Raw genomic sequence first — 57,671 nt, forward strand, 5'->3', positions numbered from 1 at the left:
AAGACAGCCGGGAGAGCACCCCCATCATAACAGCATCCAAAACGAACAATCCCGGGCTTGACCCGAGATCCATGCCGTGACCGTGCCCTAAGAGCAAGGCGCATCCATCGTCGAAAGACAAGGGCATGGATTGCGGAGCCCAAGCCGGGCACTAACGGTGGGAGGTCCCTGATGAACCCTCACCCGTCGCTTGCGCGCCGACCTCTCCCGGTTTCGGGAGAGGTTGTGAGGGTCAACACCGAGCCCCGGCGGTCCTTACCTCTCCCATGCCTGGGAGAGGTCGGGCCGAAGGCCCGGGTGAGGGTTGGCCTGTCTCTCAGAAATCCGCCGTCAGGGGATCCGGGCCCAGCCGGTTGTCCGCACCGTCGAGTTTCGCAAGGGCTGCCATGTCGTCCGTGTCGAGGCTGAAATCGAAGACGTCGAAATTGGCTTTGATGCGCTCGGGGTTGGCGGATTTTGGAATGGTGACGAGCTCCATGTTCACATGCCAGCGGATGAGGATCTGCGCTGGGGTCTTTCCGTGCTTGGAGGCAATCGAGGTGACGACCGGGTTGTCCATCAGCGTGCCCTGTCCGAGCGGGCTCCAGCTCTGGGTCACGATGCCGTTTGCCTGATGGTAGGCGCGCAAGGCTGCCTGCTGGAACGTCGGATGCAGTTCGATCTGGTTGATGACGGGCTTGACCCCGGTCTCCGCAACCAGCCGGTCGATGTGCTCCGGCATGAAGTTGGAAACGCCGATGGAGGTGATCCGCCCCTCCTTCTGCAGCCGGATGAAGGCCTTCCAGGTGTCGACGAAGAGATCCTTCTTCGGTGCTGGCCAGTGGATCAGATAGAGATCCACATGGTCGGTGCCGAGCTTTTTCAGGCTCGCGTCAAAGGCCTTCAGCGTGCTGTCGTAACCCTGTTCGGAGTTCCAGAGCTTGGTGGTCAGATAGATCTGGTCCCGCGGCACGCCGGAAGACCGGATGCCTTCGCCGACACCCTGCTCGTTGCCATAGATGGCGGCCGTGTCGATCTGGCGATATCCCGCCTCGAGCGCTGCGCGAATGACCGCCGGCGCCTTGTCGTTCTCGGTCTGATAGACGCCAAGGCCCACCTGGGGAATGGACGTGCCGTCGGCAAGGGGAATCCTGGGTTGGTCGACCATGGGGAGCGCTCCGCACTGTGATGAGGGGGGACGAGGCCTCGGGCCTCGGGGAAGGGACCTCTAACGTAGGTCCGATCCCGCCGACATCAAGGCCGCGGCGCTGGCTCGTCGCGCGCGCAGGCAAGGCGTGAGGATCAGACGCCCGCCTCGAAGGCTTCGATCACCTCGATCACCTCGCGCCCGTATTTCTCGAGCTTCGACTGGCCGATGCCGGAGACCTCCAGCATGGCGGCATAGGTGCCGGGGCGGGCACGGGCGAGCCCTGCCAGGGTCGCGTCGGGGAAGACCACGTAAGGCGGCACTTCGTTGTCCCTGGCCAGCTGTGTGCGCAGGCGGCGCAGCCGCTCGAAGAGCTGCCGGTCTTCCGGGTCGAGATCGTCGGCGAGCGAGGCCGAGCGTTCGCCGCGCTGGTGGCGGATCGTCGCTGCTGCGCGGTCCTTGCGGAACCGCACCCGCTCCTCGCCGCGCAGCACCGCCCTTGCGCTCTCGGTCAGCACGAGGGCGCCGAAATTGGCGTGGTCCACGTCCATGTAGCCGGCGGCGACAAGCTGGCGCGCCACCGATTGCCACATCTTCGGACTGCGCTCCTGACCGATGCCATAGACACTCAGGGACCCGTGGCCGAAGCGGGTGACCTTCTCGTTCTCCTTGCCCAGCAGCACGTCGATCACGTGGCCCGCGCCAAAGCGCTGACCGGTGCGATAGACGGCGGACATGAACTTCTGCGCCGCTTCCATTCCGTCCCAGGTCTCCACCGGTGACAGGCAGGTGTCGCAGTTGCCGCAAGGCTCGGCCCGGAACTCGCCGAAATGCGCCAGCAGCGCCTGTCGGCGGCATCCGGCCGTCTCGCAAATGCCGAGCAGGGCGTTGAGCTTGCCGTTTTCCGCCCGCTTCACCTCTTCCGGGGCCTCACCCTCGGCGATCATTCGCCGACGCTGCACCACATCGGCCATGCCATAGGCCATCCAGGCTTCCGACGGCGCACCATCGCGGCCCGCGCGGCCGGTTTCCTGATAATAGGCCTCGACGGAAGAGGGTAGGTCGAGATGGGCGACGAAGCGCACGTCCGGCTTGTCGATGCCCATGCCGAAGGCGACGGTCGCGACCAGACACAGGCCCTCTTCCAGCAGGAAGGCGTCCTGATTCGCGGCGCGCACTTCCGCCGGCAGCCCGGCGTGATAGGGCAGGGCCTTGAAGCCTTTGGCCTTCAGCCACTCGGCGATGTCCTCGACCTTGGCGCGCGACAGGCAATAGACGATGCCGCTTTCCCCCTCGTGCCGCATCAGGAAGTCGAGAAGCTGCTGGCGCTGGTTCATCCGCTCAACGATCTCGTAGCGGATGTTCGGCCGGTCGAAGCTGGTGGTGTAGACCTGTGCGGTGCCGAGCTGCAGCCGCTCGATCAGGTCGTCGCGGGTATGCGGATCGGCGGTGGCCGTCAGTGCCACCCGCGGCACGCCGGGATAACGCGCGCCCAGAGTTGCGAGCGACAGATATTCGGGCCGGAAGTCATGCCCCCACTGGCTGACGCAATGGGCCTCGTCGATGGCGAAGAGCGCGATGTCCAGCCCGTCGAGGAAGCGGCGGAAGGCTTCGGTCGCCAGCCGCTCCGGCGTCACGTAGAGCAGCTTCAGGTCACCGGATCGGGCGCGGGCGCGGATGGCGTCCTGTTCCTCCGGCGACAGCGTGGAGTTCAGGGCCGCAGCGGAAACGCCTGCGGCCTGAAGGGCGCCGACCTGGTCCTTCATTAGGGCAATCAGCGGCGAGATCACGATGCCGATGCCGCGCCGGCACAGGGCCGGGATCTGATAGCAGAGGGACTTGCCGGCCCCGGTGGGGAACAGCACCACCGCATCGCCGCCACCCACCAGCGTGTCGATCACCTCCTTCTGCCGCCCCCGGAACTCCGGATAGCCGAAGACCTGGCGCAGCACGGCTTCGGGGCGGGGTTCGACGGACACGATGGGGGCTTCCGCAACAAGCGGCTGCGTGGAGGTCATGAGGGCAGGTTTCCTTGAGTTGCGGCTACTTTTCCTGATTTGCCGGGCCCGGGCAATGGAGCCGGGCCTCTCAAGGGGCGCGTCGGGGCGGATATCCCAAGGGGAGACGCCGGAAGCGGCGCAAAACCGCCGGTCAGAGGGTGAAGACGGCGTCCGGATCCGCGTTCAGCCGCTCGGCGCAATGGAGGCGCAGGCTGTCGGTCAGGGCCCCGAGATCGCCCGACAGGCTTTCCGGATCGATGGCCTTGCCGAAGGTCACGGTAAACCGCGCCCCGGCCTTGTTCAGCAGCTCGTTGAACACGGTCATGTCGCGCAGGTCGGTGGAGATCTGCGCCAGAAGATAGAACAGCCGCGAGTTCCGGCCGCCCATGTGCATGGGAATGATGGGCGCCCCATTCTTGCGGGCGAGCGCGATGGCGGAGGTCATCCAGGGCCGCTCGGTCAGCCGCCCCTCGTGGCGATAGGCGAGGCGCCCGGAGGGAAAGAGCACGACCACCCGGTCTTCCCGGAAGGCGCGGGCTGTCAGGGCCAGGGTCTCGCGGGTCTTCTCGCGGCTCTTGAAGTCCTGCCGCCATTCCACCGGCACGATGATATCCGCCAGCCGCGGGTTGATGCGGATGGCATCCCGGTTGGCAAAGATCGACAGGTCCCGGCGGCGCGCCTTGATCGCATCATAAAGGGCGATGCCATCGGCAATGCCGGTCGGGTGATTGCAGACGAGAACCGCAGGCCCTTCGGCGGGCACATTGTGCAGTCCGGTGGCGTGAACCTTCAGATGGAGCAGGGCGCTGAGATGGTCGAACACCTCAAGCGCGGGCAGGGACTGGATGGCCCGTGCCATGTCGACGGCCTGACGATAGCGCAGCACCTGGTAGGCGAGGGGGCGCAGCACCGGCCACCAGGGCCGCGCCATCACCGTGCGGCCCCGTTCGCGGATCAGCGTGTCGACGATGCTGCGGGCGGCCTCGGTTTCCGAGACAGTGTGATCCACTTCTGACGTGGCAAGAGAAGAGGAGATCATCGCGGCGCGGTCCTGATGTGGTGCGGGCCTGACCCGGTTCACCGGAATACGATCGGCAGCCCCGGGCGGTTCCGCCGGTCTCCCGGTGGCTCCCTGGTCAGACGCTCCAGAGTGGCGAGGTGAACAGGGCGATCACCGTGAAGAGCCCCGCGGCCCAGGAAAGCGATCTCGGCGTCGCCCGGTCGGTATAGTAGCAGGCGATGAAGATCAGCCGCAGCAGGATGAAGAGCACGGCGAGCTTGTCGATCCAGACCGGATCCCCGCCCTGGCCAAGCGCGACGAACACCGAAACGGCGAAGAAGGGAAAGGCCTCGAAGCCGTTGGCTTCGGCAGCGCGCGCCCGCGCCCGGAAGCCGCTGCGCCAATAGTCCGGGTCGCGGGGATTGGCGTTGTCGAAGGACTTGTTCAGCTTCGCCGGAAAGATCGTGGCCATGGGCAGGAGGGCGGCAACCAGCAGGCACCAGATGGCAATGGGCATTCGGGATACTCCGGGTGGAACGTCGGGTCTGTCATCTTCGGGCCGCAGGACCCGGTCAGGGTGTTGCGCAAAGACTGCCTTCCGCGCGCGATGCTGGCAAGGGGCAAGGTCGGGATGGACGCAGGCCGGACGCGAAAAGAGAAATGCAAACAACGCGATGATAACGTTGCGTCAGATCGATTCAGCTCGTTTCGGCGGGATCCATTTCGGCCTTCGTGCGTTTTTGTGATGCCTGTCACACAGGTGCCGTCGGAAGAGGGTAGAACCTGCCCCGTTGACGTGACTCCCATCCCTTTCGGAGAATGCGACGTGTCCAAGACTTCGGTCCTGTTTCTGTGCCGGGACAATGCCCTCCTGAGCCCGCTTGCGGAGGCTTATCTCAACCAACGGGGGGACGGGCTCGTGCGCGCCTTTTCGGCTGGCGTACATGGAACCCGCGATCTGGATTCCTCCGTTCCGCGCCTGCTCGGTGCCCGGGGTCTCTCCTTCGAGACCCTTGAGCCGAAGAGCTTCGAGATCTTCACCTTCCCGCACGCGCCCATGCCCGACCGGGTGATCCTGCTGGATGGCAGTGCCCTGCCGGACCTGCCGCGTCACTGGGAAGGTCATGTGGCCGTCAATGCGTGGAATGTGGCCGCCGGGATCGGCTATCCCCATTCCTTTGCTGCCGCCGGAGAGTATTTCCGCCGGATCCGCCATGCGGTTGACCGGGTGCTGGAACCCGAGCCGGTGTTCCCGACCGCCCGGGTGGCCTGAGCCGGCATCATGCTGAAAGGGCGGCCCGGAGCCGCCCTGGGGCCGCCCTGAGGCCGCCCTGGACTGGTAACCAGCCTCACCCTGTATCTCTCTCTGGGTGTCACCCCGGACAAAGGCAACGCCTGAAGATCCGGGGTCGGTGAGCCACCGAGTGAGATCGCAAGACGCGAGAGTTTCTGGGCTCTCCGATCCCGGATCGCGCTCCCGCTTGCCCGGGATGATGCATCAGGGACTTGGCCTGTGCCGACAGTCATGACGTCGAAGCGCGTCGCTCCCGGTTCTTTTCCAGATCACCCCTCAGCCTTAGCTGCGCGCTGCCACGTCCCGCCAGAGATGCGGCGCTTCGGCCAGCGCCACTTTTGCGGTGGCATCGCGCGGGTTCAGCAGACCGATCACGTCCCCGTGGTTGAAGGTCAGATTGGCGCCAAATTTCCGGGCCAGCGCCTGCATCTTGCGATTGCTCGCCAGGCAGTTGATGTACATGTGCCGTACGCCGGTGGCTTCCGCTTCCAGCAGCGTCAGTTCCATCAGCCGCGTGCCGATGCCCAGATGCCGGAAGCCCGGCTCCACGCAGAAGGCCGCCTCCGCCTGCCGGCCGCCGGGGGCGCCCTCGGTCTCCGGGAAGGCGCGCAATTCGCCCGTCCCCCGGATCAACCCGTCCTCGAAGAAGGCAAAGATCACCGTTTCCAGGGCGAAGGCGGTTTCGGAATAGCCTTCGAGGAAATGATCGGTGGCATGCATGGCAAAGCGGCTGCGCCGGGTGTCCGTGTCGAGGCGCAGCAGATGGTCGCGGAACAGCGGCTTGTCGGCCAGCGTCAGGCGACGGATCGTGCCCCGCGCCAGCGGCGGGAGAAGAAGGGTCGCATCGGTGGCCTCAGCCCGGGTGTGGGGCTCTGCAACGGGTGCCGCCAGCCAGGCCGCGTCATGGCGCATGCGCTTCTCGATGGAGAGGACGAAATCCTGAACCAGCGCATGACCTTCCAGCAAGGGCAGCATGCGCGTCAGCTGGTCTGCGCCCGTGGTCAGGCCATGGCTCAGCATGGTGCGCAGGGCCCGGGACGCATGGTCGAGGGAGGTTGCGGTCAGATCGCGCAAATCCCCGCGGAACCGGACAAGCCGAGCCGGCGTTGCGGAAGAAAGGGGGGCGAGCCTGCCGAGGCGCTGGATCCGTGCAAATGTCTGCCGGATCGGTCGGAGAGGGTCGAACGAGGACATGAGCATCGGACTCCTGAAAAAATCGGGTCCTCCCAGTGCTCCTCCAAGCCTTGGAAATATAGGCGCGTTCGATATTTTATTTCAATAACTATGTTGAATGCCGCCGGGGCTTTTGTCTTCCGGCGGTGTCTGGGCTATGAGTCTCGTCAGCAATAGCGGCGGAACAGGGATGGGAAGAACTATGAAACGTAATGTGACCTTGATGCTGGTGCTGGGTGTGGCCCTGTCGATGACGGCCTGCCAGCGGCTCTCGTCAAGCCGGAATTATGCGGCGCCCCTGCCGGCAACCCCGACGACCCCGGTCGGTCAGACGGATCTGCAACCGCTCGATCCGCTCGCCCAGCCGGCAGACGGTCAGCTGGCCGATGCGACCGCCACCGATCCGGCAGCGGCCGGCACCCAGGTTGCCGCGGCTGCGCCGTCGGGCGCCCGCTCCATCAGCCGGTCCGACATGGCTGGCGGCTGGAAGCTCGCCTCCGGTGCGGACAACTGCATGGCCTTCATGGCGCTCACCGCGTGGTCGGGCGGCTACCGTGCCAATACCCGTGGTTGCAACAGCGCCGAGCTCGGCAGCATCTCCGCCTGGGACGTCTCGGACAAGCAGGTTGTGCTGAAGAATGCCAGCGGCGGCACCGTCGCGACGCTCTATGCGTCTTCCGACGTGCAGTTCTCGGGTCAGACGGCCAGCGGCGCTCCGGTTTCCCTGAGCCGGTAGTATTTGCAGGTAGTTGCAACTTGATGTTGCGCGCGGGGCGGGGCTTGCTATTGTGTCCGGGGAGGCGAAGGACACAATGGCCAAGTACGATGCTCTGCGCGCATATCTGACGACCCTGAACGATGTTCAGTGGTGTCCCCGTCTGGACGAGATCGAGGCGATCATTGGCTCCAGATTGCCGGGCAGCGCCACCCGCCACCGCACCTGGTGGGCCAATTCCGGTGGCAATCTCGTTCACCAGAATGCCTGGCTCGATGCGGGATGGCGGGTCGACAGCGTGGATCTCGCCCGTCACCGGGTCGTCTTCCGCCGCAGCCGTCTCGGCGGGCTGGCCGGTACGGCCAGGTCCGAACCGGCGATCCAGCCCGCGCCCGAACGGCTTTCCAATCCGGAACTCGCCCGTGCCCGCGCCGCGCTCAAGGAGCCGGTGACCGTCTCGCTGCGTGCCGAGTGGACCACTGTCGGCAGTCTCGACCAGCTGGCCCGGGCTCCCGATCTTCTGGGTGAAGGCGGTGGCGTGCTGCGTGTCGTGCACCTCGGCTCCCCCAACAGCGCGTCCATTCTCATTGACTGCAACCGCCTGAGCGAGGCGCTGGACTGGCTGGTCGACGGGCAACGCCTGCCGGCGCGGGAGCTGGAGACGATGATCTCCATGCCCGGCCGCTCCGAAACGGAGGTGCAGGTGCTGCGCTCCGGCAATGCATGGCTGCTTGCCGGGGGCAAGGGCCGCAAGGCGGATCTCGGCGAAGAGCGCGAGCGTCGCATGGTGGCCGAGCTGCTGTTGCTGCAGGAACGTCAGAGCGGGCGCGGTGAGACGCTCCTGTCGCTTTAATCCTCCTCCTTGGCCAGCAGTGCCTGTTCCGCCCCGGCCGCGACGCCGGGCCGTGGTGCGACGATGCGCCGTGCCTTCGGGGCCGCGAAAGCCCTCCGCACACATCAGGAACAGTCGCCGGGCTGCTTCCGGTTGCAGGGACCGCTGCCGCAGACGGCGCTCCGTCCTGTGCTGTGCGGACGCCCCGGAAAACCTCGTCTTATTAAACCAATTTAAAGAGATATAAGACGAATTTCCGGGTCGATCTTGCGGTTCCATCGCTTGCATCTTCGCCGAATAGGTCCTATTCCCGCCGTGAAGAGCGCGGAAACTGTACCCGCCAGCCGCGAAATGCACGGACCTCGCTCAACCACGGAGCGTTACGCTTTGAAAGTCGAACTGCCGGTCAGTCGTGCCCTGCAGCACAAGTACGAAGCCCTCGTCTCCTCCGGAGAAATTTCCGAGGATCCGATCCAGCTGGATATTGTCCGTCGTCTGGATGTCCTGAACACCGAACTCTCCCAGCTCCGCCTCGCCACGAAGAAGAGCTCTCTCGGCTGGCTGTTCCGCAAGAACCGTCAGACCCCCGAGAAGGTGAAGGGCCTCTATGTCTGGGGCGGTGTCGGTCGCGGCAAGACCATGATCATGGACCTCTTCATGGAGGTCGCCGTCGTCCGCCGGAAGCGGCGTGCCCATTTTCACGAGTTCATGGCCGATGTGCACGAGCGCATCCATGCCTGGCGCCAGGCGCTGAAGCGCGGCGAGGTGAAGGGCGACGACCCGATCGCGCCGGTGGCGGCTCAGCTTGCCGAGGAAGCGCGCCTTCTCTGCTTCGATGAATTCTCCGTGACCGATATCGCCGACGCGATGATCCTGGGGCGCCTCTTCACCCAGCTGTTCCAGCTCGGGGTGGTTGTCGTGGCGACTTCGAACGTGGATCCGCAGGACCTCTATCGGGACGGCCTGAACCGTCAGCTCTTCCTGCCTTTCATCAAGTTGCTGCAGCAGAATGTCGACGTGCTCATGCTTGACAGCCCGACGGACTATCGTCTGGAGAAGCTCGCTGGCGCGCCGATCTACGTGTCGCCGCTCGGGCCCCAGGCCAAGGACCGCATGGACGATCTCTGGGGCAAGTTCACCCATGGCATGCCCGCCCATGCGGAAGAGCTGGAAGCCAAGGGCCGGAAGATCCCGGTTTCGGCCGTTGCGGCCGGCGCGGCGCGGTTTTCCTTCGAGGAACTCTGTGCCCGGCCGCTGGGCGCGGCCGACTATCTGCGCATCTGTCACGCCTATGGCACGATCTTCCTGGAAGGTGTGCCGGTCATGTCAAAGGCCCGTCGCAACGAGGCCAAGCGCTTTATCAATCTCATAGACGCCCTCTATGACAACGGCATCAAGCTCGTCATTTCTGCGGAGGCAGAACCGGACGGGCTCTATGTTGCAGAGGGCGGAACGGAGGCCTTCGAGTTCGACCGGACGGTCTCCAGACTGATCGAAATGCGGTCGGAAGCTTACCTGGCGGGTAATGTCAGGCAGTAGACGCTCAGGTTGCATTCCCATAACGTCAACTATGGGAAATGGAACAGAAGTCTAGGAAATGCGGATTCTGCGCTCCCTCGATCCATTGAGGTTGCGTAGGGCCGCCAAAGGGAGTAGTGCCATTCGCAGTCATCAGCGGATGGCATCAGGTTCCATCTTACGTAAAGGGAAACCAAAAGACATGGCGCGGAACAAGATTGCTTTGATCGGCTCTGGTCAGATCGGCGGTACGCTCGCTCATCTTGCTGGCCTGAAGGAACTGGGCGACATCGTCCTCTTCGACATTGCCGAAGGCGTGCCCCAGGGCAAGGCCCTCGACCTGGCCGAGTCTTCTCCGGTTGACGGCTTCGACGCGAAGCTGGCCGGTGCCAACGACTACGAAGCCATCGCTGGCGCCGACGTCGTCATCGTGACCGCAGGCGTGCCGCGCAAGCCGGGCATGAGCCGCGACGACCTTCTCGAAATCAACCTGAAGGTCATGGAGCAGGTCGGTGCAGGCATCGCCAAGAACGCTCCGGATGCGTTCGTGATCTGCATCACCAACCCGCTCGACGCCATGGTCTGGGCCCTGCAGAAGTTCTCCGGCCTGCCGGCGAACAAGGTCGTCGGCATGGCCGGCGTGCTGGACAGCGCCCGCTTCCGCTACTTCCTGGCGGACGAATTCAACGTCTCCGTCGAAGACGTCACCGCCTTCGTGCTGGGCGGCCACGGCGACACCATGGTGCCGCTGACCCGCTACTCCACCGTCGCCGGCATTCCGCTCCCCGATCTGGTCAAGATGGGCTGGTGCACCGCCGAGCGTCTGGAACAGATCGTTCAGCGCACCCGTGACGGTGGCGCCGAGATCGTCAGCCTGCTGAAGACCGGTTCCGCCTTCTACGCTCCGGCTTCCTCCGCCATCGCCATGGCTGAAAGCTACCTCAAGGACAAGAAGCGCGTGCTGCCCTGCGCCGCTGCTCTCGATGGCCAGTACGGCCTGAAGGACACCTATGTGGGCGTGCCGGTCGTGATCGGTGCCGGTGGCGTGGAACGCGTCATCGAGATCGACATGAACGCCGACGAAAAGGCCATGTTCGACAAGTCCGTCGCATCCGTCGACGGTCTGGTCGAGGCCTGCAAGAAGATCCAGCCGTCGCTGGCCTGATCGGCCTGCATCGGTAAAGTCTAAATCGACCGCCGCAACCCCTTGCGGCGGTCCTCCGACAACGGGGGAAACAAATGAACATTCATGAATATCAGGCCAAGGCGGTTCTGAAGGAATTCGGCGCACCGGTCGCAAGCGGTGTGGCGATCTTCTCCGCAGACGAGGCAGAAGCCGCAGCGAAGTCCCTTCCGGGTCCGCTCTGGGTCGTCAAGTCCCAGATCCACGCTGGTGGCCGCGGCAAGGGCAAGTTCAAGGAACTCGGCCCCGACGCCAAGGGCGGTGTCCGTCTGGCCTTCTCGCTCGAGGAAGTCACCAAGCACGCCAAGGAAATGCTCGGCAACACCCTGGTGACCGCTCAGACCGGCGACGCCGGCAAGGTCGTCAACCGCCTCTACATCGAGGACGGCGCCGACATCGAGCGTGAACTCTATCTCTCCATTCTCGTGGACCGTTCCGTTGGCCGTCCGGCCTTCGTGGTTTCCACCGAAGGCGGCATGGACATCGAAGCCGTCGCGCACGACACCCCGGAAAAGATCATCAATCTGGCGATCGACCCGGACACCGGCGTGACCGAAGCCGATGCCTCCAAGCTGTGCGATGCTCTGGAACTGACCGATGCCGCCCGTGAAGACGGCATGAAGCTGTTCCCGATCCTCTACAAGGCCTTCGTCGAGAAGGACATGGCGCTCCTGGAAGTGAACCCGCTGATCGTCATGAAGGACGGTCACCTGCGCGTTCTCGACGCCAAGGTCTCCTTCGACGGCAACGCCCTGTTCCGTCACCCGGAAATCGTCGAACTGCGCGACGTGACCGAGGAAGACGCCAAGGAAATCGAAGCGTCCAAGTATGATCTGGCCTATGTTGCCCTCGACGGCGACATCGGCTGCATGGTGAACGGCGCCGGTCTGGCGATGGCCACCATGGACATCATCAAGCTCTACGGCGCAGAGCCGGCCAACTTCCTCGACGTTGGTGGTGGTGCCACCAAGGAGAAGGTGACGGCCGCGTTCAAGATCATCACCTCCGATCCGAACGTGAAGGGCATCCTGGTCAACATCTTCGGCGGCATCATGCGCTGCGACGTGATCGCCGAAGGCGTTCTCGCTGCGGTGAAGGAAGTCGGCCTGCAGGTTCCGCTCGTTGTTCGCCTCGAAGGCACCAACGTCGACCTCGGCAAGAAGATCATCAGCGAAAGCGGTCTGAACGTGATCGCCGCCGACGACCTCGACGACGCCGCCCAGAAGATCGTGAAAGCCGTGAAGGGGGGCGCATAATGTCCATCCTCGTCAATAAAGACACGAAAATCATCGTTCAGGGCCTGACCGGCAAGACCGGCACGTTCCACACGGAACAGGCCCTGCAGTATTACGGCACCAAGATGGTGGCCGGCGTGCATCCGAAGAAGGGCGGCGAAAGCTGGACCTCCGGCGTGGATGCCTCGGCCTCGCTCCCGATCTTCACCTCCGTTGGTGAAGCCCGCGAAGCCACCGGCGCCGACGCTTCCGTGATCTACGTTCCGCCCGCAGGGGCCGGCGCTGCGATCATCGAAGCCATCGATGCGGAAGTTCCGTTCATCGTCTGCATCACCGAAGGCATTCCGGTTGCCGACATGGTCAAGGTCAAGGCGAAGCTTGAGAAGTCCAAGTCCCGCCTGCTCGGCCCGAACTGCCCCGGCATCCTGACCCCTGAAGAGTGCAAGATCGGCATCATGCCGGGCTCCATCTTCAAGAAGGGCTCCGTCGGCGTGGTATCCCGCTCCGGCACCCTGACCTACGAAGCCGTGTTCCAGACCTCCAACGCTGGCCTCGGCCAGACGACGGCAGTCGGCATCGGCGGCGACCCGGTCAAGGGCACCGAGTTCATCGACGTCCTGGAAATGTTCCTGGCCGATGATGAGACCAAGTCCATCATCATGATCGGCGAAATCGGCGGCTCTGCTGAAGAAGAAGCAGCACAGTTCCTGATCGACGAAGCCAAGAAGGGCCGCAAGAAGCCGATGGCCGGCTTCATCGCGGGCCGTACGGCTCCTCCGGGCCGCACCATGGGTCACGCAGGTGCCGTGATCTCCGGCGGCAAGGGTGGCGCGGAAGACAAGATTGCGGCCATGGAAGCGGCCGGCATTCGCGTCAGCCCGTCCCCGGCGAAGCTCGGCGAGACCCTGCTTGAGGTTCTCAAGGGTTAAACCCACTTAAATGTCAGGCGCACGCGACGTAAATTGTTTACGCTCCACGCGCCAAGATGGCACTCTTGGTCGAGACGCTTAACAGGCGCCTCGACCTGCATTTCGGGGGGTCGGTTCCGATCGCCGGCCTCGAAGGACAAACCGAAAAGGGACCCTGGCCCTCCAGGCCCCTTCAGAACAAGGGCGGAGCACCCCTCCGCTGGATGGACATGGCACGGCAGGAAGCGAACAACGTATTCGCACTGACGTCGTTGCTTTACGGCGCCAACGCAGCCTATATCGAAGACCTCTACGCGCAGTTCAAGGAGAACCCGCCCTCGGTCGATGCCGAGTGGCAGGACTTCTTCAACGCCTTCCAAGACGCCAAGGAAGACGTCCTCAAGGAAGCGCGCGGGGCAACCTGGAAGCGCAAGGACTGGCCGCTCGCCGAAGGTGGCGATCTGGTCAATGCCTGTGACGGCAACTGGGCTCCGGTAGAAAAGAAGCTCGGCGACAAGCTCAAGACCAAGGCTGAAGCCAAGGGCGCTCCGATGACGGACGCTCAGGTGCATCAGGCCACCCGTGACAGCGTGCGCGCGCTGATGATGATCCGCGCCTATCGCATGCGCGGCCATCTGCACGCCGACCTCGATCCGCTGCGCCTGGCCACCCCCGGCGACCACGAGGAACTGCACCCCTCGTCCTACGGCTTCACCGATGCCGACTGGGACCGCAAGATCTTCATCGACCACGTGCTCGGGCTGGAATACGCCACCCTGCGCGAGATGATGGAAATCCTGAAGCGCACCTACTGCTCCACCCTGGGCGTCGAATTCATGCACATCTCCGATCCGGCCGCCAAGGCCTGGATCCAGGAGCGCATCGAAGGTCCGGACAAGCAGGTTGCCTTCACCAAGGAAGGCAAGAAGGCCATCCTGAACAAGCTGGTCGAGGCCGAAGGCTTCGAGAAGTTCCTCGATGTGAAATACACCGGCACCAAGCGCTTCGGCCTGGACGGTGGCGAGGCGCTCATCCCGGCTCTCGAACAGATCATCAAGCGCGGCGGCCAGATGGGCCTGAAGGAAATCGTTCTCGGCATGGCCCACCGCGGCCGCCTGAACGTGCTCTCCCAGGTCATGGGCAAGCCGCACCGCGCCATCTTCCACGAGTTCAAGGGCGGCTCCTACGCCCCGGACGATGTGGAAGGCTCGGGCGACGTGAAGTACCACCTCGGTGCGTCTTCCGACCGCTCCTTCGACGACAACAACGTCCACCTGTCGCTGACCGCCAACCCGTCCCACCTGGAAATCGTGAACCCGGTGGTGCTCGGCAAGGCCCGCGCCAAGCAGGACCAGCTCGCAGCCGTCGACGGCAAGTGGCTGATGGACACGACCGAGACCGACCGCACCTCCGTGCTGCCGCTGCTCCTCCACGGCGACGCGGCCTTTGCCGGCCAGGGCGTGGTGGCGGAATGCTTCGGCCTGTCCGCCCTGCGCGGTCATCGCACCGGCGGTTCGATCCACGTTATCATCAACAACCAGATCGGCTTCACCACGAACCCGCGCTTCTCGCGTTCCTCGCCCTATCCGTCCGATATGGCGAAGGTCATCGAGGCGCCGATCTTCCACGTCAATGCCGACGATCCGGAAGCCGTGACCTTCGCGGCCAAGATCGCCATCGAGTACCGTCAGCTCTTCGGTCGCCCGGTGGTCATCGACATGATCTGCTACCGCCGCTTCGGCCACAACGAAGGCGACGAGCCGGCGTTCACCCAGCCGATCATGTACCGCAAGATTCGCAAGCACCCGACCACCCTGCAGCTCTATTCCGAGCGCCTGGTGAAGGAAGGTGTCGTCAGCGCCGACGAGGTCGAGCAGATGAAGGCCGACTGGCGCGCTCATCTGGACGGCGAGTTCGAGGCCGGTCAGGCCTTCAAGCCGAACAAGGCCGACTGGCTGGACGGCAAGTGGTCGGGCCTCAAGCGGGCTGACGACGAGGAAGATCCCCGTCGTGGCACCACCGGCGTTCCGACTGACGAGCTCAAGCACATCGGTCACAAGCTGACCCAGGTGCCGGAAGGCTTCAACGTTCACCGCACCATCGGCCGGTTCCTCAAGAACCGCGAAACGATGGTGGAAACCGGTGAAGGTCTGGATTGGGCCATGGCCGAGGCGCTCGCCTTCGGCAGCCTGCTGCAGGAAGGCTATGCGGTGCGTCTGTCCGGTCAGGACTGCGAACGCGGCACCTTCTCCCAGCGCCACACCGTGCTCTACGATCAGGAAGACGAGAAGCGGTTCATTCCGCTGAACAGCCTGAAGGAAGGCCAGGCCCGCTACGAGGTCATCAACTCGATGCTCTCCGAAGAAGCGGTGCTCGGCTTCGAATACGGCTATTCCCTGTCCGAACCCAACGCCCTGACCCTGTGGGAAGCCCAGTTCGGTGACTTCGCCAACGGCGCTCAGGTGGTGTTCGACCAGTTCATCTCGTCCGGTGAACGCAAGTGGCTGCGCATGTCCGGTCTCGTCTGCCTTCTGCCGCATGGCTATGAAGGTCAGGGTCCGGAACACTCCTCCGCCCGTCTGGAGCGCTATCTCCAGCTCTGCGCGGAAGACAACATGCAGGTCGCCAACTGCACGACCCCGGCGAACTACTTCCACATCCTGCGCCGTCAGATCCACCGCGAGATCCGCAAGCCGCTGATCCTCATGACGCCGAAGTCCCTGCTGCGCCACAAGCGCGCCGTGTCCAAGCTCTCCGAGCTGGCCGAGCAGAGCACCTTCCACCGTCTGCTGTGGGACGACGCGGAAATGGGGACCTCGGAAACCAAGCTGGTGTCCGACGACAAGATCCGTCGCGTCGTGCTCTGCTCGGGCAAGGTCTACTACGATCTGCTCGACGAGCGTGAGAAGCGCGGCATCGACGACGTCTACCTGATGCGTGTGGAACAGCTCTATCCGTTCCCGAAGAAGGCGCTCTCCCACGAGCTGAACCGCTTCCGCAACGCGGACGTGGTCTGGTGTCAGGAAGAGCCCAAGAACATGGGTTCGTGGTTCTTCGTGGAGCCCTACATCGAGTGGGTTCTCGAGCAGATCGATGCCAAGGTGAAGCGTCCGCGTTACGTCGGCCGTGCAGCCTCCGCATCCACTGCGACGGGCCTGATGTCGACCCACCTGGCCCAGCTCCAGGCGTTCCTCGACGACGCATTCGCGAAGTAATCCGTCTTGAACGGCGGGGGGCGGCAAGCCCCCCGACCCCGAAATTGGCCAGGCAAATTTTAAGAGAAGGCGACCATGGCAACCGAAATCCGCGTGCCCACGCTGGGCGAATCCGTGACCGAAGCGACCATCGCTCAGTGGTTCAAGAAGCCCGGCGACGCCATCCAGGCGGACGAGCCGATCGTCGAACTGGAAACCGACAAGGTGACCGTTGAAGTGCCGGCTCCGGCATCCGGCACCCTGGAAAGCATCATCGTCAACGTCGGCGACACCGTCGAAGTCGGCGCGCTCCTTGGCCTGATCGCCAATGGCGCTGCTACCGCTGCCTCCGCGCCGGCACCCAAGGCTGCTGCTGCACCGGCCCCGGCCGCTGCCTCCGCGGCCCTGGTTGACGTGGTGACCCCGTCCGCAGGCGAAAGCGTGACCGAAGCCGAAGTCGGCGCATGGAGCGTCAAGGTCGGTGATGTGGTCAAGGCCGACGACACCCTCGTCGAGCTGGAAACCGACAAGGCCGCTCAGGAAGTTCCGGCTCCGATCGCCGGCACCGTGGTCAAGATCGCTGCCCAGACCGGCGACACCGTCCAGCCGGGCGTTCTGCTCTGCCAGATCGATCCGTCCGGTTCTGCCGTGGTCGCCCCGGCAGCTGCTGCCTCCGCACCGGCTCCGGCCGCAGCTCCGGCTGCCGGCTCGTCCATGTCCCCGGCACCGTCTGCCGCCAAGATGATGGCCGAGAAGAACATCTCTGCCGATCAGGTTGCCGGCTCCGGCAAGCGTGGCCAGATCCTCAAGGGTGACGTGATCGCCGCCGCCGCTGCCGGCATCAGCGCCGCTCCGGCTGCTGCTGCTCCCGCTCCGCGTGGTCCGGTGAATGCCGCCGACGAAAGCCGCGAAGAGCGCGTCCGCATGACCAAGCTGCGCCAGACCATCGCGCGCCGCCTGAAGGACGCCCAGAACACCGCCGCCATGCTGACCACCTACAACGAGGTGGACATGGGCCCGGTCATGGAACTGCGCAAGCAGTACAAGGACCTGTTCGAGAAGAAGCACGGCGTGAAGCTCGGCTTCATGGGCTTCTTCACCAAGGCCGTCTGCCACGCCCTGAAGGAAATCCCGGCGATCAACGCCGAGATCGACGGCACGGACGTGATCTACAAGAACTTCTGCCACATCGGCGTGGCCGTTGGCACCGACAAGGGCCTGGTGGTTCCGATCGTTCGCGATGCCGACCAGATGTCCATTGCCGAGATCGAGCAGGAAATCGGCAACCTGGGCAAGAAGGCCCGTGACGGCAAGCTCAGCATGGCCGACATGTCCGGCGGCACCTTCACCATCTCCAACGGTGGTGTCTATGGCTCGCTGATGTCCTCGCCGATCCTGAACGCTCCGCAGTCCGGCATCCTGGGCATGCACAAGATCCAGGAACGTCCGATGGCCGTGAACGGTCAGGTCGTCATCCGCCCGATGATGTACCTCGCCCTGTCCTACGACCACCGCATCGTCGACGGCAAGGAAGCCGTGACCTTCCTGGTCCGCGTCAAGGAAAGCCTGGAAGATCCGCAGCGTCTGGTGCTGGATCTCTGAGGGTCTGACAACCGATCGGGGAAGCGGAGCCACTCCGCTTCCCCGCTTTCGTTAAATGTTCCGGCGGAAACGAGTTCCGCACCCCCGGCCCGACCCTGCGGGCCGAAACTGTAAAAAGGCAAAGGCGACCGAAATGTCCCAATATGATCTTGTCGTCATCGGATCCGGCCCCGGCGGCTATGTTTGCGCCATCAAGGCAGCTCAGCTCGGCCTGAAGACCGCCATCGTCGAGAAGCGCAAGACCCATGGCGGCACCTGCCTCAACGTGGGCTGCATTCCGTCCAAGGCCCTGCTGCACGCCTCCGAGATGTTCGCCGAAGCCGGCCATGGTTTCGAGAAGCTGGGCATCAAGGTGTCCAAGCCGAAGCTCGACCTCGAAGCGATGATGAAGCACAAGGAAGACGTGATCGACGCCAATGTCGGCGGCGTGGCCTTCCTGCTGAAGAAGAACAAGATCGAAGCCCATCACGGCACCGGCAAGATCCTGGCCGCCGGCAAGGTGGAAGTCACCGCCGAAGACGGCTCCGTCACCGTGCTGGACACGAAGAACATCGTGATCGCCACCGGTTCCGACGTGATGCCGCTGCCGGGCGTCGAGATCGACGAGAAGCATGTGGTCTCCTCCACCGGTGCGCTTGAGCTGGACAAGGTTCCGGGCAAGCTGGTCGTTGTCGGCGGCGGCGTGATCGGCCTGGAGCTGGGCTCCGTCTGGGGCCGTCTGGGCGCGGAAGTCACCGTGGTGGAGTTCATGGACAAGATCCTTGGCCCCATGGACGGAGACGTCTCCAAGCAGTTCCAGCGCATGCTCAAGAAGCAGGGCATGGACTTCAAGCTCTCCTCCAAGGTCACCGGCGTTGAGAAGAAGGGCAAGCATCTGGAAGTCACCGTGGAACCGGCCAAGGGCGGTGAAGCGGAAGTTCTCGAAGCCGATGTGGTGCTCGTCGCCATCGGCCGCCGACCCTACACCGCCGGCCTCGGGCTGGACGCGGTGGGCGTGGCCCTCGACGAGCGCGGCCGGGTTAAGACCGACGGACACTACAAGACCACCGTCGACGGCATCTATGCCATCGGTGATGTGATCGTCGGCCCGATGCTCGCTCACAAGGCGGAAGACGAAGGCGTGGCCGTGGCCGAAATGCTGGCCGGCCAGAAGCCCCACGTGAACTACGACGTCATTCCGGGCGTGGTCTACACCCAGCCGGAAGTTGCCTCCGTCGGCAAGACTGAGGAAGAGCTGAAGGCAGCTGGCGTGACCTACAAGGCCGGCAAGTTCGCCTTCGCCGCCAATGGCCGCGCCCGCGCCATGAACTTCACCGACGGCTTCGTCAAGGTTCTGGCCGATGCGGAGACCGACAAGGTTCTCGGCGTTCACATCGTCGGCTTCGGCGCCGGCGAAATGATCCACGAAGCGGCCGTCCTGATGGAATTCGGCGGCTCTTCCGAAGATCTCGGCCGCACCTGCCACGCGCACCCGACCATGTCGGAAGCCGTCAAGGAAGCCGCCATGGCAACCTTCGGCAAGCCGATCCACTCCTGATCGGATCCCGGATACGGAACAGGAAAGGCCGGAGCAGCAATGCTCCGGCTTTTTTGTATTCGCAGGGCAGGAACAACTGTCTCTGTCTCAAACCGCCCAGTAAGGGTCCCGCCGGAATGCGTTCGAGAGGAAGCCCATGAGCAGGGTCACTCTCTTCAGGTCCCGCAGGTCCGGGTGAGTCAGAACCCAGAGGCAGTTCGGCGGGGCGAGCGGGTAGGCGAACAGCCGGGAAAGATCACTGCGGCGCATGTCGTCGGGCAGAAGGGTGGCGCCATGTCCCTCTGCTGCCAGGCTTGCAATGGTGGTCAAGTCATCACAGCACACGGCGGACAACGGCTGGCCGCCTGCCAAAATGGTGCCATAGGCAGGGTGCCGGGCCAGCTGGCCTGCAGGCGCGATCAGTCTGTGCTGGGGAAGATCCTCAACGCTTTGTAGAGGGGCGTTCGTTTTCAGATAGGCAGGGGCTGCATAGACTGCCCAATCGATGCTCAGGATACGGCGTCCCCAGAGTTGCTCCGGTGGGGCTTCGGCAACGCGCAGAGCCACATCTGCGCTGCGGTCAGACATGTTCATTTCCTGATTGGACACCAGGAGCTCAACGGAAATGTCCGGTTGGGCTTCGGAAAATTGGGCCAGATAGCGCGGCAGCACGGTACAGGCGAAGCTGTAGGGAGCCGTGAGGCGGACAGTGCCGCCCGCACTCTCGTCCCGCCCAGCCACGCGCCGGTCGATTTCTTCAAACGACCGGACGATGCCGATACCTATTTCCCGCATCTCGTTTCCTGCATCCGTGAGCAGATATCGGCCTTTGACACGGTCAAAGAGGCGCGTTCCTACCTGTTCCTCCAGCGCGGACATGTGTCGGAAGACGGTGGCATGGCTGACACCGATACGCTTGGCGGCTTTGACGAGGGAGCCTGTCTCACAAACAGCGAGAAAGACCTTTACGGCATTCCAATCCATTTTCATTTCATATTTGCAATTGATGGTCTTAATAATGTCTATCGATATCGAAAATGCAACATTATATCTTTGGTCTGTCGCTTAAACACGGACTTTGGAAGGTTGGAAAATGATTGGATATACGTCTCTGGGAACTGCGGATCTTGCGCGTGCCGCTGTGTTTTATGACGCTCTTTTCGAGGATCTCGGTGCCAAGCGGATCATGACGTTTGATGACTTTATCGTCTGGGCTGGTGAGAACGGTGGTACAGCCTTCTCGGTGCATCTGCCCGAGAACGGAAAGCGGTATTCCGTCGGAAATGGCGTGATGATCGCTCTTTCTGCCAAGGGAAAGGAGCAGGTGGAAAAGATCCACGCCAAGGCCCTGGAGCTTGGGGCGAGTGATGAAGGCAAGCCTGGTTATCGTGCGGAAGGATTTTATGCAGCGTATTTTCGCGATCCTGACGGAAATAAGCTGAACATCCATCATATGGCCGGCTGACCGATGCCGGCGGAGCGCTACAGGATCGTAGGGCACAGATTGTGCCCCTACGTTCAACGTGTGGTGATCACGATGCTCGTGAAAGGCATGGCATTTGATCGGATCGATATCGATCTGGATGCCAAGCCGGATTGGCTACCGGATATCTCACCGGGCGGCAAGGTCCCGGTGCTTGAAGTTCTCCCTGGCATTTGGCTATTTGAGTCCGGCGTCATCGCCAAGTATCTGGACAGTATATCGGGAGGCGGTCTGTTGCCATCCGAGCCTCTTCCCAGGGCGCAATATGAAGCTTGGCTCAGCTATATTGATGGCCTGTTGAGCATCGTCGCCCGCGTCATTTATCGCGATGAAGGTCAAGCCGCAGTACAACGCTCTTTGGGGGAGCTGAGAGCGTCTCTTCCTATCCTTGCCGAGCGGATCTCTTCAAGCGGCTACCTTGCAGCTGACAGCTTCGGTCTTCTGGATGCAGTTCTGGCAACCTTGTTCCGATACTTTCCTGTCCTGAGCCAATTGCCGGGAGGTGAGGGTTTAACGAGCCTGCCAGATATGCTGGCCGGATGGTGGGAGAGGGTAAAACTCCTGCCGTTCGTTCAGGCAGCGGTTCCCGGTACCTATGAGCAGGAACTGATCAGTTTGATTGCTGCTCAGACCGGTTACGCCGGGCGTGCTTTCCGCGCCGGTAGCGTTTCCTGAGGAAGACGGAGCACGGGCTGGGTGGGAGAGCGTGAAGCCTGTCCTGCTCAGTGATCCCCGTCGCAGTGGCGATGATCTGACAGGGCCTTCATCACGTTGCAGTCGGCGATGGGGTGATGGCCGTCGCAGCTGGAGGCGATGCGGGCGAGTTCCCCTTCCAGCCGCTTGAGCCTTTCGATGCGGGCGCGCACCTCCACGAGCTGCTCGGCAGCGATCCGGTCTACCCGGGCACAGGGCGCTTCCGGATGGGCAGAGAGTTCGAGAAGGTCGCGGATGGCCTCCATCGAGAGACCCAGATCCCGGCCGTGGCGAATGAAGGCCAGCCTCTCCCGGTCCCGCTCCTGATAGCGGCGCTGGTTGCCCTCGGTCCGGATCGGCGGATCGATCAGCCCCTCCGCCTCGTAATAGCGGATGGTCGGCACCTTCACACCCGTCGCCCGGGCCAGCGCTCCGATCGAATAAATCATGCAGCCCTCTTGAACCTCTAGTCGCTAGAGGAATTACATAGGGGGAGACACAGCGCAAATGAAGTCCGATTCTGGAGAAAGATCCCATGGGAGCCTGTTGCGGCCACGACCATTCCGCCAGCTTTGACGGCATGAATGCAGACTACAAGCGGCGTCTCTGGGCGGTCATCGCGCTCAACGCGGGCATGTTCGTGGTCGAGATGGTGGCGGGCCAGGCGGCGGGGTCCAAGGCGCTCCAGGCCGATGCTCTGGACTTCTTCGGCGATGCCATGACCTACGGCATTTCGCTGGCGGTGATCGGCTCCAGCCTGCGCATCCGCTCCACGGCCGCATTGGCCAAGGGCGTCTCGCTTCTGCTGATGGGTCTCTGGGTCGCAGGCTCAACCCTGTGGCGGGTCTTCACCGTCGGCCTGCCGGAGGCTGAGGTCATGGGCGTGGTCGGCATGATGGCGCTGGCGGCCAATGTGGCGAGTGTCCTTCTGCTCATGCGCTACAAGGACGGGGATGCCAATGTGCGGTCCGTCTGGCTGTGCTCGCGCAACGATGCCATCGGCAACGTGGCCGTGATGATTGCGGCCCTCGGCGTGTGGGGCACGGCTTCCGGCTGGCCGGATCTGATTGTGGCGGGGATCATGGCCGCGCTCTTCCTCTCCTCGGCCATCCAGATTCTGGCGCGGGGCTGGGCGGAATATCGCTCTCCAGAAGGGGCGGGGGCAGCAAGCTGTGCCGCGGATCACGAGCACCACGAGCATGGCCATGCTCACACCCGCGAACCGGCCCATGATCACGTCCACGGGCATTCGCACTGAGGCGCAGAGAGGCTATTTCCGGCGCAGGCTGTAGGTCTCCTCGGTGCGGGTCCGTTCCGCATCGTGGGAGACCTCGGTGATCTTTGCGTCCAGCCTGTCACCGGCGCCACGGATCTCCAGCAGCTTCGTCATGTAGAAGCCGATGAGCGTGGCGCGCAGGCCGCCACCGTCACGAAATTCTGCCGTGGTCCAGCCCCACTTGCAGTCCCTGGGAATGCAGGAGGTGAAGGCGCGCACCCGGGCGTGGACCTGATTGTTCTCGCAGCGGGTTTCAACCTCGAGCCGGGTCAGTTCCTTCGGCCTGGCGCGATCGTTGATCCAGATGCCGTGTTCGGGAAGCGGGCAATAGATGCGCGGGCGCTCCGGCGTGACCGGGCTTTGTGCCCGTGCCGGAAGGGGGGCTGCCAGGAAGCCTGCGCACAGGGCCAGCAGAACGGCAAGGCGCGGCAAGAGGACATCTCTGGATGGCATGGTGCATCTCCGTGACCTCAGAGTGCATGGCCCGGGTGAAGGAAGCGTTAACACCTTGGTAAGCATTCGAAGGGTCGCAGACGGCAAATGCGGCAATGTCCCGGGGCGGGAGGCGACCGAAGAGGGAGGCCAGGGCGGCGCGCGAGGCGAACCTGACCCTGGCACAATCTCCATTCACCGCGGGCGGAGCCCACGGCGCTGATCTTCTCGAAGAAAAGGATCAGAAATCCTGCGGATCTTTCCCGCAGTGGCCCGGATCGGATGGGGAAGAAGTTCCCTCTGGCAGGTCATCCGGGCCAGTCGGGCAGTCTGTCGACTGCCCTTGCGTGCCGCTTAGCGCTTGCGAGCGCCTGCAGCCAGACCTTCGCGCTGAGCCAGCTTGCGCGCAGCCTTGCGGGCGCGGCGGACGGCTTCACCCTTTTCGCGGGTGCGCTTTTCGGAGGGCTTCTCGTAGGAGCGGCGGGCCTTCATTTCACGGAAAACGCCTTCACGCTGCAGCTTCTTCTTCAGAACGCGGAGGGCCTGGTCGACATTGTTATCACGAACGAGAACTTGCAAGTTATCTCCTTCACTTCAAGATGGGGTTGACGGGAGGCGTGGTCCGCAGGCGCGCAGGAACGCGCACGTCGGGCCGGAGCCGTGAGCGCGCGACCCTAGCAGCTTTTTCCCAGAATGCACCCCCTGAGGCCGAAAAAACGCAAAAAATCGCCATTCGTTCCGGCCTTTTGCACCGGCCTATCCCGTAGTTTTCCCGAGGGTGACCATGGGTCAGGAGCGGTGCCGCGGGTGGGCCCGGTCATAGGCATCGAGCAGCCGGGCGCTGTCGATCTCCGTGTAGATCTGGGTGCTTGAAAGCGATGCGTGTCCCAGAAGCTCCTGAATGGTGCGCAGATCGCCACCACCTGCCAGAAGGTGGCTGGCGAAGGAATGCCGCAGGGCATGGGGTGTGGCACTGGCCGGCAGGCCGAGGGCGGATCGCATCTTTTCCATGGCCCTCTGCACCAGGCGCGGGTTCAGCGGACCGCCGCGCACCCCCACGAAGAGCGGTCCGTTGCCGCTCACCGCATGCGGGCAGAGCTTCAGATAGGTCGCCACGGCCTGTCCCACGGCGGGCAGCAGCGGCACGATGCGCTCCTTGCCGCCCTTGCCCCGGATCTTCAAGGTCCGGCTCTCCGGTTCCGGCGCCTGGGAGGCCGTGAGCGACAGGGCTTCCGAAATGCGCAGGCCGCAACCATAGAGCAGGGTCAGGACGGCCGCGTTGCGCGCCTCTACCCAGGGCTCGGCCTCAAGGGCGAGATCGCTGCTGACGATCTCCATGGCATCGCTGGCCGAGACCGGCTTGGGCAGCGACTTGCCCTGACGCGGTGGGCGCACCGCCGAGGAGGCCGCCGCATTGACCTCGCCGCGCCGTTCCAGAAACCCGAGGAAGGAGCGGATACCGGCCAGACCGCGGGCGAGTGACCGGCTCTGGGCGCCGGACTGGCGCCGGCGGGCCATGAAGGCGCGGAAGTCGGAGGGTTTGAGGTCGGCGAGATCCGCAACACCGGGCGCGCCGCCCAGATGATCGGTCAGGAACCGCAGGAACTGGCGCACGTCGCGCTCATAGGCGACAAGCGTCTTGTCGGCGAGGCGCCGCTCTTCTCCCAGATGGTCGAGCCACTGGGTCAGGCGCTGGTTGAGATCCGGGCGCGCAATGACGAGGAGCTGATCGGAAGCGGAGGCGGCGGTAGACATGCCCCCTTGTGTCACGCAACGCGCAAAGGGTGCGTTAACGCTGGCGGATACGAAAAACCCGGCGCTCGGGAGAGGCCGGGTTTATCGAGAGTGTATTGGCGCCCCGTCCACCCTGTTCTCGCGGTCCCGGACGAAGCGTCAGCGAAGATCCGGGACCCGGTGCCACGTCTCCCGTTGATGGCGACGCATTCCGGTTCCCGGCTCAAGGCCGGGAAAGCAGGGGTGGATGGCGTAGGCGACTGCCTCAGACGATCTTCTGACCGGTCTTCGCCCAGTCGGCGAGGAAGGTTTCGAGGCCCTTGTCGGTCAGCGGGTGCTTGACCAGAGCCTTGAGGGTGGACGGCGGAATGGTGGCCACATCGGCGCCGACCAGCGCGCATTCCTTCACGTGATTCGGCGTGCGGATGGAGGCAGCCAGGATCTCGGTCTTGAAGTCGTAGTTGTCATAGATGGTGCGGATCTCGGCGATCAGCTCCATGCCGTCCATGTTGATGTCGTCCAGACGGCCGATGAACGGGGAGATGTAGGTCGCACCGGCCTTGGCAGCCAGCAGGGCCTGGTTGGCCGAGAAGCAGAGGGTGACGTTGGTCTTGTGGCCCTGGCTGGTGAGCGCCTTGCAGGCCTTCAGGCCGTCGAGGGTCAGCGGCAGCTTGATCACGACGTTGTCGGCGATCTTCACCAGCTCGGCGGCTTCCTTCATCATGCCGTCGAAGTCGGTGGCAGCGACTTCCGCGGAGACGTCGCCCTTGGTGATCTGGCAGATCTCGGCGATGACTTCCTTGAAGTCGCGGCCGGACTTGGCGATCAGGGACGGGTTGGTGGTCACCCCGTCCAGAAGGCCGGTGGCTTCCAGATCACGGATTTCGGCGGTGTCGGCGGTGTCGACAAAGAATTTCATGGGTTGTGCTCCCTTGTGCGCGCCCGTTAATGGGCACTGTGCGGGCGGGGGCCTTCGGTGCCCCGGTCCTGTTAAGTCCCAAGTCGAGGTCTCTTTACCGTAGGATGATGACGAGAAGAACCCCCGATTCGCACATGGCTGACATTTTGCGGTACGTACCTCAGGTGCAGGTGCCGGGACCGGTGGGAATGGACGAACGGAACGGCGGCAAGGCGTGAGCGGCGACAAGACCAGCACCGTGTTGGATGACCTCTTCGGCGAGGCACAGGCAGAGCGCGAGACCATCGTCAGCGTGCTCGTGCCCGTCGCTGTGCCGACAGCCTATACCTACAAGGTTCCCGCCGGCGCGCATGTCCAGCCCGGCACCATCGTTCAGGTTCCGCTCGGCTCGCGGCAGGTGCTCGGCTGCGTCTGGGACGGCGCGCCGGATGCGGCGATCAACCCGAAGAAGCTCAAGTCGATCTCCCGGGTCTATGACAAGGCCCGTCCCCTGCTGCCGGATCTGCGCCGCTTCGTCGAATGGGTCGCCAACTGGACACTGGCTGCACCGGGCATGGTGCTGCGCATGGTTCTGCGCTCCGAGGAGGCGCTGGAGGACGAGCCGCCGCTCGCCGCCGTGCGGCGCATCGAGGGGGCAGCCCCCGATCGCATGACCCCGGCCCGGGCGAAGGTGCTCGACACCTTGTCCGATGGCATGGCCTGGACCCGTTCGGGGCTGGCCGGGGCCGCAGGTGTCAGTGCCTCCGTGATCGACGGTCTTCTGGCGCAAGGGGTTCTGGAGCCGGTGCTGCTGCCCGGAACCCCACCGACCCCGAAGCCCGATCCCGACTTTGCCCACGTGGACCTGACCCCGGCCCAGGCCGAGGTTGCCGCCAGTCTGCGGGCGGCCTTCGAGCGGGGCAATGCCGTCTCGCTCATCGACGGCGTGACCGGGTCGGGCAAGACCGAGGTCTATTTCGAGGCCATTGCCGAGGCTCTGAAGCGCGGCCGTCAGGCGCTGGTTCTGCTGCCGGAAATCGCCCTCACCGAACAGTTCCTGCGGCGTTTCGAGAAGCGCTTCGGCACCTTTCCGGCCGAGTGGCACTCGGAAATCACGCCGAAGAAGCGCGCCCGCACCTGGCGCGGCGTGGCCAGTGGCGACGTGCGGGTGGTCATCGGCGCCCGCTCGGCCCTCTTCCTTCCCTTCGAGGATCTAGGTCTGATCATCGTCGATGAAGAGCATGATGCCGCCTTCAAGCAGGATGACCGGGTGCCCTATTCCGCTCGCGACATGGCGGTGGTCCGCGGCCATCTCTCCCGTTTCCCCGTGGTGCTGGCCTCCGCCACCCCCTCGGTCGAAAGCCGGGTCAACGCGGAGCAGGGGCGCTATGCCCGCTATGTCCTGCCCGAACGCGCGTCGGGTGCCGAGCTGCCCGAGATCCGCGCCATCGACATGCGCCAGGAAGGGCCTGAGCGCGGCCGCTGGCTGGCGCCCGAACTGCTCAAGGCCATCGCCCAGACCTTTGCCGAAGGCTCGCAGAGCCTGCTCTTTCTCAACCGGCGCGGCTATGCGCCGCTGACCCTGTGCCGCACCTGCGGACACCGCTTCCAGTGCCCCCATTGCAGTGCCTGGCTGGTGGAGCACCGGTTCCAGGGGCGCCTCGTCTGCCACCACTGCGGCCACTTCGAGAAGATGCCGGAGACCTGCCCGACCTGTTCTTCCACCCAGTCACTGGTGGCTTGCGGGCCCGGCGTGGAGCGGGTCGCCGAGGAGGTGCAGGATCTCTTCCCCCAGGCGCGCACGCTCATCCTGTCCTCCGATCTGCCGGGTGGGGCGGAGCGCATGAAGCGGGAGATGAAGCTGGTGGAGGATGGCGAGGCCGACATCGTCATCGGCACCCAGCTTGTCGCCAAGGGCCACAATTTCCCGAAGATGAAGCTGGTCGGCGTGGTCGATGCGGATCTAGGCCTCGCCCACGGCGACCCGCGTGCCGCCGAAAAGACGTTCCAACTTCTCGCCCAGGTGACCGGGCGTGCGGGGCGCGTGACCGGTGGCGGGCGCGGCTTCCTCCAGACCTATTCGCCGGAGCATCCGGTGCTGAAGGCGCTCCTCGATCAGGATCGCGATGCCTTCTACCGCATGGAGATCGAGGCGCGGCAGGCAGCCGGGCTCCCACCGTTCGGGCGCATGGCCGCCCTGATCCTCTCCGGTCCCGACAAGGCCGCGGCGGAAGGGTTTGCCCGGGCGCTAGTGCGTGCCGCTCCGGCGGACCGTTCCGTCACGGTGCTGGGGCCGGCGGAGGCGGCACTGGCCATGGTGCGCGGACGTCATCGCTATCGCTTGCTGCTCATCGCCCCGCGACAATTTGACCTGCAGGGCTATCTGCGGCACTGGCTTGCCAATGGTCCGCGCCCCACGGGTGCGTTGAGGTTGCAGGTGGATATCGATCCGCAGCATTTCCTGTGACGAAATTTTGCCTTGATCGCACAACAGCATCTCCGCGGCGGGTGCCCGAATCCGCAAAAAAAGCGCGCTTTACCGCCCATTGGTGAAGTTGCACATGGAGAAACCCTGTGCTAATTGAAGCGCGGCTTTGGGGGAACGGTTCTGCCGTCTTACCTTCTGACCCTGAATTCATCAATAATTTCAATGCCCTGCAGCATGAGGCTGAAAGGGTGTCGAAATGTGTCAGAGAGCTCGGACCTGGTGACTGACAACGTATCTCTCGTATCCGGCGTGGCAAATCGATATGCGTCCGCCCTTCTCGACCTCGCCGAGGAGTCTGGTGTGACCGCCGACGTGGAACGGGATCTGGCGACCTTCGAGGGCTTCCTCGGAGAAAGTGCGGATCTCAAGCGTCTCGTGTCGAGCCCGGCATTCAGCGCGGAAGAGCAGCTTGCTGCCCTGACTGCGCTTCTCGACAAGGCCCAGATCAAGGGCCTTGCGGCTAATTTCGTGAAGCTCGCTGCCCGTAACCGGCGGCTCTTCGTTCTTCCCGGCATGATCAAGGCTTTCCGTCTCCTGCTCGCTGCAAAGCGTGGCGAGGAAACGGCCGAAGTCACCTCGGCGGCTCCGCTGTCCGATGATCAGGTCGCTGCCCTGAAGCAGGCGCTGTCCGCGTCCCGGGGCAAAACCGTCAATGTTGCAGCGAAGGTGGATCCCGCGCTCATCGGTGGCCTCGTGGTCAAGGTGGGTTCGCGCATGATCGACACGTCGCTGCGCACCAAGCTCAATTCACTTAAGTTCGCGATGAAAGAGGTCGGCTGATGGATATTCGGGCCGCGGAAATTTCCGCCATCCTCAAGGACCAGATCAAGAACTTCGGCGCAGAAGCCGAGGTTTCTGAGGTCGGTCAGGTGCTGTCCGTCGGTGACGGTATCGCCCGTGTTTACGGTCTGGACAACGTCCAGGCAGGTGAAATGGTCGAGTTCCCCGGCGGTATCCGCGGGATGGCTCTGAACCTGGAAAGCGACAACGTCGGTGTCGTGATCTTCGGTTCCGACCGTGACATCAAGGAAGGCGACACGGTCAAGCGTACCGGTGCCATTGTGGAAGTGCCGGTTGGCAAGGGTCTGCTCGGCCGCGTTGTCGATCCGCTCGGCAATCCGCTGGACGGCAAGGGCCCGATCGAAGCCACCGAGATGCGCCGCGTCGACGTGAAGGCTCCGGGCATCCTGCCGCGCAAGTCCGTGCACGAGCCGATGTCCACCGGTCTCAAGGCCATTGATGCTCTGATCCCGGTCGGCCGTGGTCAGCGCGAGCTGGTCATCGGTGACCGTCAGACCGGCAAGACCGCCATCATCCTCGACACGTTCCTGAACCAGAAGCCGCTGCACGCTTCTGACAATGAGAGCGACAAGCTGTACTGCATCTACGTTGCAGTCGGTCAGAAGCGCTCCACCGTTGCCCAGTTCGTGAAGACCCTGGAAGACTCCGGCGCGCTGGAATACTCCATCGTGATCGCCGCAACCGCGTCCGATCCGGCTCCGCTGCAGTACCTGGCACCGTTCGCCGGCTGCGCCATGGGCGAGTTCTTCCGCGACAACTCCATGCACGCCGTGATCGGCTATGACGATCTGACCAAGCAGGCCGTGGCCTACCGTCAGATGTCCCTGCTGCTCCGTCGTCCGCCGGGACGTGAAGCTTTCCCGGGCGACGTGTTCTACCTGCACTCCCGCCTGCTGGAGCGCGCTGCAAAGCTCAACGAAGCCAATGGCCTCGGCTCCCTGACCGCTCTGCCGGTCATCGAAACCCAGGGCAACGACGTTTCCGCGTTCATCCCGACCAACGTGATCTCGATCACCGACGGTCAGATCTTCCTGGAAACCGACCTGTTCTACCAGGGTATCCGCCCGGCCGTGAACGTTGGTCTGTCCGTGTCCCGCGTGGGCTCCTCGGCTCAGATCAAGGCGATGAAGCAGGTTGCCGGTCCGATCAAGGGCGAGCTCGCCCAGTATCGTGAAATGGCCGCCTTCGCTCAGTTCGGTTCCGATCTGGACGCCACCACCCAGCGCCTGCTGAACCGTGGTGCCCGTCTGACCGAGCTGCTGAAGCAGCCGCAGTTCTCCCCGCTGAAGACCGAAGAGCAGGTTGCTGTCATCTTCGCCGGCGTGAACGGCTACCTGGACAAGTTCCCGGTTTCCAAGGTGAAGGAATTCGAAGAAGGCCTTCTCCTGTTCCTGCGCGGCGAGCACAAGGAACTGCTGAACGCCATCTGGGACAAGAAGGCCCTGGACGACGAACTGACCGGCAAGCTGCGTGCAGCTCTGGACCAGTTCTCCAAGAACTTCGCCTAAAACGCAGTCGGGATAAGGAGCAGGGGCGGCCATGCCGAGCCTGAAGGACTTACGAAACCGTATCGCTTCCGTGAAGGCGACGCAGAAGATCACCAAGGCCATGCAGATGGTGGCCGCGGCGAAGCTGCGTCGTGCTCAGGAAGCTGCGGAAGCCGCACGTCCCTATGCCGAGCGCATGGGCGAGGTGCTGGCCAACCTCGCGGTCGCCTTTGACGGCCGCGACGACGCCCCGAAGCTGATGTCCGGCACGGGCAACGACCAGGTTCATCTCCTGGTCGTTGCGACTGCCGAACGTGGTCTCTGCGGCGGCTTCAACTCCAACATTGCAAAGCTCGCGCGCGACAAGGCCCGCAGCCTGATTGCAGATGGCAAGACGGTGAAAATCGTCTGCGTCGGCAAGAAGGGCTATGACGCCATCAAGCGTGAGCTTGGCAGCTACGTCATCAAGAACGTCGATCTTCGCTCCGTGAAGACCCTCGGCTTTGCTGATGCCAATGCCATCGCGGAAGACATTCTGGCGATGTATGCGGCCGGCGAATTCGATGTCTGCACGCTCTTCTACTCGCGCTTCCAGTCGGTCATCGCACAGATCCCGACGGCACAGCAGCTCATCCCCGCCGATCTGCCCAAGGCAGAAGCCGGCGCGGAAGTCTCTGCCAGCGCGGTGTATGAATACGAGCCGAGTGAGGCGGAGATCCTTGAGGACCTTCTGCCGCGCAACATTTCCGTCCAGATTTTCCGGGCGCTCCTGGAAAACGCGGCATCCGAGCAGGGTGCGCGCATGTCCGCCATGGACAACGCGACCCGCAACGCAGGCGACATGATCGACAAGCTGACGATCAGCTACAACCGCCAGCGTCAGGCTCAGATCACGACGGAACTGATTGAAATCATCTCGGGCGCGGAAGCGCTCTAAGGCATCGGGCGCTCCTGCGGGGGCGTCGCCGATGTTCGGAACTAGTTAAACGATCAATTCTCATGCCTCTCGTCCCCACGGGAGGCAGGTTGATCAAGCCGGATCGAGGATTAGGGATATGGCTGACAATAAAGTCGGACGGATCACCCAGGTCATCGGCGCCGTTGTCGACGTCAAGTTCGATGACCACCTGCCGCTGATCCTGAACGCTCTTGAAACAACCAACCAGGGCAACCGTCTGGTTCTGGAAGTGGCACAGCATCTCGGTGAAAACACCGTGCGCACCATCGCCATGGACAGCACCGAAGGTCTTGTCCGCGGTCAGGAAGTTGTCGACACCGGCGCAGCGATCGCCGTGCCGGTCGGCGACGGCACCCTGGGCCGCATCATGAACGTCATCGGTGAGCCGGTGGACGAAGCTGGCGAGATCAAGCACGACTCCAAGCGTGCGATCCACCAGGAAGCGCCCGCCTTCATCGAACAGTCCACCGAAGCCGAGATCCTGGTCACGGGCATCAAGGTCGTCGACCTTCTGGCTCCGTATGCCAAGGGCGGCAAGATCGGCCTGTTCGGCGGCGCCGGCGTGGGCAAGACCGTTCTCATCATGGAACTGATCAACAACGTCGCCAAGGCGCACGGCGGTTACTCCGTCTTCGCCGGTGTGGGCGAGCGTACCCGTGAAGGCAACGACCTTTACTGGGAAATGATCGAGTCCGGCGTGAACAAGGAAGGCGGCGGCGAAGGCTCCAAGGCCGCCCTCGTTTACGGCCAGATGAACGAGCCCCCCGGGGCACGTGCTCGCGTGGCTCTGACCGGTCTGACCGTTGCAGAACACTTCCGTGACCAGGGCCAGGACGTGCTGTTCTTCGTGGACAACATCTTCCGCTTCACCCAGGCCGGTTCCGAAGTGTCCGCACTTCTGGGTCGTATCCCGTCCGCAGTGGGTTATCAGCCGACGCTGGCAACCGACATGGGCGCCATGCAGGAACGCATCACCTCCACCACCAAGGGGTCCATCACCTCGGTGCAGGCCGTGTACGTTCCCGCCGACGACTTGACCGACCCGGCACCGGCTTCGACCTTCGCTCACCTGGACGCGACCACGGTTCTGAACCGTTCGATCGCCGAAAAGGGCATCTACCCGGCAGTGGATCCGCTGGACTCCACCTCCCGCATGCTGAGCGCCCGCATCATCGGTGAAGAGCATTACAACACCGCACGTGCCGTTCAGGGAACCCTGCAGCGTTACAAGGCTCTCCAGGACATCATCGCGATCCTGGGCATGGACGAACTGTCCGAAGAGGACAAGCTCACCGTGGCCCGCGCCCGCAAGATCGAGCGCTTCCTGTCCCAGCCGTTCCACGTGGCAGAAGTCTTTACCGGTTCTCCGGGCAAGCTGGTGGCTCTCGAAGACACCATCAAGGGCTTCAAGGGTCTGGTCGAAGGTGCATACGACCATCTGCCGGAAGCGGCCTTCTACATGGTTGGCTCCATCGACGAAGCCATCGAGAAGGCACAGCGGCTGGCTGCAGAAGCTGCCTAAAGGTCTCACGGTCGGGCGCCGGTCCCTTGCGGACGGGCGCCCGTACCGGCGTGAGGCGGGGATTGTCCCGCCTTCAACCCGACTGACAAGGAAGACGCCAAATGGCTGAATTGTTCCAGTTTGAGTTGGTCTCGCCGGAGCGCCAGCTCCTGTCCGAACAGGTCGTCGAAGTGATCGTTCCGGGCACCGAAGGCGAGTTTGGCGTTCTGAAGAACCACAGCCCCTTCATGTCCACCATCAAGCCGGGCCTCCTGAAGGTTCGCAAGGACGGTGGCGTTGTCGAGGAATACTTCGTGCGCGGCGGCTTTGCCGACGTGGCTCCGTCCGGTCTCACCGTGCTGGCCGAACAGGCCGTTCGGGTCGCTGACCTGGATCGTGCGGCCCTGGCCCAGCAGATCCGCGACGCCGAGGAAGACCTGAAGGACGCAAAGGACGACGCAAGCCGTCTGAAGATCTCCGATCTTCTGTCCCAGCTGAACGAAGTGCAGAACGCTCTGATCCCCGCCTGATCCTGTCAGTAGGGGCATCCGCTCAATTCAAGGGGCGCGTTTCCACCCGGAAGCGCGCCTTTTGCATGTCCGGGGCTCTGAATGCCCACCCGGCCACGCACGCCCGGATGGCGGCTGCGGGGCAATAAAAAACCCCGGTGCGGACACCGGGGTCTTTTGAAGAACCAGCGGGAAAACCCCCGAAAGCATTACGCCGCGCGGCGGAACGACAGGTTCATGCCGCCACCATTCGGACGGGAGCGGCGACGCTCTTCCGGCGGAATGTAGACGATTGCCGCATGGTCGGCGCAATAGGAGACGCCGGCTTCGACGCGGACATTGCAGGGGAACGTGTAATTACCGGAATCACCCTCGGCCCATTTGCAGCAACCGGGGCGGGGCAGGCTCAGTTTGTCCATTGGTCATTTCCTTCTTGTCTTTAAGTGCAAAAAACCCCCTCGTTCGAGCATCCCGTTTTGGTGGGATCCGAACTGAGAACGGCTTCTTGCAGATGGGGTTGCGTCCTGCCTCACCAATGGGCCGGATGCCACAAGGACATTCGACGGCGAACGCGACAAAACAGGTAGAACGCCTGTCATGAAATTGCAACACTAAACTGCCCGGTTTAGCCCATCCCTCAATGCATATCGGCTATGCTGGTTAAGTGGAGCTGGAGCCATTTGCAGAAAAACGCTTGCTCTACTAGTAACCGGAGAAAGTTAACATCCGTTAAGTCTTGATGTCGTTGCGGTAGTTCTCGAGAGACTCGGGAGTGTCGAGATCGAGCCGTGCCGCGGCACCCGCTTCCACCAGGATGATCTCTTCCGCGCGGCTTTGCAGGATGGTCCGGGCACCCCGGTCGCCTTCCAGGCGCGAGATGTCGCCGAAATAGGCGCGCGGCCACAGCACCGGGTTGCCCCGCTCGCCCCCGCTGCCGGCGGCAACGATCGCGGCGCAGCCATGCTCCCGGAAGGTCGTGATCAGCCGGGTCAGGTCGACGTCATCGAGCGCAGGCATGTCGCCCAGCAGCACCATTGCCCCGGCCGGATCGCCACAAAGGGCGCGGATGCCGGCGGCAACCGACGTTCCCATGCCCTCCAGATAGTCCGGATTGGCAACGAAACGCACGTCAAGCCCGTCAAGCGCCGCGCGCACGTCCGCTTCCTCATGACCGGTCACCACCACCACCTCGCAGAAGCCGGCGGCAGTGGCAGCCTCCGCCACGTGGCGGATCATGGGCTTGCCGGAAATCTCCTCCAGAAGCTTGTTCCGGCTCCCCATGCGGCGCGACTGGCCGGCGGCGAGAAGGATGGCGGCAATCTCCGGAACGGTCGCCTCATCGCCGGCCTGCTCCCGCGGGTGCGGGCGAGACTGGATTTCCATCAGCAGCCCGCCCACGCCCCAGCCGGTCATCTCCTCCGGGCCTGGTGCAACACCGGCAAGCGTGCGTTCCAGCACCCAGTCGAAGCCGTTTTCCTTGGGGCTGCGCGCGCAGCCGGGCGCACAGATCACCGGATGACCGGCAAGCCGGCCCGTCAGCAGGAGATTGCCCGGATCGACAGGGATGCCGAACCGGTCAACGACCCCGCCAGCGAGCCGAAGGGCGCTTGGCAGCACGTCGTGCCGGTCCACCACGGCAGAGGCGCCGAAGAGAAGGAATAGGTCGCAACCCATGTCCTTGAGCCGTGCCAGGGCGGCAGCGACCTCTTCCGCACGATGCCCGGTGCGAATTTCCTCCAGAACGGTACTACCCGTGCCTGCGAGACGGGCCTCCAGCACCCGACGGGTCTTGTCCAGCACGCTCTCCTTCAGGTGGGGCAGGCGCGTGGCGACCAGTCCGATGCGGCGTGGCTGGAACGGTGCAATTTTCAAGGCGTCGCGAATGGCGCTCTCGGCCGCGGCAACCGCTTGGGCAGAGGCTGCGAACTCGATCACCTTGGCGGTGGCGACCATGCGCCCCGGCTCGACCCGGCTGTGATTGCGCAAGGTGGCAAGGGTAAGGGCCGGATCCACCCGGTTCATCGCATCGACCGCCGCGCGATCCGCGACGAAGACCCCGGCGGTCTCCGCATAGAGGTTCACCCGTCCGGTTGCGGCTTCCAGGTCCGTGCGCAGGCCGGGGCCGAGCGCTGCGCTGGCCAGCCGGTCGGCCGCCTGATCCTCGTCCAGATCGCCCGGGGCGAGCCGCGCCACGACCACACTGGTGTGGCCTTCGGCGGCCAGCAGCGCCAGATCGGATCGGGTCAGCTTGTGGCCCTTGCGCAGCACGGTGGTTCCGGCGCGCGTGCCGTGGGCCAGCAGGCATCCTTCGGCGGCAAGCACATCGACCGGCCCGAACTCCATCAGCGCGTCTCCGCCGGCAGGCGCAGTGCCGCGATGATGCTGGCGAGCACGGAGACGGCGATTTCGGCCGGGGACGCAGCGCCGATGGACAGGCCGATGGGGGCGTCGATGCGCTGGATCTGCGCCTCGCTCAGCCCGGCGGCGAGAAGCCGCTCCACCCGTTTGCCGTGGGTCTTGCGGCTGCCGAGCGCGCCCACATAGAAACACCCGGTGCGCAGCGCCTGCTCCAGCGGAAAATCATCGATCTTGGGATCATGGGTCACCGCGGCAAGCGCGGTGTAGGGGTCCAGCGGATGCTGGGCCAGCACGTCCTCGGGCCAGTCCGCATGCAGGAGCTCCGCCGGGAAGCGGGCCTCGGTGGCGAAGGCGCCGCGCGGATCGATGACCCGCACGTCGAAGCCAGCGAGCTGTGCCATGGGCACCAGCGCCTTGGAAATGTGGACCGCGCCGATGATCACCAGCCGGGGCGGCGGCAGATGCACCGTGAGAAACAGCTCGGCGCCGTCCGCATCGGAGAAGAGCCCGGACTTGCCCGACAGGAACCGCTTGCCGGCCTCCTCCGCCAGAGGATCGGTCTCCGCCACGTCCCCGCGGTGGATCAGGCGTTGCGCGCCGGTGTCCAGATGCGTGACCAACATGACCGCACGGCGGGCCGCCCGGGCCTGATTGAGCTCTTGAAGCAGTGTGACGTCCATGACCTTCCCCCCCCGGACATGTCTCGGGCCTCTTGAGAGGCCGCTTGTCGAATATGTGGTGTCAGCCCCGGTCGATGGCCAGCCGTACCCCCAGCGCGACCAGCAGGCCGCCGCACAGGCGCGCGCCGAGCGCCTGCCAGCGGCCGTTGCGGGCCAGCGCCTGCTTCAGCCCGGAGGCGAAGAGGACGGTGATGATGTCGGCGGACGAAAAGGCCAGGTTCACGATCACTCCGAGGATCAGGAACTGGGTCCACACGGGCAGGGCGGCGGCCGGATCCACGAACTGCGGCAGGAAGGCGATGAAGAACAGCGCCACCTTCGGGTTCAGCAGCTCGACCATCACGCTGTCGAAAAAGGCCCGGCGCGCCGTCCGCTGCTTGCCCGCAACCGGCACGGTGCTTCCCGGCCCCTGCCGGAAGAGCTGGATGCCAAGCCAGACCAGATAGAGCCCGCCTGCGAGCTTGAGCGCCATGTAGGCTTCCGGCACATGGGTGAAGATGGCAGACAGCCCCAGCGCGGCTGCGGCCACATGGGCATAGCAGCCCAGATGAATGCCGAGAGCTGCCATGAAGCCCGCCTTGCGCCCGTGCGCCAGGGTCTGGGCCGCGGTGTAGAGCAGGGCAGGGCCGGGAAAATAGGCAAAGATCAGCGTTGCGCCGAAAAAGGCCAGCAGGGTCTCGAAGGAGGCCATCAGAGCGTCGCGCCTCCGAGCGGCTCGACATAGACCCGGATGCGGCCGCCGCAGGAGAGGCCCACCCGCCATGCGGTCTCGTCCGCCACGCCGAACTCGAGGATCTTCGGGACCCGGCTCTCGATCACGTCGAGTGCCTCGGTGATCACCGCGCCCTCCACGCATCCGCCGGACACGGACCCCTCGAACTGGCCGTCGCTGTCGATCACCAGATGGGAGCCGACGGGACGCGGTGCGGAGCCCCAGGTCTCGATGACGGTGGCAAGGGCGGTGAGACGGCCTTCCCGCGCCCAGGTCTCGGCGGTTTCCAGCACATCCTGCCCGGGCAGGAGCGAAGCAGTTGTCTCGGACATGACGCGGCAGATCTCCCGGTTCGGGCCATGATGGGTCGGTCAGAGAATAGACCCGACGGGAGACGGCGCAAGGGAGCGGACAAAAGAAAAGACGCATCGGCGGGGCCGATGCGTCTTCCGTGCGGAGTGTCCGGTCGATGGGGTCGCGAACTTATTCCGCAGCGTCTCGCAGAGCCGGGGCCGCATCGCGGACGGAACCGTCCACATGGGCCTCGAAGGTCTGGAAATTGTCGATGAACATCTGGACCAGTCGGGCAGCCTGCGCATCATAGCCGGCCTTGTCCGCCCAGGTGCCGCGCGGATCCAGGATGGCCGTGTCCACGCCATGCACTTCCACCGGAACGTCGAAGCCGAAGTTGGCATCCTTGCGGAACTCGGCATCGTTGAGCGAGCCGTCGAGGGCAGCATGCAGCAGGGCGCGGGTGGCCTTGATCGGCATGCGCGAGCCGGTGCCATAGGCGCCGCCGGTCCAGCCGGTGTTCACCAGCCAGCAGCTCACATTGTGCTCGGCGATCAGGTCGCGCAGCAGGTTGCCGTATTCGGACGGATGACGCGGCATGAACGGTGCGCCGAAGCAGGTGGAGAAAGTTGCCTGCGGCTCGGTCACGCCCTTCTCGGTGCCGGCCACCTTGGCGGTGTAGCCGGACAGGAAGTGATACATGGCCTGGGCCGGGGTCAGCTTGGCGATCGGGGGCAGCACGCCGAAGGCATCGGCGGTCAGCATGATGATCGTCTTGGGCTGCGGCGCGGTGCCGGTCTCGCTGGCATTTGAGATGAAGTGGATCGGATAGGCCGCGCGGGTGTTCTCGGTCTTCGAACCGTCGTCGAAGTCCGGAATCCGGGCCTCGTCGAGGACCACGTTTTCCAGCACCGTGCCAAAGCGCTGGGTGGTGGAGTAGATCTCCGGCTCGGCTTCCTTGGACAGCTTGATGGTCTTGGCATAGCAGCCGCCTTCGAAGTTGAAGACGCCGGTCTTGCCCCAGCCGTGCTCGTCATCGCCGATCAGCGTGCGTTCCGGATCGGCGGAAAGGGTGGTCTTGCCGGTGCCCGACAGGCCGAAGAAGATGGCCGTGTCGCCAGCATCGCCCACATTGGCGGAGCAATGCATGGACATGACGCCCTGCGGCGGCAGCAGGTAGTTCAGGAAGGTGAAGACCGACTTCTTCATTTCACCGGCATAGGACGTGCCGCCGATGAGGACGATCTTGCGGGCAAAGTCGCAGGCGATCACGGTCTCGGAGCGGCAGCCGTGGCGGGCCGGATCGGCCTTGAAGCTCGGCAGGTCGATGATCGTCATGTCGGGCGCGAAGGAGGCGAGCTCCTCGCGGGCCGGGCGCAGCAGCATGTTGCGGATGAACAGCGAGTGCCAGGCATATTCGGTGTAGACGCGCACCGGCAGCTGATAGGCCTTCTCGGCGCCGCCGTAGAGATCCTGTGCGAAGAGCTCCATGCCTTCCGCATGCTTGCGGAAATCGGCGAGCAGCAGGTCGAAGTGGTCCTGGCTCATCGGCTGGTTGTTGTCCCACCAGACCTGATCTTCGGTGGACGCATCCCGCACGACGAACTTGTCCTTGGGCGAGCGGCCGGTGTGCACACCGGTTTCTGCCACCAGCGGGCCATTGGCCGCCAGCTGCGCTTCGCCGCGCGTCAGGGCAAACTCATAAAGGGCAGGCTCGGTCTGGTTCCAGTACACACCCTTCAGGCCGCTCAAACCAAAGGTCTCGGCACCGAAGGCAGGATTCCTGACACCTACTTCTTTCATCGTCCCACTGTCCTTGCAATTTTACTGGGTAGGAAGGGCGCGGGTCGTCATCTGGATCCGGGCTGCCCAACTGCGCGCGACACTAGTGTAAGGTCTGCGGAGCAACAAGTCATCGCAAGTCTGATACAGTCATTTTAATCGATTGAAGATGATTGCAATCGAAATATTGTTTAATTCGTCCTGCGAATTAAATCTTCACCGGCTGAAAATCTTTTCATGTACACGGACCGACTGCGCGGGCGTGCTTGCGGGCTGCCTGCGGCGCAGGCATGCTTCAAATTCCGGCGGACTTCCTTGCGCGACCGGGAACCTCCGATGGTTCAGTGCGTTACGATGCGGGGGCGTGCACTCCGGCTTGCCTCCGCTGGGCCTGAGGGCCTGATCGAGTTGCCACGGGCGCGGGGCGTTCCGGTCGGGTGCCCGCGGACGGGCATTGGGGGTGGGCTCCCTGGGACGCCTGAGGCCGCATAATTGCAAGCCTTGCGGGAATTGCCTTATTTTATGCGCAATTTCATCGCCATACGCATGGTAATAGGCATCGCTCCGGCACATATGATGTATCAGACAAGGGACCTGGATCTACCACATGCCGACAATTGCTCTGGTCGATGACGACCGCAACATCCTGACGTCCGTCTCCATCGCGCTGGAGGCTGAGGGCTATCGGGTGCAGACCTACACCGATGGCACCTCCGCACTGGATGGGCTGCTGAGCGATCCGCCGGAGCTGGCGATCTTCGACATCAAGATGCCGCGCATGGATGGCATGGAGCTGCTGCGCCGCCTGCGCCAGAGTTCTGACCTGCCGGTGATCTTCCTCACCTCCAAGGATGATGAGATCGACGAGCTCTTCGGCCTGAAGATGGGCGCCGACGATTTCATCCGCAAACCCTTCTCCCAGCGCCTGCTGGTGGAGCGCGTGCGCGCCGTCCTGCGCCGGGCCCAGAGCCGCGATGTCTCCACCCCGCGCGAAGACAGCGAGAAACTTCTGGAGCGTGGTCAGCTGGTCATGGATCCGGAGCGGCACACCTGCACCTGGAACAACAAGCCGGTGACCCTGACGGTGACCGAATTCCTGATCCTGTCCGCCCTGGCCCAGCGTCCGGGCGTGGTCAAGTCGCGCAATGCGCTGATGGATGCCGCCTATGACGATCAGGTCTACGTGGACGATCGCACCATCGACAGCCACATCAAGCGGCTGCGCAAGAAGTTCAAGGTCGTCGACGACGACTTCGATATGATCGAGACTCTATACGGCGTTGGCTACCGCTTCCGGGAGGTATAAAACCTCCCGATGGCAATCGACAGCGAAAGAGCAGAGGGTGCGCCTGCCGGCGCTTCCGCAGGCCCGGACGCGCGCTCGCAGTTGCGCCGTCTCGGCAGCAAGCGGGTGCGCCGCCGTGTGCTCGGGCGGATCCGCCGTCTGATCTCGACCTATGTGCTCTCCTCGCTGACCAAGCGCATCATTGCCATCAACCTGGTCGGGCTGGTCGCGCTCCTGTCCGGCATTCTCTATCTCAACCAGTTCCGTGCCGGGCTCATCGATGCCCGGGTGCAGAGCCTGCTGACCCAGGGCGAAATCATCGCGGGCGCCATCGCGGCCTCTGCCACGGTGGACACCGGGGCGATCACCGTTGATCCCGAGCGCCTGCTCCAGCTGCAGGCGGGCGAGAGCATCACGCCCCGCAGCGAGGATCTCGACAGTCTCGATTTCCCGATCAATCCCGAGCGGGTCGGGCCGGTGCTGCGCCGTCTGATCTCCCCCACCAAGACCCGCGCCCGCATCTATGATCCGGACGGGATCCTGCTGCTCGATTCCCGCCATCTCTATTCCAGCGCCCAGATCCTGCGCTACAACCTGCCGGCGCCTGACGCAGAGGAAGAAAGCCTTCCCATGCAGGTGTGGCAGTCGATCAAGCTCTGGCTGCGCCGGGGCGATCTGCCTGTCTATCAGGAAATCGGCAGTGGCGATGGCCGCGCCTATCCCGAGGTCGAGACTGCATTGGCCGGGTCTCCCGCCTCCGTGGTGCGCGTGTCCAGCCGCGGCGAGCTGATCGTTTCCGTGGCCGTGCCGATCCAGCGCTTCCGGGCGGTGCTCGGCACCCTGCTGCTCTCCACGCAAGGCGGTGATATTGATGCCATCGTTCAGGCGGAGCGTCTGGCGATCCTGCGCGTGTTCCTGGTCGCCGCGACCGTGACCATCCTGCTGTCGATCCTGTTGGCGGGCACCATCGCCGGGCCGGTGCGCCGGCTTGCGGCTGCTGCCGAGCGGGTGCGCATGGGCTCGACGTCCCGCACGGAGATCCCGGAGTTCGACGACCGTCAGGACGAGATCGGCCACCTGGCCCAGGCCTTCCGGGACATGACCCACGCGCTCTACAACAAGATCGAGGCGATCGAGCAGTTTGCCGCCGATGTGGCGCATGAGCTGAAGAACCCACTCACCTCGCTCCGATCCGCCGTGGAAACCCTGCCGCTGGCCAAGACCGAAAACGCCCGCGAGCGGCTGCTTGAGGTCATCCAGCATGACGTGCGCCGTCTCGACCGCCTGATCACTGACATTTCCGACGCCTCGCGTCTCGATGCGGAACTGGCGCGTTCCCAGGCCGAGCCCTTCGATCTGGTGGACCTGCTCCGCAACATCGTCGATGCGGCGAACGAACGCTCCGGCGGCGAGAGCGCCGAGGTTCTCCTCACGGTCGCCGACGCCAATGGCGACAAGGCCTATCGGGTGGCCGGTCACGACACGCGCCTCAGCCAGGTCTTCGCCAACCTGCTGGACAACGCCCGGTCCTTCTCGCCGAAGGATGCGACGGTGCGCATCGGTGTCGCCCGCGACGGCAAGCGCATCCGCATCCTGGTGGACGACGACGGCCCCGGCATCCGCGCCGAAGACACCAACCGCATCTTCGAGCGGTTCTACACCGACCGTCCGGACGGGGAGGGCTTCGGCAACAATTCCGGCCTCGGGCTCTCCATCTCCCGCCAGATCATCGAGGCCCATGGCGGCCGCATCACCGCCGAGAACCGGCAGGAGATCAACAAGGCCACCGGCAAGAGCGAGACCGCAGGCGCCCGCTTCGTGATCATGCTGCCGCCGGCCGGAGCGTGATCGCGTGACGGCGCCCGATCCAGTCCGCACCCTGGATCTCCATGCCACCTGCGTGGCGCTGGGGCCTGTTGCCCTGTTGCTGCGGGGGGCCTCTGGCAGCGGCAAGTCGCGTCTCGCGGATCTGCTCGTAGAGGCAGCGCGCCTGCGCGGCAACTTTGCCCAAGTGATCGCCGACGATCGAACCCTTGTGCGCCCTCTGGGAACGGCCCTGCTTGCCTCGGCGCCTGCGCCGCTTTCCGGCCTCATCGAAGTGCGAGGGCTGGGGGTGTTGCGGCCGGATGGCGCTGATGTGGAGACCGTGGCCTCCTCAGGCGGCCATGATGTCGCAGGCACCCAGAGCCATGCTGCCGGGGGGCTCGCCGAAGTGCGTCTGCGCCTCATCTGCGACCTGGTGCCGGTGGCCGACATGGCACGTGTGCCAGAGCCTGCCCATCTGCGCGAAACCCTTGGCGGCGTGGAGCTTCCCCGGGTCTTTCTCCCCGCTGAGGATCCGCCGGGCGCGCTGCGGCTGGTGCGCTGGGGCCTGCGCCGGTTTTTCCCCAATGGGCCGGATTACCTTTAAGGCCGTGTTTGCATTTTTGCTTGCATGTCGCCGACCGGTTGCCGAGAGTGCAGCCTCGGGATCGCGGGAGGTTCCGGAATTCTTTCCCAGTCAGGGCGCGAAGATATGATCGGACTTGTACTTGTCACCCACGGACGGCTTGCGGAGGAGTTCAAGTCGGCTCTGGAACATGTGGTCGGACCCCAGGAGCGGGTCGAGACGATCTGCATCGGGCCGGACGATGACATGGAGCAGCGCCGCCTCGACATTCTGGCGGCCGTGGAAGCTGCCAATGGCGGTCGCGGCGTGGTCTTGCTGACCGACATGTTCGGCGGCACGCCCTCCAACCTTGCCATCTCCGTGATGGACGGTAAATCCGTTGAAGTGGTCGCCGGCGTCAACCTGCCCATGCTGATCAAGCTGGCCAGCGTTCGCTCCGATCGCGACCTTGCCCAGGCGGTCGACGAAGCCCGTCAGGCAGGTCAGAAATACATTTCCGTGGCGAGCCAGGTCCTCTCCGGACAGGGCTGACCCACGCACAGCACGCAAGCCTACCGGCGCGCAGACGCCGGACGCACAAGAACAAGAGGCGCCGGGTGGACGCGAACGAGTTTCTGGAAAAGGACCTGACCATCGTCAATCAGCGGGGGCTCCATGCCCGCGCGTCCGCCAAGCTGGTCAAGCTGGTGGAGACCTTTGACGCGGTGGTTGTCGTCTCCAAGGACGGGCAGAGTGTCGGCGGCACCTCCATCATGGGCCTGATGATGCTGGCCGCCAGCCCCGGCTGCTCCATCAATGTGCGCGTCTCCGGCCCCGAGGCGGATGTTGCGCTCGGCGCCATCAGCGCCCTCGTCGAGGACGGCTTCGGCGAGACCGACTGACGCCAGTCACCTTCCGGGCTCTTCCCCTCGCCGTGCAGAGCCCGGCCCGCGCCATTTTTCTAGTTCCTCGAGGCAGGCCCCACCCGCCATCCATGCGGACCGGATACCTGTGTCCGCGAGTGCGTCGCGACGGAATATGTCCGGATCGGCCACCATTTTGATATAAAGAAATCTTTATATCTGCATTGAAACATGACGACTGGCGCGCTATAAACCGGGCTCGAAATCCTGACCCGGTGCGCGGAGTGATCCGCGACATCAGTCAAGCCTTAACCGGCGCGGATGTATGACACCGCCCGGATGCACATCCTCCAGGCGCCTTCGGGCTCAGCAAGCAGGACATTCTCATGACCGACTACATCGTCAAGGACATCGCGCTGGCCGATTGGGGCCGTACCGAAATCGAGATCGCAGAGCATGAAATGCCGGGCCTGATGGCCTGCCGCGAAGAATTCGGCCCGTCCAAGCCCCTCAAGGGTGCCCGCATCGCCGGTTCCCTGCACATGACGATCCAGACCGCCGTGCTGATCGAGACCCTCGTGGCTCTCGGCGCGGAAGTCCGCTGGGCCTCCTGCAACATCTTCTCCACCCAGGATCAGGCCGCTGCCGCCATTGCCGCCGCCGGCATTCCGGTCTTCGCCAAGAAGGGCGAGACCCTGGAAGAATACTGGGACTATGCCGACAAGATCTTCGACTTCGCCGATGGCGCGAACATGATCCTCGACGACGGTGGCGACGCGACCCTCTACATCCTGCTCGGCGCCCGCGTCGAAGCCGGTGAAACCGGTCTGCTCGGCAACCCGGGTTCCGAGGAAGAGGAAGTCCTCTTCGCCCAGATCAAGAAGCGCATGGCCGCTAATCCGGGCTTCTTCACCAAGCAGAAGGCCCTGATCAAGGGTGTCTCCGAAGAAACCACCACTGGTGTGCTGCGTCTCTATGAAATGCAGAAGAAGGGTCAGCTGCCCTTCCCGGCGATCAACGTCAACGACAGCGTCACCAAGTCCAAGTTCGACAACCGCTACGGCTGCCGTGAATCCCTGGTCGACGGCATCCGCCGCGGCACCGACGTCATGATGTCCGGCAAGGTTGCCGTGGTCTGTGGCTATGGTGACGTGGGCAAGGGCTCTGCCCAGTCGCTCGCCGGTGCCGGCGCCCGCGTGATCGTGACCGAAATCGATCCGATCTGCGCCCTGCAGGCCTCCATGGACGGCTACGAGGTCAAGACCATCGAGCAGGCCCTTCCGGAAGGCGACATCTATGTCACTGCCACCGGCAACAAGGACATCATCACCCTGGAGCACATGAAGGGCATGAAGGACATGGCCATCGTGTGCAACATCGGCCACTTCGACAACGAGATCCAGGTTGCCAGCCTGAAGAACGTGCAGCGCCGCCCGGTCAAGGACCAGGTCGACATGTATGTCTTCCCGGATGGCAAGCGCATGATCCTGCTCTCCCAGGGCCGTCTGGTGAACCTGGGCAACGCGACCGGCCACCCGAGCTTCGTGATGTCCGCCAGCTTCACCAACCAGGTTCTGGCCCAGATCGAACTCTGGACCAAGGGCGACCAGTACCAGAACGAGGTCTATGTCCTGCCGAAGCACCTGGATGAAAAGGTGGCTCGCCTGCACCTCGCCAAGCTCGGCGTGACCCTGACCGAACTGACCGACAACCAGGCCGATTACCTGGGGATTAACAAGACCGGTCCGTTCAAGTCAGAGCACTACAAGTACTGATCCGCGCCCGGGGCGCCCACCATATCTAGTGGGCGTCCTGAACACAGACTTGTCAAAATTCTTAACGGGATTCTTCAATTTGAAGGATCTCGTTAACTTTTCGGAAACTGACTCTTCTTCGGGATTCCCAAAAAGGTTATGGTTTTAACGAATCAGGGGTCAGAGGCTCGGTCCCTGGTTCCGACCGGGGATACCGGGGTCAGGCGGCTTTAAGGGGATCGTGGAAATGCCGGTTATCGGCTTGAACGGCGCGCGCGGCGGCGCGGCGTGGCGGGGACGGATTCAGAGGGCGTTAACCTTAACGGCTCTCGGCGGTTCGATCTGCTTCGGCCGCAGCGTCGAGGCGGCCGCCGCCACGACAGTCCCCCTGCTCACCGACATGACGATTGATGCTGGTGCCATGATTTCCGTGGGCCTGTTCGGCGGCGTCTGCGCCTTTGCCGTGGTGGCGGGCCTTGCCTTCCTGCGCCAGTCACGCAAGTCGTCCCAGGCACTCAGCCGGCTGCAGCGCCAGAACGCCGGGCTCAATCTCGGCCTCGATCGCCTCGAAACGATTCTCAACACCGACGAGCAGCGGGTCATCGTCTGGTCCGGGAACGGCGAGCCGCCGCAGATCTGGGGCATCCTGCCCGAAGAGAGCGGTGTGCCGCGCGCACCTTCCAAGTTGCTGGCCTTCGGTTCCTGGCTGACCTCCAAATGCGCCGCCGATCTGGAAAACAGCCTCGACCGGCTGTTCACGTCCGGCGAGACCTTTTGCGTCACCCTGAAGACCGCCGTCGGCAGCTATGTGGAGGCGGCCGGCCGCACGACCGGCGGCGCCGTGGTCCTGCGTCTGCGCGACCTGACCGGCGAGCGCCGGATGCAGGCCGAACTCGCTGCCCGCAACGCCCGGATCTCCGGCGAGCTGCACATGCTGCACGCCCTCCTCAACGCCATGCCGGCCCCCGCCTGGCAGAGCGATGCGGAAGGCACGCTGATCTGGGCCAACCGCGCCTATGCCCAGGCCGTGGATGCGCCCGATGCGGCCACCGCCGTGCGTGAAGGCTCGGCCTTCATGGACGCCGCCGGCCGCGATGCGATGCGCCGCGAACGCAACGAGGATGGCTGCTTCCGCGCCCGCCTTCCGCTGGTCGCCGCCGGTCAGCGCCGGGTCTTCGAAGTCACCGACGTGACGGCCAACGTCGGCAGCGCCGGGCTCGCCATCGACATCAGCGAGCTGGAACAGGTCCGCAAGGAGCTGTCGCGGGCTCAGGAGTTCCACGGCCGGACGCTCGACCAGCTGGCGACCGCCGTGGCGATCTTCGGGGCCGACCGCCGCCTCCAGTTCTACAACGCCGCCTATCGTCAGCTCTGGGACCTCGATCCCGCCTTCCTGGAAAGCAATCCGGAAGACGGCGCCATCCTTGACGCGCTGCGCTCGGGCCGCAAGATCCCCGAGCAGGCGGATTATCGCAGCTGGCGCAAGAACATGCTCGAGGCCTACCAGTCCCTGGAAGCCAAGGAAAACTGGTGGCACCTGCCCGACGCCCGTACCCTGCGAGTCATCTCCAATCCCAATCCGCACGGCGGCGTGACCTACATCTACGAGAACGTCACCGAGCAGATCGATCTGGAAAGCCGTTACAACGCGCTGGCGCGGGTGCAGGGCGAGACCCTCGACAACCTGTCCGAGGCCGTTGCCGTGTTCGGCTCCGATGGGCGCCTCCGCCTGTGGAACCCGGCCTTCGGTCAGATCTGGCAGATGGACCCCGAACAGCTCGACGGCGTGCCCCATATCAATCAGGTGGTTGCCGCCTGCACGCTGGGCGAGGAAGAGCGCCTTGCCTGGGAAGAGCTGGTGCGCAATGTCACGGGCCTGCTCGACAATCGCACCCAGGCTGCAGGCCGCATGGAGCGCTACGACGGCACCGTTCTCGACTTCGTCACCGTTCCGCTGCCCGATGGCGGCACGCTCGTCACCTTCGTCGATGTCACCGACAGCGTGAACGTGGAGCGTGCCCTTCTGGAGAAGAACGAGGCGCTCGAAGAAGCCGACCAGCTCAAGAACGCCTTCATCCAGCACGTGTCCTACGAGCTGCGGTCGCCGCTGACCAACATCATCGGCTTTGCCCAGCTGCTCACCAATCCGAAATTCGGCGAGCTGTCGGTCAAGCAGGACGAATACGCCAACTACATCCTGTCGTCCTCCTCGGCCCTTCTGGCCATTATCAACGACATCCTGGATCTCGCCACCATCGACGCGGGGATCATGGAGCTCGACGTGGCGGAGATCGATGTGGCGGCCACGGTTGCCGCAGCCGTCGAAGGCTTGCGCGACCGGCTGGAGGAGGATCAGATCCTGCTCCAGACTCACGTTCCGGACGATATCGGCACCATGATCGCCGACGAGAAGCGCCTGCGTCAGGTGCTGTTCAACCTCATCGCCAATGCCATTCGCTATTCCGAGAAGAACGGAGTGGTGGATGTCAGCTGCAACCGGCTTGCGGATGACGTGGTCTTCGTGGTCAAGGATCACGGTCTCGGCATTCCGGCGGATGTGCTGTCCCAGGTCTTCAACCGCTTCGTCGGTCACGATACGGGCAGCAAGCGCCAGGGCGCCGGTCTGGGCCTGTCCATCGTGAAGAGCTTCGTGGAGCTGCACGGCGGTCAGGTGGACATCGACAGCCGGGAAGGCGAGGGCACGACGGTGACCTGCACCTTCCCTGCGACGCCCAAGGCCAGCAGCCAGGTCGCGGCCGAATAGTTTTTCGGAGACCTTCATGTCCCAGACGCCCGCTGCTGCCGTCGACGACCCGGATTTCTGCATCTCCCTTCCCGACGAAAGCGCGACCATCGCCCTGGCGGAGGATCTGGCGGCCTGTCTGGCGCCGGGCGATCTTGTCTGCCTGTCCGGTGATCTGGGCGCCGGCAAGTCGACCCTGGCGCGCGCGCTCCTGCGGGCGGTTGCCGATGACGCGGACCTCGAGGTTCCGAGCCCCACCTTCACTCTGGTCCAGACCTACGAGCTGCCCCGGCTGACGGTGTCCCATTTCGATCTCTACCGGGTGGAAGTGCCGGAGGAACTGCAGGAGCTCGGCCTCGACGAAATGCTCGAGACCGGTGTGGCGCTGGTCGAGTGGCCCGAGATGGGCGAGGGCGAACTGCCCGCCTGCCGGCTCTGGATCAGCCTCACGGGTGCGGAGGATGATGCCCGCGAGGCACGGATCAAGGGGCAGGGCGGTTTCGATCTGTCCGGGCTTTCCCGCTCGCTGGAGATCCGTGCCTTCCTGCGGGCCAATGGCTTCGGACAGGCCTCCCGTCGCTTCCTGAAGGGCGATGCCTCGGCCCGGGCCTATGAGCGCATCGATCTGGATGGCGAAAGCCAGGTGCTGATGAACTCCCCGGCGCTCTATGTGGTCGGCGAACAGGCGGACGAGAACAGCTACGCCCAGATCGTGCATCTGGCCCGCGACGTGCGCCCCTTCGTGGCCGTGGGAGAGGAGCTCCGGCGTCAGGGCTTCTGCGCGCCGCAAATCCGGGCGATGGATCTCGAGCGTGGTCTTCTGCTGCTGGAGCATCTGGGCACCGACGGCGTGCTGGATGCGGACGGCAAGGTGCTGCCGGAACGCTACCGTGCAGCAACCGAGCTTCTGGCCCATCTCCATGGCCGCAGCTTCCCCGATACCGTGACCTTGCCCGATGGTTCGGCCTACAGGCTGCCGGTGTTCAGCCGCCGCGCTCTCCTGGCCGAGGTCTGCCTCTTCCTCGACTGGTACGTGCCCTTTGTCTCCGGGGCCGAGGCCTCAGAAGATCTGCGGGCCGAATTCGTCGGGCTCTGGGGCGATGTCCTCGACCGGGTCTCCGGGGCCGAGACCGGCTGGACCCTGCGCGACTACCATTCCCCCAATCTTCTCTGGCGGGGAAACCGCAGCGGCGATGACCGTCTTGGGCTCATCGACTATCAGGATGCGGTGATCGGCGCGACGGCCTATGACCTCGGCTCTCTCCTCTTCGACGCCCGTGTGGAAGTACCCGCCGATCTGGAAAGGGAGCTCCTCGACACCTATCTGGTCATTCGGGCCGAACAGGCTGCCGACTTCGATGCACAGGCATTCCGCAGTGCCTATGCGGTCTATGCCGCGCAGCGCATCACCAAGATCCTCGGCATCTTTGTCCGTCTGGCCCGCCGCGATGGGAAACCGGTCTATCTGAACCATTTACCACGCATGAATGCCTATCTTGACCGGGCGCTGGCCGATCCTGTTCTGTCGGAGCTGAAGCGCTGGTTTGAAATCCATCGCCCTGCAACCGGGGCTGATGTCTGAAGGAGTGGGAAGTTCCATGTCGGCAAAGCCGTTTCGTCCGTCCAAGGCTATGATCCTCGCTGCCGGCATCGGCAAGCGCATGCGTCCCCTGACGGCAACGACGCCCAAGCCGCTGATCGAGGTCAACGGCAAGTCCCTGATCGATCACGGCATGGACCGTCTCGCGGCAGCGGGGGTAAAGACCTGCGTGGTCAACGTCCATTATCTCGCCGACCTGGTGGAGGTGCACGTCAAGCGCCGCCGCGACATGGAGGTCCTGATCTCGGACGAACGGGACGCGCTGCTGGAAACCGGTGGCGGCATCCGCAAGGCCTTGCCCCTTCTGGGGGACGAGCCTTTCTTCCAGATGAACTCCGACACGGCCTACTGGATCGAGGGGGTGAAGCCGAACCTCGAGCACATGATCGACGCCTGGGACGAGAGCCGCATGGATGCGCTCCTGCTGGTGGCCGAGACCGTGAATGCGGTCGGCTACGCCGGTCGCGGCGATTTCGACATGGACATGAACGGCCGGCTGACCCGCCGCAAGGAGCGGGGCGTCAGCGCCTTTGCCTATGCAGGCGTCACCATTCTCCATCCGCGCCTCTTCGAAGGCGCGCCGGAGGGGGCCTTCTCCATGAACCGTCTCTTCGACAAGGCCATCGAGGAAGAACGCCTCTTCGGGGTGACGATGGAAGGCATCTGGCTGCATGTCGGAACGCCTGAAGCCATCCGCGCCGCGGAATACGCCGTCGCTGAAAGCGCGGCGTGATCCATGGCGGATGAGCGCAAGTCCGGATCCCGTCTCCTCTCCATTCCCCCGTCGGTTCCCTTCCTGAGGACATTCGCCACCCGCCTCGTCGAAGGGGACCTGGTGCCCGGCTTCTGCCCGCGCACCAATCCGCTCGAGCTGTCGCGGGCGACCCTCTACCTGCCCACCCGCCGTGCCGCCCGCCTGCTGCCCGAGATCTTTCAGGAGCTCTTCGGCGGCAAGCCCGTCCTGCTGCCGCGCATCCTGCCCATCGGCGATGTGGAGGAGGACGAGCTGACCCTGCGCGCCGATGCGAGCGCGGACGGCAATGCGCTGGCGCCCGCCATGCCGTCCATGGAGCGTCATCTGGCGCTCACTCGGCTGGTTCTGGCCTGGAAGGGCGCGCTGCGCCGCGAGGTGCTGGACCTGAAGTCCGACGAACCGCTCGGCGTGCCGGCCTCCGCCGCTGATGCCGCCTGGCTAGCCGGTGATCTGGCGGCCCTGATGGACGAGATCGAGACGGAAGAGGCGGACTGGAGCGATCTGGCGTCCCTCGTGCCCGAGGATCACGCCCGATACTGGCAGATCACCCTGGATTTCCTCGCCATCGTGCAGCAGGGCTGGCCGGCCTATCTGGTCGAGCGTGGCATGATGGACGCCAAGGCCCGCCGCTCCGCCCTCATCCGGCAGGCGGCCGAGCAGCTGGAGCGGACGCCGCCGTCCGGACCGGTGATCGTTGCCGGGGTCACCGGTTCGGTGCCCGCGACGGCCCGCTTCCTCAAGGCTGTCGCAGGCCTGCCCCAGGGTGTGATCGTCCTGCCCGGGCTGGATCGTCACCTCGATGCCGCCTCCTGGCAGGCGCTGGGTGGCAGTCGGACACCGGCCCGCGCTACGGGAAAGCGGGACAGCAGCGTTCCCGCCCATCCACAATATGGCCTGAAGCAGTTGCTCGACCGGCTGGAGGTGGACAGGGAGGACGTGGCAGATCTCGGAGCCGCGCCCGTTGCGGCTCTGGCCGATCGCGACATCCTGGTCTCCGAGGCCATGCGCCCGGCCGAGACCTCCGATGGCTGGATGACCTTTCTGGGCGCCTTCCACGTGACCCGCCGTTCGGCCGCGCTCGCCGATGTGGAGCTGGTGGTCGCCCGTAACGAGGCCGAGGAGGCGCTGGCCGCAGCCATTGCCCTGCGCGAGGCGGTCGAGCGCGGCGAGACGGCGGCCTTCGTCTCGCCGGACCGGCTCCTGTCGCGCCGGGTGGCCGTGGAGCTTGCCCGCTGGAAGATCCAGGTGGACGACAGTGCCGGCCGGCCGCTCGATCAAACGCCCCCTGCGATCCTCGCCAATCTGGCGGCCAGGCTCGCCAGCAACGGCTGCGACCCGATCGATCTCCTCTCCCTTCTCAAGCATCCGCTCTGCCGGCTCGGCCTGTCGCTCAAGGATGTGCGCTCGGCCGCGCGTGCCCTGGAACGCGGCGTGCTGCGCGGGCCCCGCGCCCGGCCCGGCACCTCGGGTCTGCGCGAGGCGGTGCTGGCCAGCCGGGAGCTTCAGGCAAGTTCCGCCCGCGTGGCGCGCTGGCAGAAGATCCACGACGACGACTGGGACGTGCTCCTCGACCTGGTGGCGAGGCTCGCCCATGCGCTGGCCCCTCTGGAGGACCTGCAGGGGGACGACGTTTTGCTCTCCGTCACCCGTCTGGCGGAAGCACAGGTCGAGATGCTGACCCGCGTTGCCCGCGACGAGACCGGGTCCGACGCGGAGCTCTATACCGGCGAGACCGGTGATGCGCTGGCCGCCTTCTATGCCAGCCTGCTGGAAGCCGATCCGGCGGGGCTCGAGATCAAGGCCTCCGACTGGGCCAGTGTCCAGCCGGCGCTGATGGCCAGCGTCTCCGTTCGCCGTCGCCTTCCCGGCGACCCCCGGGTCCAGATCCTGGGCCCGATGGAGGCCCGCCTGCAGGCCCCGGACCTGATGATCCTCGCCGGCCTCAATGAGGGCGTCTGGCCCCAGCGCACCCGCAACGATCCCTGGCTCAACCGGCCCATGAAGCAGGATATCGGTCTGGAGCCGCCGGAGCGGCGTCTGGGGGCTGCGGCCCACGACTTCGCGCAAGGTCTTGGCGCGCGCCGGGTCATCCTCTCCCGCTCCGCCCGTGCCGATGGCGCGCCGACGGTCATGTCCCGCTGGCTGCAGCGCCTGCTGACGCTTTCGGGGCCTGAGGTCGCGGACGAAATGACGGCCCGTGGGGCGCGACATCTGGCGCTGGCTGCCCGTCTGGACCAGCCGGCCGGCGGCGTCCGGGCTGCCGAGCGTCCCAATCCGAAGCCGCCGCTGGCGGCCCGGCCCAAGCGCCTTTCGGTCACCGAGATCGAACGTCTGGTCCGGGATCCTTACGCCATCCATGCCCGCCACGTGCTGCGGCTGGAGCCGGTCGACCCCATCGGCGGCGAACCGGGTGCCGCGGAAAAGGGCACGATCATTCACGATGCCCTGGCCGAATTCCTGCAGGGCTGGACCGGCCCGTTCGACGCGGCGGCCCTGGCGCGTCTGGTCGAGGTGGGCGAGCGGCACTTCGCGACGCTCGATGCCTTCCCCGCGATCCGCGCCCTGTGGTGGCCGCGCTTCCTGCGTATCGCCGAGGCCTTCATCGCCTTCGAAGGGCGCCGGTCCGGACGTCTGGACAAGCGCTATCTGGAGATCTCCGGCGGGCTGGAGCTGGCTTTGCCGGGCGTCGAGTTCCGGCTCACCGGTCGTGCCGACCGGATCGATCTGCTCAACGACGGCACCATTTCCGTGCTCGACTACAAGACCGGGCAGGCCCCTTCCATGAAGCAGGTGGAAACCCTTCTCGCGCCGCAGCTGCCGCTGGAAGCCGCGATGATTGCCCGCGGCGGGTTTGACGGGGTGCCGTCCACCCTGCCGATCTCCGAGCTGCTCTATGTACAGCTGAAGGGAGGGTCCGATCCGCTGCTGGAGGTGCCCCGGACGCCTAAGGACAAGGATCTCGGCGAGCTGGCCGATGAGGCCTATGCCCGGCTCGAGGCGCTGGTCGCCCACTACGCCAACGAGGACAACGGCTATCTCTCCAGGGCGCGGGTGATGATGGAAGGCAATGTCGGCGGGGCTTACGACCATCTGGCGCGCGTTCAGGAATGGTCCGTCGGCGAAGGGGGCGAGGAATGAGTTTCGAGATCCCACGCCTCACGCGGGAGCGCCAGGAAAAGGCCTCCCACCCGGAGGCCTCCGCCTGGGTGAGCGCTAATGCCGGCTCCGGCAAGACCTTCGTCCTGTCGCGGCGGGTGGTGCGCCTGCTGCTCGCAGGCACCGATCCCTCGCGCCTGCTCTGCCTCACCTTCACCAAGGCGGCTGCGGCCGAAATGGCCACCCGCGTCTTCCGCATCCTCGGCGACTGGGTGACGATGGAAGATGAGCGTCTGGCTGATGAGCTGCAGGACATCGAGGGCCGCCGCCCCGACGCGGCCCGTCTCGCCATGGCGCGTCGGCTCTTTGCCCGCGCGCTCGAAACCCCGGGCGGTCTCAAGATCCAGACCATCCACGGGTTCTGTGAGGCCCTGCTCCACCAGTTTCCGCTGGAAGCCAATGTGGCCGGCCACTTCACCGTGCTGGACGAGCGCATCGCCGGCGAGCTGATGGCCGAGGCCCGCGCTGCGGTGTTGCAGAAGGCGGAAGCCGATCCCGCCAGCCCCTATGGCCGGGCGCTGGCCACCATCATCGCGCTCATGTCCGACGGCGGTCTGGACAAGGGCCTGAGCGAACTCATTTCCGGTCGCGACGCCCTGCGCCTGTGGCTCGATGATGCCGGAGGGCTGGCGCCCGCGCTTCAGTCCCTCGCGCGCGATCTCGACGTGGATCCGGAGGAAACGGTCGAGGACCTCGACCGGCGCATCCTCCTCGAATGCCCCATCGATCTCAACGCGGCCAAGGCCTATCGCGAGGCTCTGGCGCTGGGCACCAAGACGGACATCGAGAAGGGCGAGGCGCTTGTCGCAGCCTTCGCCGCGCGAACGCCCGATCTCTTCCCCGCCCTCTGGCTGCCGGTCTTCCTCACCAAGGATCTGTCGCCGCGCAAGAAGCTGGTCACCGCCAAGACGGCAGAGGCCTACCCTGCCATGGTGGAGGCGCTTGCCGCCGAACAGCAGCGCCTGCTGGATCTGCTGGCCCGCCGGGCCTCGGTCGTGACCTGGCACGGCACGGCCGCACTGCTGACCCTGGCCCATGCGGTCATCGACCTCTACGAGGCGGCCAAGACCCGTCAGGGCTTCCTGGACTTCGAGGATCTGGTGGTGCGCACGGCGACCATGCTGTCGCGCTCCGAGGCCGCCCAGTGGGTCCAGTTCAAGCTGGATCAGGGGCTGGATCACATTCTCGTCGACGAGGCCCAGGACACCTCGCCGCGCCAGTGGCAGGTGGTGCAGGCGCTGGCCGCCGAGTTCTTCACCGGCACCGGCGCCCGTGACACCCTGCGCACGATCTTCGCCGTGGGCGACGAGAAACAGTCGATCTATTCCTTCCAGGGCGCGGTTCCGGCCTATTTCGACGAGATGCGCCGCAGCTTCGCCAGACGGTCAGAGGAGGCCGAGCGCCTGTTCCATTCGGTGGACCTGCAGCTCTCCTTCCGCTCCACCGGCGACGTGCTGGGTGCGGTTGATACGGTTTTTTCCTCAGCCTCCGCCCACAAGGGCCTCTCCCAGGAACTGAAGGCGCCGGTGCACGAGGCGATCCGCCGCGATCCCGGCGTGGTGGACCTGTGGCCGCTGGAAAAGCCCGCCATCATCGAGGAGCCGGGCGACTGGCGTGAGCCGCTCGACCGTATCGGCGGCGACAGTCCGATGGTGCGCGTTGCCCGCCGCATCGCCCGCACCATTCGCGGCTGGATGGAGCGCGGGGAGGCCGACCCGGGCGACGTGATGGTGCTGCTGCGCAAGCGCGGTCCCTTCGTCGAGGTGCTGAACCGGGAGCTCAAGCAGATGGGCGTGCCCGCCGCGGGCTCCGACCGTCTGGTGCTGACCGATCACATCGCGGTCAAGGACCTGGCGGCGCTGGGCCGCTTCCTGCTGCTGCAGGAGGACGACCTGTCTCTGGCGGAGGTGCTGAAGAGCCCGCTGCTCGGCCTGACCGACGACGACCTCATCGAGATTGCCCGCGAGACTCCGGAGCGGCCGCGCGCCGGCACGCTCTGGCAGTCGCTGCTGAAGAAGTCGGACACGAGCGCCAGGTTGCTCGAGGCCCGGCAGAAGCTGGAAACCTGGCGTGCCCGGGCCGACTTCATGCCGCCTTTCGAGTTCTACGCCAGGCTGCTCGCCGGAGATGGCGGCCGCAAGGCCTTCCGCAAGCGCCTCGGCGTGGAAGTGGATGACGTGCTGGACGAGTTTCTGGCCCTGACCATGAGCTTCGAGCAGGTCGGCACGCCGGGGCTGGAGGGCTTCCTCGCCTGGATGGCGGCGGCTCCGACCCAGATCAAGCGCGAGCTCTCCAACTCCAAGGGCATGGTCCGCATCATGACCGTGCATGGCTCCAAGGGTCTGGAAGCGAAGATCGTCATTCTGGTCGATACCTGCGCGGCCCCCGTCCACGCCCAGCATGATCCGGCCTTCCTGCCGCTCCCGCGCGATGCTCATGGCATGTCCCCGCCCGCCCTGTTGTGGCTGCCGGGCAAGTCGGACCGGCTGCCCCTGCACGAAGAGGGTCTCGAAGCCCTGCGCGAGGGCCAGCGCGAGGAATACCGCCGCCTGCTCTATGTGGCCCTGACCCGCGCCGAGGACCGGCTGATCGTCTGCGGCTGGCAACCCGCCCGCGGCGCCCACGAGGAATGCTGGTATTCGCTGGTGGAAACGGCCCTGCGGCCGCAGGCCCGCGAGATCCTCGCACCCGATGGCGAGGTCGTGGCCTGGCGCTGGCAGAAGACGCCGGACAATCCGGCCGCGCCCGATGCGCCTGCTTCTGCTGATGCACCCGTCGCGGCACACCGCGCCGCCGCCCCGTCGACTGCAACGGATGCCGTCGATCTGCCGGACTGGCTGCGCACCCCGGTCACCCCATTCGTCAGGGGCACCCGGCTCCAGCCCTCCAAGGCCTTCGAGGCCATGGAGGAAAAGGATGGACCGGAACCGGTGCCCGCGCTCACCCGGCTGGCGACCCGCCGGGCCGGGGGCAACTGGCCGCTGGAACGCGGGCGCCTGATGCACAAGCTGCTGGAAGTCCTGCCTGATCTGCCCGAGGCCGATCGCATGGCGGCGGCAGAGCGGTTGATCGCCCGCAGTCTCGCCGAAGAGTTCCGGGACCATGAGGCGAGCCTTCTGGGCGAGATCCGCGCCATTCTGGACGCGCCGGACCTGGCGCCACTGTTCGATCCGGCGGGTCGGGCCGAGGTGTCCCTTGTCGGCTCGATCACGACTGCGCGAGGGGAAACCATGGCCGTCTCCGGCCAGATTGACCGGCTTCTGGTGCGCGACGACGAGATCCTGATCATCGATTTCAAGACCAATCAGGTTCCGCCCGAGTCCCCGGAGGGCATTTCGCTGGAATATCGCGCCCAGCTGGCCGTTTATCGCAGGCTCCTGCGCGGCATCTATCCCGACCGCCCGGTGAGGGCCGCCCTGCTCTGGACGGTCGGTCCCAGCCTCATGGAGGTCGCTCCCGAGCTTCTTGATCAGACGCTTGCGGGCCTGCGCAGCGCAGACCCCGTATCTTGACGGATCCCCGCCGGGTTCCTACCTTCGGCGCAACACGAGAGGTGACCCCCGTCACCCCCGATCAATCGCGAAAGAGACAGATCATGGCTACCAACAAGGTCACCGACGCCAGCTTCGAGACCGACGTCCTGAATTCCGACACCCCGGTCGTGGTGGACTTCTGGGCTGAATGGTGCGGCCCGTGCAAGATGATCGCCCCGGCTCTGGAAGAACTCTCCGAAGAGCTCGACGGTCAGGTGAAGATCGCCAAGATCAAC

48 protein-coding genes (1 of these 48 running past the window's edge) are annotated in these 57,671 nt (G+C 64.6%); 31 read left to right on the forward strand and 17 right to left on the reverse strand.

Annotated elements, in window-relative coordinates:
- Nucleotides 1-316: 316 nt before the first annotated feature.
- The 4 genes from FR728_RS14410 to FR728_RS14425 form a co-directional block, all read right to left on the reverse strand.
- Nucleotides 317-1,147 carry an aldo/keto reductase gene (locus FR728_RS14410; protein WP_149893443.1) on the reverse strand — a complete coding sequence of 277 codons (831 nt, stop codon included), beginning with the start codon at nucleotides 1,145-1,147 and terminating at the stop codon, nucleotides 317-319.
- Nucleotides 1,148-1,281: 134 nt separating this feature from the next.
- Nucleotides 1,282-3,144 carry a DNA helicase RecQ gene (recQ, locus tag FR728_RS14415; RefSeq protein WP_149893444.1) on the reverse strand — a complete coding sequence of 621 codons (1,863 nt, stop codon included), beginning with the start codon at nucleotides 3,142-3,144 and terminating at the stop codon, nucleotides 1,282-1,284.
- A 133-nt stretch (nucleotides 3,145-3,277) separates the two neighbouring features.
- The gene (locus FR728_RS14420) at nucleotides 3,278-4,165 is read right to left on the reverse strand and encodes a 1-acyl-sn-glycerol-3-phosphate acyltransferase (protein ID WP_149893445.1); all 888 of its coding nucleotides are present in this window, start codon (nucleotides 4,163-4,165) and stop codon (nucleotides 3,278-3,280) included.
- A gap of 97 nt (nucleotides 4,166-4,262) precedes the next feature.
- Nucleotides 4,263-4,643, reverse strand: coding sequence for an MAPEG family protein (locus FR728_RS14425; protein ID WP_149893446.1), 381 nt, complete (start codon nucleotides 4,641-4,643; stop codon nucleotides 4,263-4,265).
- A 309-nt stretch (nucleotides 4,644-4,952) separates the two neighbouring features.
- Here FR728_RS14425 and FR728_RS14430 point away from each other — a divergent pair, with 309 nt between their 5' ends.
- Nucleotides 4,953-5,399 carry an arsenate-mycothiol transferase ArsC gene (locus FR728_RS14430; RefSeq protein ID WP_208998838.1) on the forward strand — a complete coding sequence of 149 codons (447 nt, stop codon included), beginning with the start codon at nucleotides 4,953-4,955 and terminating at the stop codon, nucleotides 5,397-5,399.
- 303 nt (nucleotides 5,400-5,702) lie between these two features.
- Here the strand turns inward: FR728_RS14430 and FR728_RS14435 are convergent, their stop codons facing one another.
- Nucleotides 5,703-6,494 carry a GNAT family N-acetyltransferase gene (locus FR728_RS14435; protein ID WP_208998839.1) on the reverse strand — a complete coding sequence of 264 codons (792 nt, stop codon included), beginning with the start codon at nucleotides 6,492-6,494 and terminating at the stop codon, nucleotides 5,703-5,705.
- A 301-nt stretch (nucleotides 6,495-6,795) separates the two neighbouring features.
- On the opposite strand from FR728_RS14435, the gene FR728_RS14440 reads away from it, so the two are divergent.
- From FR728_RS14440 to lpdA, 9 genes are all read left to right on the forward strand, one after another.
- A complete protein-coding gene (locus tag FR728_RS14440) occupies nucleotides 6,796-7,329 on the forward strand; it encodes a protease inhibitor Inh/omp19 family protein (protein WP_149893447.1) in 534 nt (177 codons plus the stop codon).
- A gap of 76 nt (nucleotides 7,330-7,405) precedes the next feature.
- Nucleotides 7,406-8,161, forward strand: a complete 756-nt coding sequence (locus FR728_RS14445) for a DUF7662 domain-containing protein (RefSeq protein WP_149893448.1) — start codon at nucleotides 7,406-7,408, stop codon at nucleotides 8,159-8,161.
- A 366-nt stretch (nucleotides 8,162-8,527) separates the two neighbouring features.
- Nucleotides 8,528-9,679, forward strand: a complete 1,152-nt coding sequence (gene zapE / locus FR728_RS14450) for a cell division protein ZapE (protein ID WP_377176319.1) — start codon at nucleotides 8,528-8,530, stop codon at nucleotides 9,677-9,679.
- 181 nt (nucleotides 9,680-9,860) lie between these two features.
- Nucleotides 9,861-10,823: a malate dehydrogenase gene (gene mdh / locus FR728_RS14455; RefSeq protein WP_149893450.1), complete on the forward strand. Its 963-nt coding sequence runs from the start codon at nucleotides 9,861-9,863 to the stop codon at nucleotides 10,821-10,823.
- Nucleotides 10,824-10,897: 74 nt separating this feature from the next.
- The gene (gene sucC, locus FR728_RS14460) at nucleotides 10,898-12,097 is read left to right on the forward strand and encodes an ADP-forming succinate--CoA ligase subunit beta (protein WP_149893451.1); all 1,200 of its coding nucleotides are present in this window, start codon (nucleotides 10,898-10,900) and stop codon (nucleotides 12,095-12,097) included.
- Entirely contained in the window at nucleotides 12,097-13,005 is a 909-nt protein-coding gene (gene sucD, locus FR728_RS14465; RefSeq protein ID WP_149893452.1) for a succinate--CoA ligase subunit alpha, read from the forward strand. Before sucC ends, sucD begins: the two co-directional genes overlap by 1 nt.
- Nucleotides 13,006-13,214: 209 nt before the next feature.
- The gene (locus tag FR728_RS14470; protein WP_149893453.1) at nucleotides 13,215-16,199 is read left to right on the forward strand and encodes a 2-oxoglutarate dehydrogenase E1 component; all 2,985 of its coding nucleotides are present in this window, start codon (nucleotides 13,215-13,217) and stop codon (nucleotides 16,197-16,199) included.
- Between the two features lie 75 nt (nucleotides 16,200-16,274).
- Nucleotides 16,275-17,780: a 2-oxoglutarate dehydrogenase complex dihydrolipoyllysine-residue succinyltransferase gene (odhB, locus tag FR728_RS14475; RefSeq protein ID WP_149893454.1), complete on the forward strand. Its 1,506-nt coding sequence runs from the start codon at nucleotides 16,275-16,277 to the stop codon at nucleotides 17,778-17,780.
- A gap of 133 nt (nucleotides 17,781-17,913) precedes the next feature.
- Nucleotides 17,914-19,317: a dihydrolipoyl dehydrogenase gene (gene lpdA / locus FR728_RS14480; RefSeq protein WP_149893455.1), complete on the forward strand. Its 1,404-nt coding sequence runs from the start codon at nucleotides 17,914-17,916 to the stop codon at nucleotides 19,315-19,317.
- Nucleotides 19,318-19,404: 87 nt separating this feature from the next.
- Here lpdA and FR728_RS14485 read toward each other — a convergent pair whose 3' ends face one another.
- Nucleotides 19,405-20,280 (reverse strand): LysR family transcriptional regulator, encoded by an 876-nt coding sequence (locus FR728_RS14485; protein ID WP_188318916.1) that lies wholly within the window; start codon nucleotides 20,278-20,280, stop codon nucleotides 19,405-19,407.
- A gap of 109 nt (nucleotides 20,281-20,389) precedes the next feature.
- Between FR728_RS14485 and FR728_RS14490 the strand changes: the two genes are divergently transcribed.
- The gene (locus FR728_RS14490) at nucleotides 20,390-20,761 is read left to right on the forward strand and encodes a VOC family protein (protein ID WP_149893457.1); all 372 of its coding nucleotides are present in this window, start codon (nucleotides 20,390-20,392) and stop codon (nucleotides 20,759-20,761) included.
- Between the two features lie 3 nt (nucleotides 20,762-20,764).
- On the forward strand, nucleotides 20,765-21,454 hold the full coding sequence (locus tag FR728_RS14495) for a glutathione S-transferase family protein (RefSeq protein ID WP_149893458.1): 690 nt from the start codon (nucleotides 20,765-20,767) through the stop codon (nucleotides 21,452-21,454).
- Nucleotides 21,455-21,501: 47 nt separating this feature from the next.
- Here FR728_RS14495 and FR728_RS14500 read toward each other — a convergent pair whose 3' ends face one another.
- Nucleotides 21,502-21,921 carry a MerR family transcriptional regulator gene (locus FR728_RS14500; protein ID WP_149893459.1) on the reverse strand — a complete coding sequence of 140 codons (420 nt, stop codon included), beginning with the start codon at nucleotides 21,919-21,921 and terminating at the stop codon, nucleotides 21,502-21,504.
- 86 nt (nucleotides 21,922-22,007) lie between these two features.
- Between FR728_RS14500 and FR728_RS14505 the strand changes: the two genes are divergently transcribed.
- On the forward strand, nucleotides 22,008-22,730 hold the full coding sequence (locus FR728_RS14505; RefSeq protein WP_149893460.1) for a cation efflux transmembrane domain-containing protein: 723 nt from the start codon (nucleotides 22,008-22,010) through the stop codon (nucleotides 22,728-22,730).
- Nucleotides 22,731-22,742: 12 nt separating this feature from the next.
- Here the strand turns inward: FR728_RS14505 and FR728_RS14510 are convergent, their stop codons facing one another.
- The 4 genes from FR728_RS14510 to fsa form a co-directional block, all read right to left on the reverse strand.
- A complete protein-coding gene (locus FR728_RS14510; protein WP_208998840.1) occupies nucleotides 22,743-23,201 on the reverse strand; it encodes a hypothetical protein in 459 nt (152 codons plus the stop codon).
- A gap of 333 nt (nucleotides 23,202-23,534) precedes the next feature.
- Nucleotides 23,535-23,759, reverse strand: coding sequence for a 30S ribosomal protein S21 (gene rpsU, locus FR728_RS14515; RefSeq protein ID WP_149893461.1), 225 nt, complete (start codon nucleotides 23,757-23,759; stop codon nucleotides 23,535-23,537).
- 210 nt (nucleotides 23,760-23,969) lie between these two features.
- Nucleotides 23,970-24,935 carry a tyrosine recombinase XerC gene (locus FR728_RS14520; protein ID WP_149893462.1) on the reverse strand — a complete coding sequence of 322 codons (966 nt, stop codon included), beginning with the start codon at nucleotides 24,933-24,935 and terminating at the stop codon, nucleotides 23,970-23,972.
- Between the two features lie 244 nt (nucleotides 24,936-25,179).
- On the reverse strand, nucleotides 25,180-25,833 hold the full coding sequence (gene fsa / locus FR728_RS14525; protein ID WP_149893463.1) for a fructose-6-phosphate aldolase: 654 nt from the start codon (nucleotides 25,831-25,833) through the stop codon (nucleotides 25,180-25,182).
- 214 nt (nucleotides 25,834-26,047) lie between these two features.
- Here fsa and FR728_RS14530 point away from each other — a divergent pair, with 214 nt between their 5' ends.
- The 6 genes from FR728_RS14530 to FR728_RS14555 all read left to right on the forward strand — a co-directional run bounded on the left by FR728_RS14530 (nucleotide 26,048) and on the right by FR728_RS14555 (nucleotide 33,577).
- Entirely contained in the window at nucleotides 26,048-28,279 is a 2,232-nt protein-coding gene (locus tag FR728_RS14530) for a primosomal protein N' (protein ID WP_377176331.1), read from the forward strand.
- 195 nt (nucleotides 28,280-28,474) lie between these two features.
- Nucleotides 28,475-29,080 (forward strand): F0F1 ATP synthase subunit delta, encoded by a 606-nt coding sequence (locus tag FR728_RS14535; protein ID WP_149893464.1) that lies wholly within the window; start codon nucleotides 28,475-28,477, stop codon nucleotides 29,078-29,080.
- Nucleotides 29,080-30,609, forward strand: coding sequence for a F0F1 ATP synthase subunit alpha (gene atpA, locus FR728_RS14540; protein ID WP_149893465.1), 1,530 nt, complete (start codon nucleotides 29,080-29,082; stop codon nucleotides 30,607-30,609). Before FR728_RS14535 ends, atpA begins: the two co-directional genes overlap by 1 nt.
- Before the next feature lie 31 nt (nucleotides 30,610-30,640).
- On the forward strand, nucleotides 30,641-31,525 hold the full coding sequence (locus tag FR728_RS14545; RefSeq protein ID WP_149893466.1) for a F0F1 ATP synthase subunit gamma: 885 nt from the start codon (nucleotides 30,641-30,643) through the stop codon (nucleotides 31,523-31,525).
- 118 nt (nucleotides 31,526-31,643) lie between these two features.
- A complete protein-coding gene (gene atpD, locus FR728_RS14550) occupies nucleotides 31,644-33,068 on the forward strand; it encodes a F0F1 ATP synthase subunit beta (protein WP_149893467.1) in 1,425 nt (474 codons plus the stop codon).
- 101 nt (nucleotides 33,069-33,169) lie between these two features.
- On the forward strand, nucleotides 33,170-33,577 hold the full coding sequence (locus tag FR728_RS14555) for a F0F1 ATP synthase subunit epsilon (RefSeq protein WP_149893468.1): 408 nt from the start codon (nucleotides 33,170-33,172) through the stop codon (nucleotides 33,575-33,577).
- A gap of 188 nt (nucleotides 33,578-33,765) precedes the next feature.
- Here FR728_RS14555 and FR728_RS14560 read toward each other — a convergent pair whose 3' ends face one another.
- The 6 genes from FR728_RS14560 to FR728_RS14585 form a co-directional block, all read right to left on the reverse strand.
- Nucleotides 33,766-33,975, reverse strand: a complete 210-nt coding sequence (locus FR728_RS14560; RefSeq protein WP_149893469.1) for a hypothetical protein — start codon at nucleotides 33,973-33,975, stop codon at nucleotides 33,766-33,768.
- A 310-nt stretch (nucleotides 33,976-34,285) separates the two neighbouring features.
- Nucleotides 34,286-35,899, reverse strand: coding sequence for an NTP transferase domain-containing protein (locus FR728_RS14565; RefSeq protein WP_149893470.1), 1,614 nt, complete (start codon nucleotides 35,897-35,899; stop codon nucleotides 34,286-34,288).
- On the reverse strand, nucleotides 35,899-36,594 hold the full coding sequence (locus tag FR728_RS14570; RefSeq protein ID WP_149893471.1) for an XdhC family protein: 696 nt from the start codon (nucleotides 36,592-36,594) through the stop codon (nucleotides 35,899-35,901). Before FR728_RS14570 ends, FR728_RS14565 begins: the two co-directional genes overlap by 1 nt.
- Nucleotides 36,595-36,655: 61 nt before the next feature.
- Nucleotides 36,656-37,285: a LysE family translocator gene (locus tag FR728_RS14575; protein ID WP_149893472.1), complete on the reverse strand. Its 630-nt coding sequence runs from the start codon at nucleotides 37,283-37,285 to the stop codon at nucleotides 36,656-36,658.
- Nucleotides 37,285-37,638: an XdhC family protein gene (locus FR728_RS14580; RefSeq protein ID WP_149893473.1), complete on the reverse strand. Its 354-nt coding sequence runs from the start codon at nucleotides 37,636-37,638 to the stop codon at nucleotides 37,285-37,287. Before FR728_RS14580 ends, FR728_RS14575 begins: the two co-directional genes overlap by 1 nt.
- 151 nt (nucleotides 37,639-37,789) lie before the next feature.
- Nucleotides 37,790-39,400: a phosphoenolpyruvate carboxykinase gene (locus tag FR728_RS14585; RefSeq protein ID WP_149893474.1), complete on the reverse strand. Its 1,611-nt coding sequence runs from the start codon at nucleotides 39,398-39,400 to the stop codon at nucleotides 37,790-37,792.
- Nucleotides 39,401-39,986: 586 nt separating this feature from the next.
- Between FR728_RS14585 and FR728_RS14590 the strand changes: the two genes are divergently transcribed.
- The 12 genes from FR728_RS14590 to trxA form a co-directional block, all read left to right on the forward strand.
- Nucleotides 39,987-40,685, forward strand: a complete 699-nt coding sequence (locus FR728_RS14590; protein ID WP_149893475.1) for a response regulator transcription factor — start codon at nucleotides 39,987-39,989, stop codon at nucleotides 40,683-40,685.
- A gap of 9 nt (nucleotides 40,686-40,694) precedes the next feature.
- On the forward strand, nucleotides 40,695-42,512 hold the full coding sequence (locus FR728_RS14595; RefSeq protein ID WP_149893476.1) for a sensor histidine kinase: 1,818 nt from the start codon (nucleotides 40,695-40,697) through the stop codon (nucleotides 42,510-42,512).
- 4 nt (nucleotides 42,513-42,516) lie between these two features.
- The gene (locus FR728_RS14600; RefSeq protein ID WP_149893477.1) at nucleotides 42,517-43,074 is read left to right on the forward strand and encodes an HPr kinase/phosphorylase; all 558 of its coding nucleotides are present in this window, start codon (nucleotides 42,517-42,519) and stop codon (nucleotides 43,072-43,074) included.
- 105 nt (nucleotides 43,075-43,179) lie between these two features.
- Nucleotides 43,180-43,584 carry a PTS sugar transporter subunit IIA gene (locus FR728_RS14605; protein WP_149893478.1) on the forward strand — a complete coding sequence of 135 codons (405 nt, stop codon included), beginning with the start codon at nucleotides 43,180-43,182 and terminating at the stop codon, nucleotides 43,582-43,584.
- 65 nt (nucleotides 43,585-43,649) lie between these two features.
- Nucleotides 43,650-43,934, forward strand: a complete 285-nt coding sequence (locus tag FR728_RS14610) for an HPr family phosphocarrier protein (RefSeq protein ID WP_208998841.1) — start codon at nucleotides 43,650-43,652, stop codon at nucleotides 43,932-43,934.
- A gap of 347 nt (nucleotides 43,935-44,281) precedes the next feature.
- Nucleotides 44,282-45,670 (forward strand): adenosylhomocysteinase, encoded by a 1,389-nt coding sequence (ahcY, locus tag FR728_RS14615; protein ID WP_149893479.1) that lies wholly within the window; start codon nucleotides 44,282-44,284, stop codon nucleotides 45,668-45,670.
- A 379-nt stretch (nucleotides 45,671-46,049) separates the two neighbouring features.
- Nucleotides 46,050-48,413: a PAS domain-containing sensor histidine kinase gene (locus FR728_RS14620; RefSeq protein ID WP_149893480.1), complete on the forward strand. Its 2,364-nt coding sequence runs from the start codon at nucleotides 46,050-46,052 to the stop codon at nucleotides 48,411-48,413.
- A 16-nt stretch (nucleotides 48,414-48,429) separates the two neighbouring features.
- Nucleotides 48,430-49,974, forward strand: a complete 1,545-nt coding sequence (tsaE, locus tag FR728_RS14625; RefSeq protein ID WP_149893481.1) for a tRNA (adenosine(37)-N6)-threonylcarbamoyltransferase complex ATPase subunit type 1 TsaE — start codon at nucleotides 48,430-48,432, stop codon at nucleotides 49,972-49,974.
- A gap of 16 nt (nucleotides 49,975-49,990) precedes the next feature.
- Nucleotides 49,991-50,725, forward strand: a complete 735-nt coding sequence (locus FR728_RS14630) for a nucleotidyltransferase family protein (protein ID WP_149893482.1) — start codon at nucleotides 49,991-49,993, stop codon at nucleotides 50,723-50,725.
- A gap of 3 nt (nucleotides 50,726-50,728) precedes the next feature.
- On the forward strand, nucleotides 50,729-53,884 hold the full coding sequence (gene addB / locus FR728_RS14635) for a double-strand break repair protein AddB (RefSeq protein WP_149893483.1): 3,156 nt from the start codon (nucleotides 50,729-50,731) through the stop codon (nucleotides 53,882-53,884).
- The gene (gene addA / locus FR728_RS14640) at nucleotides 53,881-57,414 is read left to right on the forward strand and encodes a double-strand break repair helicase AddA (RefSeq protein ID WP_149893484.1); all 3,534 of its coding nucleotides are present in this window, start codon (nucleotides 53,881-53,883) and stop codon (nucleotides 57,412-57,414) included. The genes addB and addA overlap by 4 nt, the downstream gene beginning before the upstream one ends.
- Before the next feature lie 41 nt (nucleotides 57,415-57,455).
- Nucleotides 57,456-57,671, forward strand: partial view of a thioredoxin gene (gene trxA, locus FR728_RS14645; protein WP_377176346.1) — the 5' portion only. The gene runs 147 nt beyond the window's last position; only the first 216 of its 363 coding nucleotides appear in the window; its start codon is at nucleotides 57,456-57,458; its stop codon lies beyond the right edge, outside the window.

It is taken from the genome of Roseibium aestuarii (genome assembly GCF_008477545.1).
Classification (GTDB): Bacteria; Pseudomonadota; Alphaproteobacteria; order Rhizobiales; family Stappiaceae; genus Roseibium; species Roseibium aestuarii.

Bases quoted from the DNA above. Each gene is read 5' to 3' on its own strand.
- FR728_RS14410 (WP_149893443.1), bottom strand. From the start codon at position 1,147: ATGGTCGACCAACCCAGGATTCCCCTTGCCGACGGCACGTCCATTCCC.
- recQ (WP_149893444.1), bottom strand. From the start codon at position 3,144: ATGACCTCCACGCAGCCGCTTGTTGCGGAAGCCCCCATCGTGTCCGTC.
- FR728_RS14420 (WP_149893445.1), bottom strand. From the start codon at position 4,165: ATGATCTCCTCTTCTCTTGCCACGTCAGAAGTGGATCACACTGTCTCG.
- FR728_RS14425 (WP_149893446.1), bottom strand. From the start codon at position 4,643: ATGCCCATTGCCATCTGGTGCCTGCTGGTTGCCGCCCTCCTGCCCATG.
- FR728_RS14440 (WP_149893447.1), top strand. From the start codon at position 6,796: ATGAAACGTAATGTGACCTTGATGCTGGTGCTGGGTGTGGCCCTGTCG.
- FR728_RS14445 (WP_149893448.1), top strand. From the start codon at position 7,406: ATGGCCAAGTACGATGCTCTGCGCGCATATCTGACGACCCTGAACGAT.
- mdh (WP_149893450.1), top strand. From the start codon at position 9,861: ATGGCGCGGAACAAGATTGCTTTGATCGGCTCTGGTCAGATCGGCGGT.
- sucC (WP_149893451.1), top strand. From the start codon at position 10,898: ATGAACATTCATGAATATCAGGCCAAGGCGGTTCTGAAGGAATTCGGC.
- sucD (WP_149893452.1), top strand. From the start codon at position 12,097: ATGTCCATCCTCGTCAATAAAGACACGAAAATCATCGTTCAGGGCCTG.
- FR728_RS14470 (WP_149893453.1), top strand. From the start codon at position 13,215: ATGGCACGGCAGGAAGCGAACAACGTATTCGCACTGACGTCGTTGCTT.
- odhB (WP_149893454.1), top strand. From the start codon at position 16,275: ATGGCAACCGAAATCCGCGTGCCCACGCTGGGCGAATCCGTGACCGAA.
- lpdA (WP_149893455.1), top strand. From the start codon at position 17,914: ATGTCCCAATATGATCTTGTCGTCATCGGATCCGGCCCCGGCGGCTAT.
- FR728_RS14485 (WP_188318916.1), bottom strand. From the start codon at position 20,280: ATGGATTGGAATGCCGTAAAGGTCTTTCTCGCTGTTTGTGAGACAGGC.
- FR728_RS14490 (WP_149893457.1), top strand. From the start codon at position 20,390: ATGATTGGATATACGTCTCTGGGAACTGCGGATCTTGCGCGTGCCGCT.
- FR728_RS14495 (WP_149893458.1), top strand. From the start codon at position 20,765: ATGCCGGCGGAGCGCTACAGGATCGTAGGGCACAGATTGTGCCCCTAC.
- FR728_RS14500 (WP_149893459.1), bottom strand. From the start codon at position 21,921: ATGATTTATTCGATCGGAGCGCTGGCCCGGGCGACGGGTGTGAAGGTG.
- FR728_RS14505 (WP_149893460.1), top strand. From the start codon at position 22,008: ATGGGAGCCTGTTGCGGCCACGACCATTCCGCCAGCTTTGACGGCATG.
- FR728_RS14510 (WP_208998840.1), bottom strand. From the start codon at position 23,201: ATGCCATCCAGAGATGTCCTCTTGCCGCGCCTTGCCGTTCTGCTGGCC.
- FR728_RS14520 (WP_149893462.1), bottom strand. From the start codon at position 24,935: ATGTCTACCGCCGCCTCCGCTTCCGATCAGCTCCTCGTCATTGCGCGC.
- fsa (WP_149893463.1), bottom strand. From the start codon at position 25,833: ATGAAATTCTTTGTCGACACCGCCGACACCGCCGAAATCCGTGATCTG.
- FR728_RS14535 (WP_149893464.1), top strand. From the start codon at position 28,475: ATGAGGCTGAAAGGGTGTCGAAATGTGTCAGAGAGCTCGGACCTGGTG.
- atpA (WP_149893465.1), top strand. From the start codon at position 29,080: ATGGATATTCGGGCCGCGGAAATTTCCGCCATCCTCAAGGACCAGATC.
- FR728_RS14545 (WP_149893466.1), top strand. From the start codon at position 30,641: ATGCCGAGCCTGAAGGACTTACGAAACCGTATCGCTTCCGTGAAGGCG.
- atpD (WP_149893467.1), top strand. From the start codon at position 31,644: ATGGCTGACAATAAAGTCGGACGGATCACCCAGGTCATCGGCGCCGTT.
- FR728_RS14555 (WP_149893468.1), top strand. From the start codon at position 33,170: ATGGCTGAATTGTTCCAGTTTGAGTTGGTCTCGCCGGAGCGCCAGCTC.
- FR728_RS14560 (WP_149893469.1), bottom strand. From the start codon at position 33,975: ATGGACAAACTGAGCCTGCCCCGCCCCGGTTGCTGCAAATGGGCCGAG.
- FR728_RS14565 (WP_149893470.1), bottom strand. From the start codon at position 35,899: ATGGAGTTCGGGCCGGTCGATGTGCTTGCCGCCGAAGGATGCCTGCTG.
- FR728_RS14570 (WP_149893471.1), bottom strand. From the start codon at position 36,594: ATGGACGTCACACTGCTTCAAGAGCTCAATCAGGCCCGGGCGGCCCGC.
- FR728_RS14575 (WP_149893472.1), bottom strand. From the start codon at position 37,285: ATGGCCTCCTTCGAGACCCTGCTGGCCTTTTTCGGCGCAACGCTGATC.
- FR728_RS14580 (WP_149893473.1), bottom strand. From the start codon at position 37,638: ATGTCCGAGACAACTGCTTCGCTCCTGCCCGGGCAGGATGTGCTGGAA.
- FR728_RS14585 (WP_149893474.1), bottom strand. From the start codon at position 39,400: ATGAAAGAAGTAGGTGTCAGGAATCCTGCCTTCGGTGCCGAGACCTTT.
- FR728_RS14590 (WP_149893475.1), top strand. From the start codon at position 39,987: ATGCCGACAATTGCTCTGGTCGATGACGACCGCAACATCCTGACGTCC.
- FR728_RS14595 (WP_149893476.1), top strand. From the start codon at position 40,695: ATGGCAATCGACAGCGAAAGAGCAGAGGGTGCGCCTGCCGGCGCTTCC.
- FR728_RS14605 (WP_149893478.1), top strand. From the start codon at position 43,180: ATGATCGGACTTGTACTTGTCACCCACGGACGGCTTGCGGAGGAGTTC.
- ahcY (WP_149893479.1), top strand. From the start codon at position 44,282: ATGACCGACTACATCGTCAAGGACATCGCGCTGGCCGATTGGGGCCGT.
- FR728_RS14620 (WP_149893480.1), top strand. From the start codon at position 46,050: ATGACGATTGATGCTGGTGCCATGATTTCCGTGGGCCTGTTCGGCGGC.
- tsaE (WP_149893481.1), top strand. From the start codon at position 48,430: ATGTCCCAGACGCCCGCTGCTGCCGTCGACGACCCGGATTTCTGCATC.
- FR728_RS14630 (WP_149893482.1), top strand. From the start codon at position 49,991: ATGTCGGCAAAGCCGTTTCGTCCGTCCAAGGCTATGATCCTCGCTGCC.
- addB (WP_149893483.1), top strand. From the start codon at position 50,729: ATGGCGGATGAGCGCAAGTCCGGATCCCGTCTCCTCTCCATTCCCCCG.
- addA (WP_149893484.1), top strand. From the start codon at position 53,881: ATGAGTTTCGAGATCCCACGCCTCACGCGGGAGCGCCAGGAAAAGGCC.